Raw genomic sequence first — 57671 nt, 5'->3', positions numbered from 1 at the left:
GCGGTACGACCAACGCGATGTCACGGCGCACCGGCGGGAATTTCGAGATCTCAGTCACGCTCGGTAGTGCACGCCCCGCCACCGCATCAGCCTCGACCTCGAACAGTACGGGTGCATGTGGAAGGTCGTATTTTCGCATCCAACGCGGATGTAGCTCGCCGATCCAACCGACAATGCGACCATCGATCTCGATCCGCGCACTGCGCCCCGGGTGCAATGCCGGATGCGAAGCCCGTGTGAAGCGAGGCACCGTCGGTGCAAACAGCGCCTGCACGTCGCCCTTCACATCGAAGAAATCAACATGCCGCGCCGATACCCCCCATTGTTCATCGACGACCGGACCATAGGCCAGCGCACCGATCATCTTTGGTTGGACAAAACCTTCTACCGTCAATTCACCTTCCTTTACCGTCGGATCCGCGCGAAAGACCCGCCCAGCCTCGAACACGCGCACGCGCTCCGCACGCCGATTTAGGTTATGCTGCAGCACGCCGATCAAGCTGCCGAACAGTGTCGAACGCATCGCCGACAGCTGGCTCGCGATCGGGTTGAGCAGCGCGACAGGCCGCTCGTTACCGGCGAAATCTCGTTCCCACTCGGCATCGACAAAGCTGAAATTGACCGTTTCCGCGTAGTCGCGTGCCGCTAGCGCACGACGCAACGCATGAATTGAGCGCCGCGTCTCGTTCGTCACCCGCATCTCACTCGTCGCGATCGGCGCACGCACCGGGATCTTTTCGAATCCGTGGATGCGAGCGACCTCCTCGATCAAGTCCTCCTCGATCTCGATGTCGAAACGGTAGGTTGGCGGCGTCACAATGAACGTATCGCCGTCCGCCGCACGCTCGAACGACAGATTCAAACGCGTGAAGATACTGGCAATCTCGTTCGCATCGATCGGCACGCCAATGATCCGGTTTGCCCGCGACACGCGCATCGAAACGGGCTTGCGCTGCGGTAGGTTGACGATATGGTCGTCCACCGGACCGGCGTCGCCACCGCAAATCGTCGTGATCAAGTGCGTCAGGTACTCGATGTGCTCAACGGTGGTCGCGTAGTCCACGCCTCGCTCGAAGCGATGCGCAGCATCGGTCGAGAAGTTATATTGGCGGGCGCGTCCACGGATGCTGTCCGGCCACCAAAATGCCGCCTCCAAATAGATATGCCGCGTATCGAGCGTCACCGCGGTACGGTCACCGCCCATGATACCGGCCAGGCTTTCGACACGTCCCTGATCATCCGCGATCACGCCAACCGTTTCGTCCAGTTCGATCGTATTGCCGTTGAGCAGCTTCAGCGTCTCACCGCGCTTGCCCCAGCGCACGTGCAAGCCGCCGCTAATCTTGTCCAGATCGAATAGGTGCGATGGACGTCCGAGCTCGAGCATCACATAGTTTGAAATGTCGACGAGCGCCGAAATGCTGCGCTGGCCCGCTCGCTCAAGCCGCTGAACCATCCATGCAGGCGTGCTGGCCCGCGCATCGACATTGCGGATCACGCGGCCGGAGAACCGTCCGCAAAGCTGCGGCGCCTCGATACACACCGGCAACCGCGCGTCGCAGGTGACCGGCACAGGGTGGTAGGATAGCGCATTGAGCGGCGCACCGGTAATTGCAGCCGTCTCGCGTGCGATACCGAACACCGATAAGCAATCGGCCTTGTTCGGCGTCAGCTTGATCTCGAAAATCATGTCGTCGAGCTGCAGCACGTCGCGGATGTCGCGTCCGATCTGCGTATCGTCCGGCAACACCAACAGTCCGCTGTGGTCGTCCGACAACTTCAGTTCACGAGCCGAACACAGCATGCCCTGGCTTTCAACGCCGCGCAGTTTCGACAGCTTAATCTTGAACGGCGCACCGCCCGCTTCCGCGGGCGGCAGCGTCGCGCCGACCAGCGCGGTCGGCACCTTGATGCCAGGTACCACATTCGGCGCACCGCACACGATCGTCAACGTCTGTCCCGTGCCCACGTCAACCTGACACACGTTCAGCTTATCGGCATTCGGATGCTTGACAACCTCGAGCACCTTGCCGACAACGATCTTCGATGTCGGCGGCGCCACCGGCGCCAACGCCTCGACCTCGAGCCCCGCCATCGTCAGCGCATGCGACAGCGCCTCAGTCGACAATGGCGGATCAACAAAGCTTCTTAACCAGGATTCAGCAAATTGCATGGGGTGTCGATAAGGAAAGTCGGGTCACGCAAACTGGCGCAGGAAACGCAGATCGTTCTCAAAGAACGCGCGCAAGTCGTCCACGCCGTAGCGCAGCATCGTCAGTCGCTCAAGGCCACTGCCAAAGGCAAAGCCAATATAGCGCTGCGGGTCGAGCCCCATGTTGCGTACCACGTTCGGATGCACCTGCCCCGAGCCGGAAATTTCGAGCCAGCGCCCGGCGTTTCTGCCGTGCTCAAATTTCATGTCGATCTCGGCGGACGGTTCGGTAAACGGAAAGTACGATGGACGAAAACGCACGAGGATATCGTTGCGCTCGAAAAACTTCTTCAGAAAGTCTGTGTAGACGCCCTTCAAGTCTGCAAAGCTAATATTCTCGTCGATCCACAGCCCCTCGACCTGGTTAAACATCGGCGAATGCGTCGCGTCGCTGTCGACACGATAGGTGCGCCCAGGGACGATGACCTTGATCGGCGGCTTGTTCATCCGCGCATACCGCACTTGCATCGGACTCGTATGCGTGCGCAGCAACAATGGCCTGCCTTGCGCGTCGTTCGCGTCGAGATAAAACGTGTCCTGCATCGAGCGCGCCGGATGGTTCTCGGGGCTGTTTAGCGCGGTAAAGTTGTACCAGTCGGTTTCGATCTCCGGACCGTCGGCCACATCAAAGCCAATCGAATGAAAAATCTGCTCGACGCGCTCCCACGTCTGCATCACCGGATGCAGACTGCCCCCACCCATGCCGCGCCCGGGCAGCGTCACGTCGATCGCCTCGGCCGCCAGCCGCTGATTCATCAACGCATCGGCGAGTGCCTGTCGACGCGCATTCAATGCCGCCTCGACCTGCTGTTTTGCGACGTTGATGCGAGCACCCTCGCTCTTGCGCACCTCCGGGTCCAGCTTGCCCAAGCCCTTCAGCAATTCGGTTAACGCACCGGCCTTGCCGAGGAAACGCGCCTTTTCGTTTTCGAGCGTCACGGTGTCCGCAGCATCCGCAAAGGCGCGCTGCGCGTCGGCGACGATCTGCTCAAGATCGGAAGATCCCATCATTTCAACGTCTGTCAGTGGATCAAAAAGCTTGCGCCCAACAAAAAAACGGGGGCTCCAGCAAGAGCCCCCGTTCAAGTCTGCGGGTCGGCGTACGGCCCCATGGGCGCGGTACGACCGACCCGGCACCGACTGTCCTTGCGCTCAGCGGGCAACGGCGGCTTTCACCTGCGCCACGATGGCGGCAAAAGCGGCCTTGTCGAACACGGCCATGTCGGCAAGTACCTTGCGATCGAGTTCGATCGACGCCTTTTTCAAGCCGTTCATAAACACGCTGTAGGTGATATCGTGTTGCCGCGCCGCTGCATTGATACGCGCAATCCACAGGCGTCGGAACACCCGCTTCTTGTTGCGGCGATCGCGGTATGCGTACTGACCGGCACGCATAACCGCCTGCTTCGCGATCCGGAACACATTATTGCGACGGCCACGATAGCCCTTCGCAAGGTTAATGATCTTCTTGTGACGGGCCCGTGCAGTAACCCCACGTTTGACTCGAGGCATGTTTCTCTCCTATGAGTTCGATTCAGGGTTACGCGAACGGCATCATCGCGCGAACGGAATTGACGTCCGACGCATGGACATCCGTGCTGCCACGCAGGTGACGCTTGTTCTTCGTCGTTTTCTTCGTCAGGATGTGACGCTTGAAGGCCTGACCGCGCTTGACGGTACCGCCCGGACGCACGACAAAGCGCTTAGACGCGCTTTTCTTGGTCTTCATCTTAGGCATTGCTACCACTCCAGTTTTTATGGCCACGGGTGTGCGGCTGAGCACTCCGCCCTTGCGAGACCCGGGGGCCACTTGTCATCGGCGCGCGTTGCAATCGCGTCACGCGCCGTCTTTTCGGAAGACGCCGTACCGGCCGCCTTCGAAATCTACATCGCGCGTTGCATCGCACGCGGCAGCGTGCCGCGCGCGCAACGCACGCCCATCACTTCTTCTTTTTTGGCGCCAGCACCATCACCATCTGGCGGCCTTCCATCTTCGGCATTTGCTCGACCTGACCGTATTCGTCTAGATCTTGGCGCAGACGATCCAGCATCCGCATGCCGATTTCCTGGTGCGCCATCTCGCGCCCACGGAAACGCAACGTGATCTTCGTCCTGTCGCCTTCCTCAAGGAATCGCGTCAGGTTGCGCAGCTTGACGTTGTAATCCCCGTCGTCGGTGCCCGGGCGGAATTTGACTTCCTTCACCTGGATCACCTTCTGCTTGAGCTTCGCCTCGTGCTGCTTCTTGGCTTCCTGATACTTGAACTTGCCATAGTCCATCAGGCGGCACACCGGCGGCTGGGCATGCGGAGCAATCTCGACAAGGTCGACATCGTGCTGCTCCGACAAACGGAACGCCTCGGCCAGCTTCACGATGCCGATGGGTTCTCCATCGACCCCAACTAGACGCACCTCCGGCACGCTAATTTCACCGTTGATGCGATGCGACGACTTATCAGTAGCGATGTTACGTTTCCTCTAAAAATCAAAAAACTAGCCGCGCTGCTGATGGCTCACCCAAACACCCGCACTTCATTGTGCAGGCGGTCGAGGAAGGCTTCGACCGGCATCACGCCCAGATCGACGCCGCCACGGGCACGCACGGCTACCGTTTGCGCATCACGCTCCTTGTCGCCGACGACTGCCAAATACGGGACTTTTTCGAGCGCGTGTTCTCGTATTTTATAGCTAATCTTTTCGTTACGCAAATCGGCGCTCGTCCTAAACCCTTGTTTTTTCAATGTTTGGGCAACAAGGTTTGCGTAATTGGCAGAACTTTCTGCAATATTCATCACCACAACCTGCGACGGCGCCAGCCACAGCGGCATGGCACCAGCATGGTGCTCGATTAGGATGCCCAGGAAGCGCTCCATCGAACCGACAATCGCCCGGTGCAACATCACCGGCCGGCGGCGGTTATTGTCTTCGGCCACATATTCCGCGCCAAGGCGCTCCGGCAACACGAAGTCCAATTGCAGCGTGCCGCACTGCCACGATCGCCCGAGCGCATCCTTGATGTGGTATTCGACCTTCGGACCATAGAACGCCCCCTCGCCATCGAGCTCCTGCCACGACAGACCACACGCGGCCAGCGCTTCACGCAGACCCTGTTCTGCACGGTCCCACGTATCGTCCGTGCCCGCGCGCTGCTGCGGCCGCAGCGACAGCTTGATGTCGATGTGCTCGAAGCCAAAGTCCTTGTACACGCTCATCGCCAGCGAATTGAACGCGATCGACTCGGCAATCACCTGATCTTCCGTGCAGAAGATGTGCGCGTCGTCCTGCACGAAACCGCGCACCCGCATTAGGCCATGCAGCGCGCCCGAGGCCTCGTTGCGGTGGCAAGAACCGAACTCGGCCAAACGCAGCGGCAGGTCGCGATACGAACGAAGGCCGTGATTGAACAATTGCACATGTCCCGGACAGTTCATCGGCTTGATCGCGTAGTCGCGTTTCTCCGATTCCGTCGTGAACATGTTGTCTCGATAGTTCTGCCAGTGGCCGGAGCGCTCCCACAGCGAGCGATCCATAATCATCGGCGTCTTCACTTCGAGGTAGCCGGCCTCGCCGAGCCGGCGTCTCAGATATTGCTCGACCTGCTGCCACAGCGTCCAGCCCTTCGGGTGCCAAAACACGAGCCCGGGCGCTTCCTCTTGCAAGTGGAACAAGTCTAGTTGCTTGCCCAGCTTGCGATGGTCGCGCTTCTCAGCCTCTTCGAGCATGTGAAGGTACGCGTCCTGGTCTTCTTTGCGCGCCCACGCCGTGCCATAGATCCGCTGCAGTTGCTCGTTGTTCGAATCGCCACGCCAATACGCGCCGGCCAGCTTCATCAGTTTGAACACCTTGAGCTTGCCCGTGGACGGCACATGGGGTCCGCGGCACAGGTCCGTAAAGCCGCCATGCGAATATAGCTTGATCTGCTCGCCTTGCGGAATCGACTCGATGATCTCGGCCTTGTAGCGCTCGCCGATGCGTTTGAAGTACTCGACTGCCTCATCGCGCGACACCACGCGCCGCGACACCGGCTCGTCCTTCTTGGCAAGCGCGTGCATGTGCTGCTCGATGTTTTGCAGGTCTTCGGGCGTGAACGCGCGATGATAAGCGAAATCGTAGTAGAACCCGTTGTCCACGACCGGCCCGATCGTCACCTGGGCCTGCGGAAACAGCTCCTTGACCGCATACGCGAGCAAGTGCGCCGTCGAGTGACGGATGATCTCAAGCCCCTCGGGGTCCTTATCCGTGACGATCGAGACATTGGCGTCGCGCTGGATCACGGCCGACGTGTCCACGAGCTCACCATCGACCTTGCCACCAAGCGCCGCCTTCGCCAGACCCGGACCGATCGACGCGGCCACTTCGGCCACCGTCACCGGATGATCGTATTGCCGGATAGAGCCATCGGGCAGTCGTACCGAAATCATTGCGTTCTCTCCTGGCGCCGTGCCATGTACGGTTAAGTCGGAGGCCGAAAACAAGGCCAAAAAAAATGCGGCCCTATCGAGGCCGCATTTCAAATTCCACACAACACAAAGGTCGAAACAGATCCTCGACTAGCGCCGCCCCGAAAAAGTCCCGGTCAACGTTCGCGATGTCATCACCATTTCGCCCGATGGCCGCCAATGAGCGGCCTTTTGTCTTGCATTGGATCCCACTAAGAATCCATATTCGTTGGTAGGCTCGATTGGACTCGAACCAACGACCCCCACCATGTCAAGGTGGTGCTCTAACCAGCTGAGCTACGAGCCTGAAGAAACCGTGATTATAGGGAGGTTTTCATCTGTTGCCAAGTAGTTTATGTAGGGGATTATGCAATGCGAGCCTTTTATGCGATGCGATGGCTTGGACCAACGCGATCCCCACGCCGACGCGAGGGGCGCCGACGTAGCGAGCCATCCCCTTTGCCGGTGTTCATTGGCGCCGCTTTGCCCGGACCACGCCTTGCACGTCACCGAGCAGCGTGGCGGCACGCTGCACCTGCGCGCTGTTGGACACCTCCACAGTGAATTGCATATACGCAACGTTGCGGTGCGTCTGGGTCTTCACACCAACCAGATTAATCTTCTCGCGTGCGAATACCTCGGTGATGTCGCGCAACAACCCCTGGCGATCGACGGCTTCGACCGCCAAGTCGATTGGGTAGACGCTTTGGCCGCGACCGCTGAGCACGTCGTTGGACCAAGCCGTATGCAACACACGCTCCGGCACGCGCGCGGCCATGCGCAAAAAACTGGCGCAATCACTGCGATGGATTGATACCCCTTTGCCGCGCGTCACAAAGCCGGCGATCTCGTCGGGAGGCGCCGGCCGGCAACATTTCGCCAGTTGCGTGAGCAACGCGTCGACGCCCACGACCAGCACGCCGGTCGATGCCCCGGACGCAACACTGGCGCCGCTGCTGCGCCACTTAAAGTTCGCGGGCTCTAGCCCAGACGGCTCCGCGGCGGGCGCATCGCGAAGCGCCTGCTCAACCGAGCGTAGGCTAAGTTCGTCTTTGCCAACCTGTAGGAACAGCTCGTCCGTCGTCTTGAAGCCGAGCTTCGCAGCAAGCTCCTCGAGATTGACCGACGTGCGCCCCTCGCGTTGCAGCGTCTTTTCGACAGCGGCCCGGCCCGATGCGACGGTCTCCTGCAACTCGATTGCGTTGAACCACGCCCGCACCTTTTGCTTGGCGCGTGCGCTATGCAGATAGCCCAGTTGGGGATTGAGCCAGTCACGCGACGGCCCCCCCTGCTTAACCGCGACGATCTCGACCGTCTGCCCGTTCCGCAGCGGCGTGTTCAACGGCACCATCGCCCCGTCCACGCGAGCACCCCGGCATCGATGCCCGAGTTCGCTGTGCACGTAATAGGCAAAATCGACCGGCGTCGCCCCCTGCGGCAGCGCCACCACACGCGCCTGAGGCGTCAGCACGTAGATATGGTCGTCTAGCGGCGTCTGTCGCAGTTGCTCCCACGGTTGCGACGGCGAGTCGCTGCCCGACACTTCATCCTTCCACGCAAGCAGCTGCCGCAGCCACGCGATCTTCTCGTCGTACTTGTCGCTGGCGGCAAACTGGCCGTCGTATCCGCGGGTTCCCGCCTCTTTGTAGCGCCAATGCGCGGCAATGCCATATTCGGCAAAATGATGCATGTCGTGCGTGCGGATCTGCACTTCAAATGCCCGGCCGTCATCGCCGATCACCACCGTATGCAACGACTTGTAGCCATTGGGCTTCGGCCGGGATATATAGTCATCGAACTCGCGAGGCACCGGCTGCCAGATGTTGTGCACGATACCAAGCACTGTATAACAGTCCTTGACGTCCGGCACGATCACGCGGAACGCGCGTACATCGTTGAGCTCGGAGAACTCGAGTTTTTTGCCGCGCATCTTGCGCCAGATGCTGTAAATGTGCTTAGGACGTCCGCTCACGTCCGCCTCGATGTTCGCCGCCGCGAGTTCACGCTTCAGGCGCGCGATCGCATCGCGCACGTACGATTCACGCTCGACCCGCCGCTCGTCGAGCAACTTCGCGATACGCTTGTAGGTCGCCGGCTCCTCGAAACGGAACGCGAGGTCCTCCAGCTCCCATTTCAGTTGCCAGATGCCGAGGCGGTTCGCAAGCGGCGCATAGATCTCCAGCGTCTCGCGCGGCAACCCTGCCGGCGGCGTCAGCTTGTGCGCCGCATAAAAGCGCAGCGTCTGCAGCCGCGACGCGAGCCGGATTAGCACAACGCGGATATCCTGCGCAAACGCCACCAGCATCTTGCGCAGTGCCTCAACCTGCGCGCGACGATGCGCCTGCGCGTCGCGGCCCATGTCGCTATCGGGTCTCGTCGCCTGAATGCCAATCACGCTGAGCCGCAGCAGCTTGCGCACATCCGTGACCAGTTGCAGTACGTCTTCGCCGAAACGCTCGCGCAGCAAACGTTCCGGTTCGCTCAGGTAGGGAATCACCGGGAAGAGTGCCGCCGCCACGGATGACGGAAGATCGACGTTCAGCGTATTGACGATCTGCGCGGTGCCCTGCGCGTGATCCACGAGCATCTCGCCCGACCCAAGGCGCACCCCACTGGCGTGCTCCTGCACAAAAGCAAGCGCGTCGTCAAGCGTCGCTGTCGGCGACTGGGCGCGGGTTTCGGATTCGGGACTCATCTGTCAAGCTAGTACGACGCCGGCGGCTACCGCACAGCGCGATAACACGGGAAACGCTCAGCTTCGCTGCGCGGCAAACACCACGACTTCGACCAGGCATTCCGAATTGGCGAGCTTGGCCTGCACAGTGGCGCGCGGCGGTGTATTGCCACTGGGCACCCATTCATCCCACACGTCATTCATTGCAGCGAAATTCGCCATGTCGGAGAGATAGATCTGCGTCGACAAAATCAGCGACTTGTCGCTGCCGGCCTGCGCGAGCAGCCGGTCGACGTGGCCAAGCACCTCGCGCATCTGTCCGGTAATGTCTTGCTTCGTATCCTCGGCGATCTGACCAGCCAGGTAGACGGTGCCATTGTGCACGGCAATTTCGGATAAACGGGGACCGACATGAAAACGTTGCACTGCCATAGTCAATATCCTGTGAAGTCGATGAAATCAGGCGCGCCATCGCGCGGCTCATTGCAGCGTCGGCGCCGGCCGATGCGCGAGCGCCGGCTCGCCGCCGCAAAAGAATGCTTCGGCGATCGCGATCTGCTCATCGTGCACGAACGTGGGTGCATGGCCAACGCCGGCAATCTCGGCGGCCGACACTTGGCGGCCACGCTGCTGCATTGTCTCGACGGTCTCGCGCGACAACAGGTCGGACTGCTCGCCCCGCACCACCAGCGTAGGCCCTGAAATCGCCTCAAAGGCGCGCCACAGCAACGTTTGGCCGCTACTCGCGAGTTCCGCCTTGCTGGCCTCGAACGGCACCGCGATGCGCGGGTCATAGTGCAGCACCCACGAGCCGGCATGATGCCGCAGTAACGGCCGGTTCAACACACGCCACTCGTCTGGCGTATGCGGACCGAACCCCGGCAAGATCGAGGCCAGATAATCGTACGCCTGCTGCTCGGTGTCGAACTTCGGCGCGTTGCCGACGTACTCGCCAATCCGGTGCAACGCCTCCGGCTCCAGCGTCGGCCCGACGTCGTTGAGCAGCAGCTTGCGCACCGGACTGTTCGGCAGCCCGGCCAGCACCATACCGATCATGCCGCCCATCGACGTGCCGAACCAATCCACGGTCTCGACATTCAGCCGAGCAATCAGCGTCACCATATCCGACACGTACTGCGACAGTGCGTACTGCTGCGCATTGTCGAGCCAGTCGGATAACCCACGACCAGCGACATCGGGGCACACGACGCGAAAACGGTCCGCGAGGCGGCTGGCCAGCACATCGAAATCCCTGCCGGTACGGGTCAGGCCATGCACGCAAACCAGCACGCGCGGATTGGACGGGTCGCCCCATTCAGTGTAGGCGATCCGGTGCAGACCGGTGGGACTGATACAGCGCACGAAGCCCTGACGCGGCGTATGCGGGTCGGGCAAAGCAGACGGAGCCGACATCGACGTATCCTGAAACGTAACAGTTCAATTTTAGCGTGCTTTGTGCACGCAGAGCCTGCCGGCTCCGTGCATAATGGCCGATCGGCCGACGCCCACGCGGCCGCGATCCACCGCGGTACGGCGGCGCAGGCGCGCCGCGGCTGTCGTCCATACTATGTGAGCATGCTCACGTCGAGCGGCGCACCGGTCTTGCTCTGGATTTCCTCGATGCTTACGCCAGGCGCGATCTCGACCAGTTTCAGGCCGGCGTCGGTCACGTCGATCACGCCCAGGTCGGTGACGATGCGGTCCACAACACCGACGCCGGTCAATGGCAGCGTGCATTGTTCGAGGATCTTGTGCTGGTCGCCCTTAGCCACGTGCTCCATTAGCACAACCACCCGCTTGACGCCGGCCACCAGGTCCATCGCGCCGCCCATGCCCTTGATCATCTTGCCGGGGATCATCCAATTGGCGAGGTCGCCGCCCTTGCTGACCTGCATCGCGCCCAGGATCGCCAGGTTGATGTGCCCGCCGCGAATCATCGCAAACGAGTCGGCAGACGAAAAGATCGAAGAGCCGGGCAATGTCGTCACCGTCTGCTTGCCGGCGTTGATCAGATCCGCATCGACTTCGTCCTCGGTCGGCGACGGACCGATGCCAAGCAATCCATTCTCGGATTGGAGCCACACTTCGATGCCGTCCGGTACATGGTTGGCAACCAGCGTCGGCAGCCCGATCCCCAGGTTCACATAGAAGCCGTCTTGCAGTTCCTGCGCAGCGCGCGCCGCCATTTCATCTCGATTCCAGGCCATTTCAGTCTCCTTTGCGCGCTTATTTCTGGCGCACGATGCGTTGTTCGATGCGCTTTTCCGGGTGGGCATTGAGCACCAACCGTTGCACGAAGATGCCGGGCGTATGGATCGCATCCGGATCGAGTTCGCCAGTCTCGACGATCTCCTCGACTTCAGCGAGCGTGATTCGGCCCGCCATCGCACACAGCGGATTGAAGTTGCGCGCGGTACGGTGATAAATCAAATTGCCCGCCTTGTCGGCCTTCCAAGCCTTGACGAGCGCGACATCGGCAGTCAATGAACGCTCGAGCACGTAGTGGTTGTCGCCGAACTGCCGCGTCTCTTTGCCTTCGGCGATCACCGTGCCGTAACCGGTATGGGTGAAGAAGGCCGGAATGCCGGCGCCACCGGCGCGTAACTTCTCGGCCAGCGTGCCTTGCGGCGTGAACTCCAGTTCCAATTCGCCTGCCAAGTATTGGCGCTCGAACTCTTTGTTCTCGCCCACGTACGACGAGATCATCTTCTTGATCTGTCGCGTTTCAAGCAGCAGGCCCAGTCCGAACCCATCCACGCCCGCATTGTTGCTGATACAGGTGATGTCCCTGACGCCCGAATCGCGCAGCGCGGCGATAAGTGCCTCGGGGATCCCGCACAGGCCGAAACCGCCGACCGCGAACGTCTGGCCGTCCTTGACGATGTCCGCCAGCGCCGCCTGGCCGCTCGGATAAAGCTTGTTCATGTCGCTGTCCCTTCCTCTATGGATGTCCCGCTTCGGTGCGAGTGCTACGCCGGGTCCGGTGCTACGGCCGCGGCACGACGCCAATCGGGTGCGCAAAGGTTACGGTTACGCTGAGCGGATGTTACGGCACAAGCCCAGCGGTTGCTCGGCTGCGCACGCCGGGCGGATTGCCGATTGCTCCATGGGCCGGAAGCCGGCTGAGTAGCGCGCGTCCCGTGAACACAGGTAACGCGCGGGGCTCGCCCTGCCCAACGCGACTACTCGAGCGCTGCGAGCAGCGCCTTGGGCAATGGCACCGACTTGCCTGCGTCGTAATCGACCCAAACGATCTTTGCGCCCCCTTGCGCGATAAGCTCGTTGGGCGCGTCGGTGCGCGTCAATTCGAAGCGCGAGTCCAGGCTGCTGCGTCCCGGCTTACCGACCCACATCGTACCGCGTACGTCGCCTGGATAACGCAGCTGGCGCAGAAAATCCATGTGCGCGCTGACGATCACTGGGCCACACCCATTCTCATCCGGCACAGGCAAGCGTAACGTCTCGAACCACGAAACTCGCACCTGTTCCATATAGCGAAAATAGACAACATTGTTCACGTGCTGAAACGCGTCCATGTCCCCCCAGCGGATCGGCAACACCATCTCGAACGCGTGGCGATACTCGTTGGAAGACATCAGATCAACCCCAATCCGTCATCGGCGGCCATCACTGAGCCGTTGATGAATTGCGACTCGTCGGCCGCGAGCAACAACAACAACCCGTCCAAGTCTTCTGGCATGCCGATCCGCTTGCGCGGCAGCATCGCGAGCAGCTTCTGCCCGTGCTCCGTGGACCACTGATGATGGTTGGGCTCGGTATCGATGTAGCCGGGGCAGATCGCATTGACATTGATGCCATGACGACCCCACTCGAGCGCCATCGCCTTGGTCATATGCACGACGGCGGCCTTACTCATTGCGTACAGTCCAATTTGCGGCGACGCACGCAGGCCGGCAACCGAAGCAATGTTGATAATCCGGTAGCATGGCTTCGCGCCCGCTGCGCCATTACCCCGCATGATCATGCGCTTGGCGACCTCTTGCGCCACGAAAAATGCGCCGCGCGTGTTGGTGCCAAACACGTATTCGAAGTCGGTTGGTGTCACATCAGCCAGCTTCTGCGTCGTCGATACGCCGGAATTGTTGACCAGAATATCAATCGTGCCCGCTTCAGTTTCGGCGTGCGCGACCGCGGCCTTGATGCTGCCATAGTCGGTCACGTCCAGCGTGACCACGTGCGCCGCGCCTCCTGACGCCTCGATCTCGGCGCGCAGCTCCTTTAGACGTTCGGTGCGGCGGCTCGCCAGCACCACTTTCGCGCCCGCGCCCGACAGCACCTGCGCGAAACGCTTGCCCAGACCGCTCGACGCACCGGTGATCAGCGCGACCTTGCCTTCAAGATTGATCGAACGACCCATTGAAATTCCTTGTTCAGGTGAATAGTACAGAACGTATCACGCGATGCGCGATACGTTCCCACAAATAGAACGATCGTGCTAATTCACCGTCCTTTGGTTGCGGCCCCCGGTCGCTTCCCGGACAATGGCACCCGACTAAAACGCATTCTAACGGAGAGGACATCCATGACCCCGCAAAGCTGGATCGAGCAGTACGGACCACGCGAATCGATGGAGTACGACGTGGTGGTGGTGGGCGGCGGGCCGGCGGGGCTGTCGGCGGCGATCAGACTTAAGCAGCGGGCGGCGGAGCAAGGGGTGGAGCTGGCGGTGTGCGTGCTGGAAAAGGGCTCGGAGATTGGCGCGCACATTGTGTCGGGAGCGGTGATGGACCCACGCGCGCTGGACGAACTGATTCCGCAGTGGCGTGAGCGCGGTGCGCCGCTGACGGTGCCAGTGGTAGAGGACCGGTTCTTGTTTCTGAGCCGCACGGGGGCGCTGAAGACGCCAAACTGGGCGCTGCCAGAGAACTTCAAGAACCACGGCAACTACGTGGTGAGCCTGGGCAACGTGACGCGCTGGCTGGGCCAGCAGGCCGAGGCGCTGGGGGTGGAGATCTTCCCGGGCTTTGCCGCGGCCGAGGTACTGTACGACGAGCGCGGCGCGGTGCGCGGGGTGGCCACCGGCAACCTGGGGGTTGGCAAGGATGGCCAGCCCACAGAGCACTTCCAGTTGGGCATGGCGCTGCACGCGAAGTACACGCTGTTTTGCGAAGGCGCGCGCGGGCACCTGGGGCGGCAGTTGCAGGAGCGCTTTGGGCTGCGCGAGGGGGTGGATCCGCAGGTATACGGCATCGGCATCAAGGAGCTGTGGGAGGTGGAGCCGGCGCGGCATAAGCCGGGGCTGGTGATCCACACGGCGGGCTGGCCGCTGGATGCGAAGACCTACGGCGGCTCGTTCCTGTACCACCTGGACAACCATCAGGTGGCAGTAGGGTTTGTGGTGGGGCTGGGCTATGAGAACCCATACCTGTCACCGTTCGAAGAGTTCCAGCGCTACAAAACGCATCCGGCGATCCGCGCATTCCTGGAAGGGGGCAAGCGGGTCTCGTACGGCGCGCGCGCGATCACCGCGGGCGGGCTGATGTCGCTGCCCAAGCTCACGTTTGCGGGCGGGGCGCTAGTGGGGGACGAGGCGGGATTTCTGAACGCCTCACGCATCAAGGGCAGCCATGCGGCGATCAAGACCGGGAAGCTGGCCGCCGAGGCGGCGTTCGAGGCGTTGCAAGCAGGCCGTGCGCACGATCAGCTACTCGCGTACCCGCAGGCGTTCAAGCGCTCGTGGCTACACGAGGAACTGTACCGGGCGCGCAACTTCAAACAGTGGATGAGCAAGGGGCTGTACGTAGGCTCGCCGATGGTATTCATCGAGCAGAAGCTGTTGGGCGGGCGCGTGCCGTGGACGCTGCATCACCGGCATGCGGATCACGAGCGGCTCAAGCCGGCGTCGCAGTGCCAACCGATCACGTACCCGAAGCCGGACGGCAAGCTCACGTTTGACCGGCTTTCGTCGGTGTTCATCTCGAACACAAATCATGAGGAAAACCAGCCGGCGCACCTGACGCTCAAGGACGCTAGCGTGCCGGTGCGCATCAACCTGCACGAGTATGCGGGCCCGGAGAGCCGCTACTGTCCGGCGGCGGTATACGAGTTCGTGCGCGAGGAAAGTGGCGGCGAGCGGCTGGTAATCAACGCGCAGAACTGCGTGCACTGCAAGAGCTGCGACATCAAGGATCCGACGCAAAATATCGTATGGGTCACGCCCGAGGGCGGCGACGGCCCCAACTACCCGAACATGTGACGGTGCACAACGCGGCACCGTCGCCCGCCGGGGCACACTCCGAAATCACGCGCCCGGGGCGCGCGCGGCGATCGTCGGCGTCGACGTCTTGACGTCTGCACACTGTGCGCGGTGCCGCAGCGCATGGTCCATCAGCACCAGCGCAAGCATCGCTTCGGCAATCGGTGTCGCTCGGACCCCGACACACGGGTCATGGCGTCCGAACGTCTCGACCATCACGGGCTCGCCGGCCTTGTCGATCGAGCGACGCGGCGTGCGAATGCTCGAGGTCGGCTTGATCGCGATCGACACGACGATGTCCTGGCCGGTCGAAATGCCGCCGAGCACGCCGCCGGCATTGTTGCCCGCGAAGCCGGCAGGCGTCAACTCGTCACCATGCAGCGAGCCACGCTGGCGCACGCTGTCAAATCCAGCGCCAATCTCTACACCCTTCACCGCATTGATCCCCATCATTGCATAGGCGATGTCCGCATCCAGCTTGTCGAACAACGGCTCGCCCCATCCGAGCGGCACGCCGGAGGCAGTCACCGAGATCCGGGCGCCGATCGAGTCGCCGTCCTTGCGCAACCCATCCATATAGGCTTCGAGCTGCGGCACGATTTGCGCATTCGGTGCAAAAAAGGGATTGTCGGCCACGTGCGCCCAATCGACAAACGGGATGTCGATTTCGCCTAACGCGCTCATGTAGCCGCGCACTTGGACACCGAAGCGCTCCCGCAACCATTTCTTCGCCACCGCCCCTGCCGCGACATTCGGCGCAGTCAGCCGCGCGGACGCGCGTCCGCCTCCACGGTAATCGCGCACACCATATTTTTGCCAATATGTATAGTCCGCATGGCCGGGCCGGAAAGTTTCCGCGATGTTGCCGTAATCCTTGCTGCGCTGGTCCGTATTGCGGATCAGCAACGCGATCGGCGTGCCGGTCGTCACGCCGTCGAACACGCCTGATAGGATCTCTACCCGGTCGTCCTCCTGGCGTTGCGTCACGTGGCGCGACGTGCCCGGCTTACGGCGATCGAGCTCCATCTGTATATCAGCCTCGGCCAGCGCCAGTCCTGGCGGACAGCCGTCGATCACGCAGCCGATGGCCGGACCGTGCGACTCCCCGAAAGTCGTCACCGTGAAAAGCGTACCGAAAGTGTTGCCCGACATGCTGGTTGCCCGAAAATTGCTCAAACTATTATTATGCCAGTGCTGTCACGGCGTGCACCGCGGCAACAAAGGTGTCCATCTCGAGGAACTGGGCGCAGAAAAACGGGGCGAAGCAGCGCTCGCGCAACAGCGTGAACTGCAACGATGGCGCGCTGGCCTCGCACGGCCGTGCACAGATGGATGACTTGGTGTGCGACGAAGCCTCTGTCATGCGGATCAAAAAACACGCGTGACAGAGGCTTCGTTGCAGGATTCGGCGGCTGGCCGTACGCTGGCCCCACCACGGCTTTAGCGCGCTTCGCGCGCCCCTTCATCCTCCGGCCAATCGCGGATATAAGCTTTAAGCATCCGGTTCTCGAACCCCTGTTCCTCGACCACCGCCTTAGCCACGTCATAGAACGAGATCACACCCATCAGCATGCGTTTTTCCATTACGGGCAAATAACGCGCGTGGCGCTCGAGCATCATGCGCCGCACCTCGTTGACATCTGTCTCCGGCGTACAAATGAGCGGATGATCATCCATTACCTTGCGAATCGTCACGGCACCGACTGAACCGCCGTGGTCGCGCAACGTCAGGATGATCTCGCGGAACGTCAGCATGCCGACCAGATCACCGAATTCGATGACGACTAGCGAGCCGATGTCGTGCTCAGCCATCGTCTGAATCGCTTCGTGCAACGGCGTATCGGGCGTAACAGTGTAGAGCGTATTGCCCTTAACCTTCAGGATGTCGCTGACTCGCATGGCCTCCTCCTTGCACTGCGCGGCTTTGTGCACCGATCGTAGCGGAAAGACCGGTAAAAGGAAAGCATACTGCAGCGGCGCGCCACACGCTCGCGCCTCGATGCTACGATACCGGCGCACCGCCTCGGCACACACGCTGCTGGACGCCGTGTCGGCCTGCCCCGTCGTGCTGGTCGGCCATAGCATGCGCTCGCTGATTGTACTGCAGGCCGCCTCGCGGGCCGCACAGAGACGTGCATGGGCGCTCAGGGCCACCGCCTATCCGATGACAGTCTCGGCCGCGTTAACCAGGTCTGCCGGCGGCTGCACTTCATCGGCTCGCTCGGCGTGATCGGCTGTGTCGCGATGGCGGTCACGACGCCACGCCGCCGGTGACAGTTGCGCGCTAAGCGGCCGCCACCGGCGAGGCGCGCCTGCTGTTGGCCCGCTCGGCTTGGGCGCCGCGACGACGGCGCACGGCCAACAACGCGGCGAGCGACACATCCAGGCCGCGATGGTCGAGCGCAGCGAGCAGCGTCGGGCCATCGACGTGCGTGGTATCGAGATTGAGCTGATAAGTGAGCTCGTTGCGATCGATGACGAACAATTGATAGAGTTGGCGCAGGCTCGCGTGCCGCGGATTCACTAGAAGCACATAGCGGTCTGAGTCATGCTCGCGCTGTATCCGGGCGACCCACTCGATCGCCTCGAGCTTGTCCAGCAGTCGGGCAGCCGTCTGCAACCCGCAACGCTGCAACCGCGCGAGTTCATGCAGCGTGTAGCCGGCACGGCCCGCATCGCGGGCGTCGTTGAGCCACGCGATCAGCTCCAGCGCATCGAGCAGGTCGCTGCCTGCGTAATCGACGCGATGAAAGTGCCCGAGCCGGATCTCTGGCAACGCGGACGTCAACATCGCGCCGAACAGCGTGATTAGCCAGCTCAGGTAGACCCACAGCAGAAAAATCGGGATCGTCGCAAATGCGCCATACACGGCCGTATAGGTCGGAATACGCCGAATATAGAACCCGAAACCTCGCTTGGCGAGCTCAAACGCAATCGCCGCACACAGCCCGCCGACAAACGCGTCGCGCCACGCCACGCGGCAGTTCGGTAAATAGACGTAAGATAGCGTAAACGCCAGTACCGACAGCGGCAGCACCGCGCCGGTCAACGCCCATTCGACGAACGTCGGCATCACGCGCGACGCGGCGCCCGATGCCGCGCTGGCTGCGCCGGCCACGTTAGCGACCGTGTTGGCAAGCATCGAGTGCGTGAACAGGTAGGACGACACCGATAGGCTCACGCCGATCAGCAGAGGCCCCAACGTGATCACTGCCCAATACACTAGGATGCGCTGCGCAAGCGGCCGCGACTTACGTACGCGCCAGATCGTGTTGAACGCCGATTCGACGATCATCATCGTCATAACCGACGTGACCACGAGGCTAATCATCCCGACCGTCGTCAGCCCTTTCGCCTTTTCCGCAAACTGGTTCAGATATTTGAAGATTTGACTGTTAATCTGCGCCGGCATCAGATGGTCGGCCAGGAAGCCCTGTAGCGACTGTTGGAATGACGCGAAGATCGGAAACGCAGTGAACAGCGCAAAGGCCACCGTCGCCAGCGGCACCAGCGACAGTACGGTCGTAAACGTGAGACTACCCGCCACCTGCGGGATACGGTCCTCGGCGCTGCGGGTCGCGGCAAAGCGCGCGAGCCGCTTCAGCGCATCCAGATCGATATCGAACTTCGTCAAAGGCTAACCCTCCTTACGTCTTCTATAATAACGGTTCACCTCCCAGGTCATGAAAGACATACTCGTTCTCTACTACAGCCGCAACGGCGCCACCCGGGAACTCGCGCGGGCCATCGGCCGCGGCGTGGACAGTGTGCCTGGCGCACAGGCACGCCTACGCACCGTGCCACCCGTCTCCACGGTCTGCGAGGCCACCAGGCCGGATATTCCCGACGATGGCCCGCCGTACGCAGAGTTGCGCGACCTAGCCGAGTGCGCCGGGCTCGCACTGGGCTCGCCAACGCGCTTTGGCAATATGGCCGCGGCGCTGAAGTACTTCCTGGACGGCACAACGCCGCAATGGCTTAGCGGCGCGCTGGCAGGCAAACCCGCCTGCGTCTTCACGTCCACCGGCAGCCTGCACGGCGGTCAGGAAACCACACTGCTGTCCATGATGCTGCCCTTGTTACATCACGGGATGCTGATCGTCGGGCTACCCTATACCGAATCCGCGCTGATGAGCACGACAAGCGGCGGCACGCCGTACGGTGCCTCTCACGTCGCCGGGGTGAGCGGCAGCAACGATCCAGCCCCGCTGTCGTCGGAGGAGAAAACGTTGGCGCACGCACTCGGCGCGCGGCTCGCCCGCGCTGCGCTCGCGCTGGCAGGCGGGCAATGACCCGGCAGCCTGGCAACCTGGCGCTACGGAACGCGCAGCGGTTGCACCGGCTGTTAATGATCGCGATCGCCACGCTGCTCGCACTGGTGGTATTGGCCGTAAGCTGGGAAATCTGGCTCGCGCCGTTGCATCCCGGCGGCTCAGCGCTAGCCCTCAAGGCGCTGCCGCTGCTGCTGGTCTTGCCCGGGCTGCTGCGCGCCAGGCTGTACACGATGCAATGGTCGGCCATGCTGATTCTTGCCTATTTCGCGGAGGGAATCGTGCGCGCAATCAGTGATGCGGGCGCCAGTGCGCCCCTAGGCTGGATCGAGGCCGTGCTCGCCCTTGTCTACTTCGTCAGCGTGCTCGGTTATCTCGCACCATTCAAGCGCACTGCCCGGCACGTCACCGCTGCCGCTGACTCTTCCGCCGAACACTGACGATGCCTCACGACACCGCCGCACTGCCCGCCTTCCTGCAAGCTTGCCAGCAAGCCATTGGCGCAGACCAGGTCTTGGATGACCCGGACGACATGTCGCCCTACATGACAGATTGGCGCCGCCGGTACGTCGGCCGCGCCTGCGCGGTGCTGCGTCCGGCAAGCACGGCAGAAGTCGCCACGCTGGTACGATTGGCCACCCAATTCGGTGTTGCGCTGGTGCCGCAAGGCGGCAACACCGGGCTGGCCGGCGGTGCCACGCCGGACGCCAGCGGACGGCAGGCGGTGCTCAACCTGCGCCGACTGGACCGCGTGCGCGCGGTGGACCCGATCAACGACACGATCACCGCAGAAGCCGGGTGCATCCTCGCCCAGGTGCAAGCTCGCGCGGCGGACGCCGGCCGCTTATTCCCGCTCAGCCTGGCGGCCGAAGGCAGCTGCACGTTGGGCGGCAACCTAGCGACGAACGCCGGCGGCACCGCGGTACTGCGCTACGGCAACGCGCGCGAACTGTGCCTGGGCTTGGAAGTCGTGACCGCGAAGGGCGAGGTCTGGAACGGCTTGCGCGGGCTGCGCAAGGACAACACCGGATACGACCTGCGCGATATTTTTATCGGTGCCGAAGGCACGCTGGGCATCATCACGGCAGCCGTGATGAAACTCTATCCGCAACCGACCGCGCGCATCACCGCGCTGGCCGGCGTTGCCTCGCCACACGCCGCGCTACAGCTTTTGGCGCTGGCCCGCGACACCGCCGGCGCGCTGCTGAGCGGCTTCGAGTTGATGTCCGACTTCTGCCTGCGGCTGGTCACCCACCATTTCCCGTCGCAGCGATACCCGTTCGCCGCCCCGCATGCGCAGATTGTGTTGCTCGAATTATCCGACGGCGAAAGCGAGGCGCACGCAAGCCAGCTCATCGAGAGATTGATGGAGCGGGCGTTCGAGCGCGGTATCGTCGACGATGCGCTCGTGGCGCAAAGCCTGGCGCAGTCGAACGCATTGTGGGCACTGCGTGAGCACATCCCGCTCGCGCAAGCCAACGAAGGGCTCAATATCAAGCACGACATCGCGGTGCCAAGCTCGCACATCGGCGAGTTCATCGACACCACCGACGCGGCGATCGCCGCAGCCGTGCCCGGCGCGCGGATGGTCACCTTCGGGCATCTAGGCGACGGCAACCTGCACTACAACGTGCAGGCGCCCGCGGGTGTGGATCCGCAGGCCTTTCTGGCCGAGCACCAGGCGCGCGTGAACCGGATTGTCTACGATAGCGTCCATGCGCACCACGGCACGATCAGCGCCGAACATGGCGTCGGGCAATTGAAGATCGACGACGTGGCACGCTACAAGTCTTCCGTGGAACTCGAATTGATGCGTGCGTTAAAGGCGACACTCGATCCCGGCAATGTATTCAATCCTGGAAAAGTGCTGCGCTGCGGTCCATGACTAGCGCACCCCGAAGGTCTGCAACGCGGCCTCGTCGGCCGCGAGTGCCTTCGAAATATGCTCGCGCAGGAATTCGACCCAGGTCCGGATCTTCGCGTCCAAATATTGCCGCGACGCATACATCGCGTAAATCGTCATCTTTTGCATCTTGTGGTCGGGCAACACGCGCACCAGCGTGCCATTGCGCAGCGCCGGCAACGCTGAAGGCGTGAGCAGCGCACCAATGCCCATTCCCTCGCGCAGTGCCACCGCGAGCGCGTCCGACACATTGACCTGGAACGTCGGCGCCGGCAACTCGATCGTCTCCATGCCGTCCGGCCCGTCGAAGCGCCAATGATCACCGGGAAAAATCGATGTCACGATGCGCAGGCAGGTATGGCCGGCTAGATCCCGGACGTTGCGGGGCGTGCCACGCTTTTCCAAATAGGCCGGAGAGGCACATAGCACGCTATACGAGTCGCCAAGCCGCTGCGATACCAATCCGGAATCGGGCAGTTCGTTTGCGCTGACCTGCAGCGTGACATCGTAGCCTTCATCGAGTAGATCCGGCACGTGCTGCGACAGCGTCAGATCGACCGACACAGACGGATAACGCTCCTGATAACGCGTGACGGCAGGCACCACATAATACTGACCCAAACTGGTGGTCGCATGGATTCTGAGCCGGCCCGAGGGTCGTGCGTGTGCGTCGGCGGCTTCGGCTTCGGCCTGATCGACGTAGGCAAGAATCTGCTCGCACCGTTGCAAGTATCGCTCCCCCGCCTCCGTGAGCGCGATGCGCCGCGTCGTACGGTTCAGCAATCGGGTGCGCAGATGCGCCTCCAGATCTGATATGGCCCGCGATGCGTACGCCGTCGTCGTATTCATTTGCTGCGCCGCGGCCGTGAAGCTCTTCGCCTCCACAACGCGGACAAACACCCTCATGTTTTGCAGCGTATCCATAACGGACTTCCTGTGCGGATCGAAGAATTGTTGCACATTTCGCAAGAGCGTTTATTGCTTTTTTGGTAAGGAATTATCTCAAATTGGTCGCTTATTCAGAAATTGCTTCAAAAATATAATTTTACTGACTAGTCATTTCGGGGTGTTTCGAGATAGCCGTGCGATCCGTCCGACGTTTCACCACGCTGACTCCCGTAATTTTTGCAAGTTACTTGATTATTGCGGGCTGTGCGAGCACCCATGGCATTGCTCCTCATGCCAAGCCGGTTGACGCCGGTCAGCTCGATGTGTCCCAGGCCGTGCGTGCGGCAAGCGTCGATGCACAGTGGCCGAACGAGCAATGGTGGAAAATGTACCTTGATCCGCAGCTCGATCAGTGGATCGCCGACGCGCTGGCCGGCTCGCCCAGCTTGGCGATGACTCGGGATCGCGTACGGCAGGCGCAGGCGATAGCCGGCGTTGCGCAGGCCGATCTCTCGCCTCAACTCAACGGCAATCTGTCGATGACGCGGCAGCACTGGCCCGACAATGTGTATTACGGTCCTGGGCCGCTAGCGCACGCCGATACGTGGAACAACACGATCGGACTGTCGTTGTCGTATAACCTAGACCTGTGGGGACACGATGAGAAGGCCGCCGAACGCGCACTCGACGCGGCGCGCATGCAGGCGGTCGATGCCCGGGCGGCGCAACTTGAACTCGCGGTCAACATCGTGCGCGCCTACATCAAGCTGTCGCTCGCGTTCGCGCAACGGGACATCGCCGCGCAGACGCTGGCGCACGAGCAGTCGATTGTCGACATTGCGCGACGGCGGCTGCAAGGCGGTATCGGTACCCAATTGGAACTTACGCAGGCACAAGCTCCGCTGCCCCAACGCGAACGCCAGATCGCGGCATTCGACGAACAGATCGCGCTCCTACGCAACCAGCTTGCCGCGCTGGCCGGCAAAGGCCCGGGAGCGGGCGCCGCGCTGCAACGTCCGACGCTCTCGCTCCAGACGCCGGTGAGCCTGCCATCAAACTTGCCTGCCGAGTTGCTCGGTCATCGGCCGGACGTGGTCGCCGCGCGCTGGCGCGTGGCCGCCAACGCCGCGGGTGTCGACGTTGCCAGGACCGCCTTCTATCCGAACGTCAATCTGCTGGCCTCGGTCGGCGCAATGTTCGTCGGCGGCGGGCCGCTGGCCTTTTTGCTGTCCCAAGCGCATGCTGCCACGGTGGGGCCAGCAATATCCCTGCCGATCTTCAACGGCGGGCGGCTGCGCGCCCAGTTGGATGCCGCCAGCGCCGGCTATGACCTGGCCGTCGATCAATACAATCAAACGCTGGTTGACGCATTAAAGGACATCGCGGACCAGATCGTCACGTTGAAATCGCTCGATATCCAGCAGGATGCAGCGCAGCGCGCGGTCGCCGTCGCCCAGCGCAGCTACGATCTGGCCTCCACCGGCTTTCGGCGCGGCTTGACCGACTACCTGTCCGTATTGAGCGCGCAAACCCAATTATTGCAGGCACAACAGGACGCCGAGATCATCCACGCATCGAAGTTGGCGGCGCGCGCGTCGTTGACGGCCGCGCTGGGTGGCGGACGGGTCGATCCGGGCGACGGCCCGTCCGACGAGGATCCACGCGTGCCCAAGGCCGTCACCCGGCAGGCATCGCAATGAGCAGCACCCCATCCGCGCTGGCTCGGTTAACGTCATCGTCCGCATGGCGCGACACGGTGCGCGACTGGTTACGCATCGACGGCCGGGTATGGATTTATCTATTCAAGACCGTTGGCGCCGCGTTGCTTGCGCTGGGCGTGGCCATGAAGCTGGACTTACCGCAACCGCGTACCGCGATGACGACCGTGTTCATTGTCATGCAGCCGCAAAGCGGGATGGTGCTCGCCAAAAGCTTTTACCGGATCGTGGGGACCGTGGTTGGCTCGGTCGTGACGATCGCGCTGGTTTCACTATTTGCGCAACAGCGTGAACTGTTTTTGCTATCCGTATCGCTCTGGGTGGGCATTTGCACCTTTGGCGCGGCACGCAACCGCAACTTCCGCTCGTACGGGTTCGTGCTCGCCGGCTATACCGCCGCGCTGGTGGGCATTCCGGCCGCCCAGCATGCAGACGGCGCGTTCATGGCGGCCGTGACAAGGGTCACGGAGGTTACGCTGGGCATCTTGTGCGCTGGCGCCGTCAGCGCGCTGGTGCTGCCCCAGCACACCGCTGACGCGCTTCGCTCCACGGTCCAGGCGCGATACCTCGCGTTCGTCGAATTTGTATCGGACACGCTGGCGGGCCGGATTGACCGCTCTCGCGCCGAACGCACCAACGCACGTTTTGCCGCCGATGTCGTCGGTTTAGAAGCGATGCGCAGCTTCGCAGTGTTCGAGGATCCGCGCAGCCGAATGCGCAGTGGCCGGCTGTCGAGGCTGAACACCGAGTTCATGAATGCGTCGACACGCTTTCATGCGTTACACCAGTTGATGAACCGGATCCGGGCAGGCGGCCAGGTTCAGATTGTCGAGGCAATCGAACCGTATTTTCGCGAAGTCGCGCCGCTACTGCTGAAGGAAAGCGGCGAACCCGTGCGCAGCGCCGAGGATGCACAGCACGTGGCGACACAGCTGCAGGCGTTCAAGCAGACGTTGCCGCGCCGCATACGGGATACCCGAGCGCAGCTCGAACAGCGTGAAGGCATCGCGCTGCTGGACTTCGACACCGCAGCCGAGTTGCTGTACCGATTCGTCGAAGAGATGCACGCGTACGCGCTCACGTACGCGTCGCTGAGCACGGACCTTCACGAGCGCGAGTACGATGCACAACGCTACATCCCGCGCACCCATACCGTGGCGGCGGGCGTGGCTGGCGTGCGAGCGGCCATCGCAATGTTGGTGTTCGCCGCATTCTGGATTGAGACCGCCTGGCCCAGCGGCGGCATGGCGGTGTTGAACGCAGCCGCCACGAGCGCGCTGGTCGCATCAATGCCGCAGCCCGCCAAGGGCGCCGCGCAGATGGCGATGGGTACGATGGTCGCGGTGCTCGCCGGTTTCATCGCGGTGTTCGGCCTCTTCCCGCACCTGGACGGCTACGTGTTGTTGTGCACCGCCCTTGCCCCCTTGCTGATGTTCGGCGTACTGATGTCCACGCGTCCAGGCTGGGCCGCGTTTGGCATGGGCTATTGCGTATTCTTTTGCTTCCTGGCTGGCCCCGACAACGTCGTGCACTACGACCCTTCTTCGTACATGAACGACGCCATCGCGCTAATTGCCGCGATGCTCGTCGTCGCGCTGATCAGTGCCGTACTATTGCCGCCGGCCAGTCCGTGGCTGCATAAGCAACTGCAGCGGACCCTGCTGCACCAGGTCGTGGACGCATGCAACGCTCGACTGAGCCGAGCCCGCCAATACTTGGAAAGCGGCACGCGTGACTTGCTGCACCAAGCCAACGCAGTCACCGCGGATCGTCCGGACCTGCAAATGCGGATGCTATCGTGGACCTTTACCGTGCTCGAAGTCGGTCATGCCGTAATCGAATTACGCACGGAACTCGACCGACTCCCCGCCGACCCCCGCTATTCGGCCAACATGCCGTGGCGGCAGGCCACGCAGCACATGCTGAACACACTGGCTGCCTTGTTCTCCGCACCCAGCCATCGACGGCTCGCCGACGCACGCGAGGCGACCGCGGCCAGTATTAACGCAGCGCTGGCCATGCTGCGCAGTGTCGTTAGGTCGCGCGATGACCGGCACAGGCTGCAACGTACTTTGAGCTATTTGCATTTCATCCGGACCGCTCTGCTCGATGCTCAATCTCCGCTCAGCGAGCTGACGCCCGGCCCGCATGGCCCTCACCGACGAGAGACTACCCATGCCGCGTGACATCGCATTGTTCGACGCCTACGTACCCATGCTCCTGCTCACTACGCTGGCCGGCACCGCGTTGACGTGGGTGCTTGATCGCGTATTGGCCTACTTTGGCGTGTATCGTCTGTTCTGGCACCCGTCGCTCGCCCGCGCGAGCCTGCTCACCGGTATCGTCTGCCTGTTCGGGCTCGCCGTTTATCGTTGAACTCAAAAAGAGTCGGACATGAAACTTCGCCGTATCTTCAGCTTCTTTGCGACTATCGCGATCTTCGCCATTGCCGTGCTGCTCGGTCGCGCGTTGTGGGTCCACTACATGGATTCGCCCTGGACCCGCGATGGACGTGTCAGAGCGGAGATTATCAATATCGCACCGGACGTATCGGGGCAGATTGTCGAGTTTCCGGTGCGGGACAATCAGTTCGTGCATCGCGGCGACGTCCTGATGCGCATCGATCCGAACCATTACCGCATCGCCGTCCAGCAAGCCGAGGCGCTGGTCGCGGCACGCAAGGCGGATCTACAGATGCGCCGTGACGATGCCGCCCGACGCCGGGATCTGGACGCACTGGTTGTTTCGAAGGAAAACCGCGAAAATGCTGTGATCCAAGCCGCCAGCGCCCAGGCCCAATATGAACAGGCGCTCGCGCAGCTCGCCGCGGCGAAGCTGAACCTGGAGCGCACGACCGTGGTCGCGCCAGTGGATGGCTATATGACAAACTTGAATGCCTATCGCGGCGATTACGCCATCGCCGGGCAGCCTAAGCTGGCGCTCGTTGACAGCCACTCGTTCTGGGTCTACGGCTATTTTGAGGAAACCAAGATCCCGCTGCTTAAAATCGGCGACCCGGCCGAGATGCGACTGATGAGCGGCGCGGTATTGAAAGGCCATGTCGAAGGGATCTCGCGCGGCATCGCCGACCGCGATAACCCGATGAGCCGCGAACTGCTTGCCGACGTCAATCCAACCTTCAACTGGGTCCGTCTTGCGCAGCGTGTTCCAGTACGCATCCATATCGATCAGGTGCCCGACGGCTTGATTCTGTCCGCCGGCACGACCTGCACGGTGGTGGTCATGCCGGCCGCGGCAACCGACGCCGGGCCGCGCACGTAGTCAGGCGGTGGGCAGCGCCGACCCCGCTGCGATGGCCCGCATTGATACCCTCTGGCTGACGACGAAGCCAGTTGATACGCAAGCCAGAGACGTTCCACCCGGACCGAGGGCCAGCAGGAGATTGCGATTGCGCTCAATTTCGAACCACTGTGAGCGCTGGTGAGCAAGCTCGCCTGGCAGATGCTTGCTCACGGTCGCGCGACCACCGACGTGTAATACCCCGGAAGCCGTGAACGACGGGTGGCAGGCTTCGCGAGATTGGTTCCAAGTCGACAATTTCAAATAAAAATGATTATTGGGGCGTGGCCGTGTTTTCCGCAGTGGCCATTGTTTCATGCTCAGCGCGGACAAGCGGATTGGACTGCTCCATAACGCAACACATTGCCTCAAATGACAACAATGCGCATGACACATCCCAAGGAGAGCGCTTGAAAAATCGTCCATTCGGACGCTGGTACGGTTCGTGCGTCAACCCTTTGGCCACAAGATAGTAAGCCCCCCAAAAACTCGGAGACGCAATGAGCTACCTAAACATCGCTGATCGTACCGACAGCTTTTTCATTCCCTGCGTGACCCTCATCGGACCGGGGTGTGCACGCGAAACCGGTGCTCGAGCCAAGTCGCTCGGCGCAAAAAAAGCGCTTATCGTGACGGATACCGGCCTGCACAAGATGGGGATCTCCGAGATCATCTCAGGCTACCTTCGTGAGGCTGGGCTTCAAGCCGTGATCTTTCCAGGTGCCGAACCCAATCCGACCGACATCAATGTCCACGACGGTGTCAAGCTGTTCGAGCAAGAAGGTTGTGACTTCATCGTCTCGCTGGGTGGCGGCTCGTCGCACGACTGCGCAAAAGGCATCGGGCTGGTCACCGCCGGCGGCGGACATATCCGCGACTACGAAGGTATCGACAAATCAACGGTGCCCATGACGCCGTTGATTTCTATTAACACGACGGCCGGCACTGCGGCAGAGATGACGCGATTCTGCATCATCACCAACTCAAGCAACCACGTCAAAATGGCCATCGTCGATTGGCGCTGTACTCCGCTCATTGCGATCGACGATCCGCGCCTGATGGTGGCGATGCCACCGGCATTGACCGCTGCGACCGGCATGGACGCGTTGACCCACGCAGTGGAAGCCTACGTTTCCACCGCAGCCACACCGATTACCGACGCGTGCGCCGAAAAGGCAATCGCTCTGATCGGCGCATGGCTGCCGAAGGCAGTGGCGAACGGCGAATCCATGGAAGCACGTGCCGCAATGTGCTATGCGCAGTACCTCGCCGGCATGGCGTTCAACAATGCGTCGCTCGGCTATGTGCATGCGATGGCACATCAGCTCGGCGGGTTTTACAACCTGCCGCACGGAGTCTGCAATGCGATCCTGCTGCCGCACGTGTGCGAGTTTAACCTTATCGCCGCGCCAGAGCGCTTTGCCACCATTGCTGCGCTGCTCGGCGTAAATACCACCGGGCTCAGTACAGTCGACGCTGCGCGGGCTGCTGTAACAGCGATCCGGAACTTGTCCGCGTCCGTCGGTATCCCGTCGGGCCTGGCTAGCCTGGGCGTGAAGGCACACGATCATGAAGTTATGGCTAGCAATGCGCAGAAGGACGCATGCATGCTGACCAATCCTCGCAAAGCAACCCTCGCCCAAGTCATCGCAATCTTCGAAGCCGCGATGTAAACCGAATCCCGCCTTCAACAGGGAATTGCAAGGAACAAAAAAGCTGCATGCGAACTTTGACGGACCGGGCATTAGGCGCCGTGCTATCTCCATGCTAAAGAAGCATGTTTTTCGACATGTTCTACCATCGGGTGTCTGTGCCCATCGATTTCAAGATAGACGCGGCGCCCGCCCGTATACAGAGGATGGCTTAAGACGGAGTTCACCAAGGGTTTGTAGTAAACCGTAAAACGATGATGCAATAAGCGTTCAATAAAACTAGAGATCGTGAATAACGCCGGGATGTCATTGCGGTTGCTTATCGATAAATGGTTCTCGCCCACTCTTGAGACGTCCATTCGAATTGCACGCTTCAGCCGCATGCATTCCAATCAGCGGCGCTACGTGTGCATAGAAGCCTCAAGGCCGACAGGCGTGCAGACCGTGTTCTTTTTCAGGCACGACGACGGCTCATGGCAAGTGTTTCCGCCCACGGCGAAACAGCCTACGATGCGGGTGACCCAAAGCGGAATTTAATGATCACTCGGGCAATGAACCGTAAGTCGATACGGTCGGACACCAACTAGTCTCGACGGGCCATGGCAGAAGGTTGGGTAATGATGAGCGTTAGGCGGTCGTGGTCCGTTGTAGAACCGCCAGCGCTTGTTGAGCAACTTAGCCTAAACTCAATGGTCGACCTGCGAAAAAGGCGCTCCAACCATGGAGAAGCGTAAACGGCATTTTGAGACCGCATTGACGATCAAAACTTGGCCTCGAAGAACCGCTGATTTGCGAAATCGAGGTCAAAGGCGTTGGGATCGAATTTGTTAACCGGCGCTTCAGTAGCCGCGGGTACGGCGCGCATGCCTGGGCGAGCTGATCCAGATTGACGGCAGCGAGCATTCGTGGTTTGAGGAGCGCGCGCCACAGTGCACGCTGCTGGTGTACGTGGACAATGCGACGAGCCGGCTGGATTCAAATCTAGCCGGTTGGTGCATACTTTGCGACGCTGCCTGCGATCAAATCGGCAGCATGACTGCCCCGGATGTTCCACTTAAAATCTTGGAACACTGTCCGCACACCGCGGCCACTTCTTTTCGTCGAACACCGCTTAGCGCTTGATCGTCAAGTACATCGACGATATCTTACTTGGTATCAGCGTAGAAATTTGACACAAACTTGCGAGCGCAGTTTTTAAGCCACGGCCGGGCAGCGAAAAAGCGATACATAGTCGCCTCTACTAGGAGGGGAAATGAAGCGGAAACGGACATACTCAGAGTCGGAACCGATACACGCCTTGCCGAATAAACGCGCTCGACACTGGACAGAGCGAAGTCGGCAACGCAAGCTTTCGGAGCCCACGTTGGCATCAGATGTGCTACAGGATGCGCAGCAACGCGATTTTCATCAGCGTACCATCGAATTAGTCCGCAAAAGCCTAGCGGGTTTCGCCCAGCCACCGCAGCGTCGATTACCCGAGCTGGAAGAAAAAAGCTTCTATTATGATGATCAGCACGATGCTAACAGGCCTGATATCGTTTATCAGGTAAAATATGGGCCTGCGGCCGCTATTAGTGACGCGGATAAGCAGTGGCTTAAGCAATATTATGGTGAAGATGTTAGCAAGCGCTACACTCAATATAACTCGAAACGACCTTTTTATGCCGAGGCAGCACAACAAACGGGTCGCCCACTAACCCACCAGGAAGCTGCGGTGAATGAAGGCAAAGACCCTGGATCAACAAGCATTAACCACCTCATTGCGAGCGCAACCGGTCAGCATTTGATGAATCAAATGACATTACTGTACAGAGCGGGCGCGCAACAGTTCGAAGAAGCGGAAAAAGCGCAAAATCAGCAAGATGATAATATCGGAGAGGATGAGGCTAAATCTATCTGGAAACAAAAACGGGCGGGACTGGCAAAGCAGGCGGCAGCGATGGGCCGGCTACGCGGGTTCGGCCGTGCGATTTTGGCCGATGAATATACTCGCCATGGTTATGGTACTGAATTACGTGATGTGTGGGTTGCCACCGATTACAATGCTAATATCCTAAAACGCAACCGGATGGCTGCCGACATCCAAAGGGCTTTTGAGGGAAAAACGCCGGCGGATCGACTCCAAGCCTATAAAAATTTTATGGCTAATACGTTCGACTCTACCGGCAATCTCCGGCTCGGTCACGGCAAAGGAAATGGCCGGGTCTCTACGGGTTTCGATATGCCGGTCACAGAGAAGTCAACACCGACACCTCGCGGACGGCGTTTATTTGAAGCGAACTATAATTATGGCATGCCTGAAATGCAAGTATCAGGTAAGGTGGACAATTTTAAACCCGGCATGTTTACCACTGTCCAAAAAACAGGAGAGCCCGAACAAAATTTAACGAGTAGCCAATGGGCGCCCCATCCGCCTAATTTATTTCAGCAGATCGCAAAATATATTGCTGCATCTAACACCCGCCTTGCAAAGCCCAGCGCAGCACGTGCAGATTTGTCGAACGCACAAGCAACCAACCACTTTTGGTTTGCTACTCTGCGCCAGAGGATGCAACCGCAAAAACTGCACGAGTTAATTGCGTGGACGCGATTTCGCTCTCCGCCAAACGATTTTTGATGCCAACAGGCCGCCCCACCTCATCGCCTAGAGCGTGTTATGCACTTTCAGCAAGGCTCAAAATCGAATCGAGATGGAGAAACGCAGACCCTATCCGAGCGACGTGACGGACGAAGGATGGCGCTTCGCTGCTGCGTATTTGACGTTGATGGAGCCAGACGCACCGCAAAGACGGTATGAATTGCGCGAGTTGTTCAACGCGCTGCGTTGGCTAGCTCGTGCAGGCGCTGCGTGGCGCATGCTGCCCGACGAACTTTCCGCCATGAGAAGCGGTGTATCAGCAAACTCAACGCTGGCTGCGAGCGAGCTGCTTCGAAGCGATGGTTCAGGATTTGCGTTCGGTGCTGCGTGTTGCGCAGGGCCGGCAAGGCCAGCCCAGTGCGGTGGTTCTGGACGGGCGTACGTTGCAGTCGAGCTGCGAGCGTGGCCCACGCGCAGGCTACGACGGGTACAAGCGCAAACGGGCAAGCAAGGTGCATATGGCCGTCGATACGCTCGGGCATTGGCTGGCGGTTCATGTCACGCCGGTCAATGAGCAAGCGCGCGCGCAGGTTCCGGTTTAGCACAAGAGGGGCAACTTGTGAGCGGGCAGAGCGTGAAGCTTGCCTTTGCCGACCAAGGTTATATAGGAGAAGAGCCGGCACAAGCCGCGCAAGATGAAGGCATCGAATTGCAGGTTATCAAACGGTCAGAGGCAAAGAAGGGCTTTATCCTGCTGCCGCGCCGATGGGTCGTCGAACGCAGTTTTGGATGGCTCAATCGCTCGCGACGACGAGCGTTTGCCTGAAACGCTCGTCGACTTGCATTTCGTCATCTTTGCCATGCTCATGCTCGTTCATGCCGCGCCTATCTTGCAAAGTGCATAACACGCTCTAAAGAATCGTGGCGATGTCATTGAGCGTGCGCTCGGCCGCTGCCAGCGGCATATCCGCGACGTTGCACGCTCGCTCGATTACGAGCACACTTATTTCGCATTGCCGCAATCGAATTGGCCTGGCGTGGCACCAACGTCGCGAACGAAAGAGCAACAAGCGCGGCTCGCGCGCTATGAATCGATCCCGCGCTATCATCGAAGCGGCATAGCAATCCGAGCGATTACGTCCATCATGGCATTGGAGCGGCGCACAGTGCGGTACTGAATTCATGCCGGCGAGTTTTGCTAAAGAGCGCCGACAGGTGCGCTCCCAATACCGTCAACTCGTATACCGAATAATTGGACGATTCAACCAACCGCAAGATCTGTGCGATTCACAGACATCGTTTCACTTTTTAGAGGGCCGTTTTCGTGACGTGTTGGAACTTGTATCTCCTATCTGAGCCACGAGTTCCAACACGCTCCGGTGATGTTTAGCAAGGGTCTTGTCGAGCCGCCATTCGCGGTGTTGAACGCGCTCTTTCAGTTCGTCGTAGGCACCAACTACCTCTTCCGAGAGGGGTGTCAGTTCGCCCAGTTCTGCTATGCAATCGACAGGCGTCTTGCCACCGAGTGATCCGTGCGGGCGGCGCCAGTTATAGTCGAACTGCCACTGTTCAATTTGCTCTTCGATCGTGCCTTCGGTCAGGCCATGACGGGGCCAGAATTCGTTCAAGTCAGTGAGTTGCGAACGCTCGACCTTGCCATTGAGGTGTGGCGAACGTGGTGGGATCGGTCGGAATTTGATGCACTCGCTCATCAGGCACCGCTGCACTGATTCGGCGAAGAACTCGCTGCCCCGATCCGTCTGGATACGTTGAATCGGAAACGGCATTTCCTCGATGACGCGATCAAGAAAAAGCAACGTATTACGTGCATTTCTGCGCGAATAGACGGCTAGTACACGGAAGCGAGAACAATCGTCGACGGCGGTGTACTGATAGACGCCCCGTGCGATCTTCATCGTGTCCATCTGGACGCAATCGCCCGGAACTGGACGGCTATAACGTTTGGGCTGCGCTGCTCGCCTGGGTCGAATCAATGGCGTCACACGCGCCTGGCACAAGATCTTGTGAATGGTCGCGAGGGATAGTTCTCTTTGCTCATGCAATCGCAGCTCATTTTGGATCCGCCGCGCGCCTTTGTGCTCGGCACGCAGTCGGAGGATCGTTGCTCGATCGCTCTCAGAAACCTTCTGGTTTGGACTTCGGTGTGGACGGCGGCTTTGGGATTGGAGACCGGCTTCGCCGGCTTGCTGATAGCGGCGTAGCCATTTGCGAAGTGTCGGTCGAGAGATGCCACACCGCGCACACACGAGGCCGGCAACGCCGGCCTCGTGATACATGTGCACCCAACGTAATCGCGCGGCAATCTCTCGGTCCATCGCCTCATTTTAGTTGAAACGATGTCTGTGAATCGCACACAAGATCTGCCCTCATCGATTGTATTGAATCAAAGAAAGCTTCGCTACGGCTGTTTACGCTCGCTTAATACCCTCCGGCGTGTCTTGCGCGTTTGACGCAACGCCTCGGTGATGACGCCAACATCTCCACGCGCCATCATCACAAAACTCAGCACCAAGGCATTGACCGCCACATGCGTCGGTTCCACCGGTGTGGAATACCATCCTGCACATACACGTACCGCCAAAATACCATACACCGCGACCAACCAAAATCGTATCGCTCGTTCATACCAATTCAACGGACTGCGCCGGGGTACTGGCGCACTAAAGGCAAACAACAGAATCAGAAAAATCGCACTTGCCAATACCCCATTCATCCACAGCAGCAGCAAGTCCCATACGCTGTAGGCATTGAAGTACGCTATCGCCGCTTTTATCATTTGTTTAACTCGCTATTCTTAGTGTCATTAACAGGCGTACTCCCAATGATCCGGTAGGTTAACTGAGTCAACAGTTCCGGTACTATTTTCTCTGACCAACCCAACAGTGTATTGGCCAGTGTCACGATCGCCGCCGTAGACAGAAACGCGGCAAGCCATTCCGGTAGCCCCACGTACTGCTGCACTGACGAGGTCACCGAAAATCCGCCAATCACTGATACGCCGAAATATGCTACCTTGCGCGGCCACGACGGTTCACGGCTATGCAGCAAAAATATCAATGCACCGCACACTACCCCACTTATCAGGGTTAGGTCATCCTGTGTCCAGGCCCTTGAACTGAACACGGAAGGCACACGCAATAATAGTTCAAAGCACCACATCATGCTATACCTCTGCTATATGTTCGCGCATCCGGCATCCAGTTGATCGGACCGTGCATGCTATGCTTACAACTGTATCGTATGGACATTGTTTGGGCTGGCCATCTGGGCAACCAACGCATTTCGCTTACGTGGTTGCCCGATCACCGTACGCTTGAATTACACTACAGACTTGCATTGATACCTCCTTTGGTGACCAATCGTTCAAGACATTTTGTCATGGTACCGCCGACTGAAGCCCGGCCACGGGACACTCTGCGGTTTCAGGCCGCACCGCGCACACGTAAGCTTGTAAGGCCTTGAGCTTATCTATTTCTCGCTGGTCGTCGTCAGCGACCCGGAAAACGCGTTCTGCAACCGCTGGGTCGAGGTCTGCGTAGGTGGGGGAACCATCGCCCATTCCGGTGGTGGAGGCAAAGTCGGACACGTCACGGCTACGGGTTGAACAGTTGACGACGGCGACACGCAGCCGCTCAGTACCAGCAGCAAGAGCATTGCGCAAACGTTGATTTTCATTCTCATGGGCTTGGCGCTCCTGACTCAGTTGTGCATCCAGCGTTTCAATCCGGCGGGCCTGGACCTCACGCATAGCGGTCGCTTTCTGTTGCGCGGCCAAAGCTGCGTCTGAAATCGCTTTTATTTGTTCGGCATGCTGTTCATGGTCCCGGGCTCGCGCAGCTTGTTCTTCAGCCAGCCGCCTACCAGCGATGACCGAGCTTATGCTCCAACCCAAGGCAATCCCTACAATGAATAGAACACCATAGGGTGCGATCCATCTCAGCAAATGCTGCATTGCACTCTCCTTGACCGTGGCAGCTGTGTTCCCCGCCTAAGGCACGTCGACTGCTATCCCACAAAGGTTTCTGCTCCTGCCTGTGTACTAAACCTATCCCATGCACTCATGCAGCCGGAACGCTAGATGGGCTGAAAAAGGCAAAAACACTATATACCGCATTTATCTCATTGCCCAAACGAATCCTGACTTAAACCGCCATCATTGAAAGAATTAGCAATGTAGGCACAGCGACTATGCTTTAAAAACAAGCCGCCGTGAAACAATACACTTGACATCGCTCAATTAAGTGCGACTATGGCATTGTTACGGATATGTAGCGATTCGCACAAAAATAAAAAAATCATAGAACATTGCTACGCATTGCATCTAATTTTGAAATAAATAGCTTGGGGTGGGAAGTACCTTTCATAGTCGGTTCATTACCCAGCCAAACACGAATGCTTCGTCTTTCTCTCGTCTCTCTGCCAGCTCAATGTAACGCGCCCCTTGTAGGCTATTGAGTGCCTTGAGAAGCGCCACTTGCCCTGGCTCTTTGCGTTTGTCCAGAAAAGCTTTGAGCGCCGCGGTGGTTTTGAGGCCTATCAAACCATCTACCATCATATCGGGGTAATCGGCCTGCCGACGATTGAACACATTGAGCACACGCTGCAGAAACTGTGCTGCCACCTGCGCGCCCATATTGACACCGGTATCAAATAATTCAAGCGCAATCGGCGCTGATAGTGTGGCAACGTCCTCCAGATGCAGCTGCTCCCAATAGCGACGCCGATAAATGGCTTTGGCGGTTGCTAAGGGCAACAAGGTCATCCGACCCGAATACCCTTCTGCTCGCGCCACCGCCTCAGTAATGCCATAGGATGTTTCGCCGCCGCTATCATCAGGATGATTAGAGTAGCCTCCTTCTCGGGCCACCGTCTTTTCAAATGCATCATCAAACGCCGTCATGGCTTTGCTCCTCTTCATAAGATCGCCATACGCATCCTTCTTGAAAAATTCACTTGAGTCAACAGGCGAATGGGTTCAAACGATAAGCTGTTCAAAAAATAAAACTATCGAATGCAACAGATACCAGTCCCGTTTGCCACGGTGACCACGGCGAGATCGCAACTGATGGGTCTCCACTTTGATGTCGCGCGAGCTCAGGCTGAAACGACCGTACCATCAATCTGCGTAGCGAATGGTCGTCGCCGGAAAATGGTGAGCGTGATAAAGCGATTTTTTCTTCTTTAGCCCCCGAGCTGACCCGAGCTCGTTTACAATACAATGTGACAAAGCCAGTGCTCGAGCGCCGACATGCAGTTCTGTCAAAACAAGCCATGGCGATAGTCACAAAGAAAAATCTACAAACGTCATTGGTCGCGAGTGGGCACCCAAAGGTGAAGGGTTCAATGGCATCATCGGCTGACCGTTTCCCTCCATCTGATGCGCGCAAGGACAACGAGAATGCCTGCCGAAGATCGGGTCAAGATGTCAGTGTCTGTTATCGCGACGGAAGACGCCGTGGAGGCAGTAAATTGCGTACCTTCTGCGAGATAATCGTTCGAATCATACGAAACCTGGCAGTAGTGACTTAGAGAGGTGCTCGCAGCAGACTAAGCATCTTCACGGCTTGCACGCCATTGAAGAATTTTTTACTGTTATTTTATAAAGATTTTTTATGGTCAAAACGCCATAAATTGTGCAAAAAAGTACGATTACCCATAATAAGGTTGGCCTACCGGCGTTTCCCATCTTCAACTTCACCGATTCCAACGCAGACGGATCGACGACGGTTCACTTTGGCCTGGGCGGACGGGCGCTGGTCAACCAGCTAGCATGCCAGTAATTTTGCTTGGGCCGGTACATTTGCTCATAATCAGGTCCAAACCGCCATTTTTTCGAGTTAAAGATCTCATAGTGCGGAACTTCTCTGTCCTTTTTCCAAAACCGCACATGCTGCTTGACCTGATCGGTTTTTTGATGCCGATACAGCCATCTCAGTTCACTGGATGTAATACTGGTCCCATGCCCTGTCTTGCCCGCTACCGCACTGAGATTTTCATCAATGTCGTCCACAATAAAGTGAATGTTTTTTTGCCTGACCAACAACTGGTACTCAAGTCCCGCCTTACTGGTTTTCTTCCATAAAGCCTTACTCGCCTCTAATGTTAATTGTTGGCTTGGTGTCACTTCGCTAGCAACATTGTAGCGGGGATGACGGGACAAAAACGTTTTGAATGCAATACCTCGCTGGGCATCGGCTAACGTCTTTTTGATGCGCTTGTCTGACTGGTAAACGTAGGGCTTATCCAGCGGATCCCATACCGCATTTGTCAAGTCATTTTGAATCAAAATTCTTTTAGGCGGCAGCGCATCCCGCTTTTGCGTGACGCCGCTGCCTTGGTCTAAGTTACTAAACCCGGCTTGCTTTAACGTGTCCAGTGCGCGCTTTCTCGGCGCATCTAGACCATAGACAATATCCCCCTCTTGAAAGGCCGCTGCCAATTGTTGATACGGAATTTGTTCACCGCCTTGGTTCGCTTGCGAAGCAGACGAAAGTCTAGCCAACACGGCTTGAATCGGTGCTAGTTTAAATGTCTGCGTTGACTCGTCCCCCCTCTCGGATAACCGCCTACTCGAGCGGCGCGAGGATTGATGCACTGCGTCCTGCTGAACGACATTTGTTTTCATTTTCCGCTCCTCATGGATCCGCTATGCTTGACACACAAGTCGATGGAGAGTTGCTCGCCCACCGGCTCCAGCCAGATTCACATTGAGCGAGCTAGCCCGTTCGTCGATTTCAACACACGGTGAAATGGTACGCGCATAGGCTAAACTATACCGCTGCATAGGATATGATACTTTAATGTTCGCGTGCCAGGTATGCGCATTGTTGCGCGCAAGGTAAATTTGGACCACCTTTCAGTACAGTCGGCCTTTTTCGCTCGTGACGTTGCTACCACGTGCAGCGTATTCAATTCGATCGCCGGCAATGCGAGAAAAGCGTGTTCGTGATCAAGCGAGCGTGCAACTTCGCGGATAGGCCGCTGGCAGCGACTTAGCGCGCGTTCAATGGCATCGCCAAGATGCTTCAATAGATGCTATCGGTCGGCCACTTGTATGGCTTGCGGCGCGCTACGGGTGATGCCTTTGGCGTAAACCCCAGCGCGATCGCGCGACACGATGCGAATTGTGCGGTTTCCTGTTAGCCAGTTCGCCACCGATGTCGCATCACGATCGGGCAACCAATCTAATGGGCGCCGTTGCTCAATGTCGACCAGTAGGGTGCCATAGCGATGAGCGCGTTTGAATGCCCAGTCATCGACGCCAACTATGGTAGGGTTGGATGTCGTCGCGACGTACTTTTGACCGTTGCGCTTGAGCAAACGAAGCATCGTTTCGCCGCTGATCGAGATGCCCAGCCGCTGCGCCAGGCGCGCATCTGCGGCGCCACTGAGCGCCAAGCCCACATGCCACAGCGCCGTCTGTGCTCAGGCTGTGCGGCGCTGCTGACGCGCAGTGAATGGCGCAAGGCATTGGGCGAATGTTCTCCGGCGACCCAGCCAGATTGCTATACGTTTCTCGACACTGGCAGTGGCGCGCATCGCGCCGTGGGGCCCGCACTGGGGCCGTGCGGGCTGCAGCACGCGCGACTGATTGGGCCAAGCTCGTCCATACGGGGTGGCACTGCCGCGCAGGGGGAACGGCCCCCCACTCGGGGCAGGCGGTGCTCGAGTGCGGGTTGAGCCAGCGAGGTAGGCGGAGCCGGGGGGCGTTCGCCACAGCACAACGCCCGCTTCGGGGGGGAAGCGGGCGTTGGGGGGGCAAGGGGGGAGCCTGACGATTACCTACTTTCACACGGGCAATCCGCACTATCATCGGCGTGGAGTCGTTTCACGGTCCTGTTCGGGATGGGCAGGGGTGGGACCGACTCGCTATGGTCATCAGGCAAAAGGGGGAGCTGTCGCGCGGCGGGGCGCGCCAGCGAATCTGGAACAAGAAGCAGCCGGTAGGATTATGTCGTCGAGGACGGCACAACGGTAAAACGGACCAGTTATAGGATCAAGCCTTACGGGCCATTAGTATCGGTTAGCTGAGCGCATTACTGCGCGTACACACCCGACCTATCAACGTCCTGGTCTTGAACGACCCTTCAAGGGGATCGCGTCCCCGGGGAAGTCTCATCTTGAGGCGAGTTTCCCGCTTAGATGCTTTCAGCGGTTATCTCTTCCGAACATAGCTACCCGGCGATGCCACTGGCGTGACAACCGGTACACCAGAGGTTCGTCCACTCCGGTCCTCTCGTACTAGGAGCAGGCCCCCTCAAACTTCCAACGCCCACGGCAGATAGGGACCAAACTGTCTCACGACGTTTTAAACCCAGCTCACGTACCTCTTTAAATGGCGAACAGCCATACCCTTGGGACCGGCTACAGCCCCAGGATGAGATGAGCCGACATCGAGGTGCCAAACACCGCCGTCGATATGAACTCTTGGGCGGTATCAGCCTGTTATCCCCAGAGTACCTTTTATCCGTTGAGCGATGGCCCTTCCATACAGAACCACCGGATCACTATGACCTGCTTTCGCACCTGCTCGACTTGTCGGTCTCGCAGTTAAGCACGCTTATGCCATTGCACTATCAGCACGATTTCCGACCGTACCTAGCGTACCTTCGTACTCCTCCGTTACGCTTTGGGAGGAGACCGCCCCAGTCAAACTGCCTACCATGCACGGTCCCCGTGCCCGATTCAGGGCACTAGGTTAGAACCTCAAACAAACCAGGGTGGTATTTCAAGGACGGCTCCACGCAAACTAGCGTTCGCGCTTCTAAGCCTCCCACCTATCCTACACAGATCGGTTCAAAGTCCAATGCAAAGCTACAGTAAAGGTTCATGGGGTCTTTCCGTCTAGCCGCGGGTAGATTGCATCATCACAAACACTTCAACTTCGCTGAGTCTCGGGAGGAGACAGTGTGGCCATCGTTACGCCATTCGTGCAGGTCGGAACTTACCCGACAAGGAATTTCGCTACCTTAGGACCGTTATAGTTACGGCCGCCGTTTACCGGGACTTCAATCAAGGGCTTGCACCCCATCATTTAATCTTCCGGCACCGGGCAGGCGTCACACCCTATACGTCCACTTTCGTGTTTGCAGAGTGCTGTGTTTTTATTAAACAGTCGCAGCCACCAGTTTATTGCAACCCCTTCACCCTTCTGGCGCGAGCCAGTCAAGCTAGCAGGGCGTACCTTATCCCGAAGTTACGGTACCAATTTGCCGAGTTCCTTCTCCCGAGTTCTCTCAAGCGCCTTAGAATACTCATCTCGCCCACCTGTGTCGGTTTGCGGTACGGTCTCGTTAGACTGAAGCTTAGAGGCTTTTCTTGGGACCCCTTCCGATTGCTTCGCAGCTTAACGCCGCTCGCCCCACACCCTTGAATTGCGCGCCCGGATTTGCCAAAGCGCCTTCTCCAATGCAGGGACCGGGATTTCCGACACCCGGACAACCTTCCGCGATCCGTCCCCCCATCGCATCTAACGACGGTGCAGGAATATTAACCTGCTTCCCATCAGCTACGCATTTCTGCCTCGCCTTAGGGGCCGACTCACCCTACGCCGATGAACGTTGCGTAGGAAACCTTGGGCTTACGGCGAGGGGGCCTTTCACCCCCTTTATCGCTACTCATGTCAGCATTCGCACTTCCGATACCTCCAGCACACTTCTCAATGCACCTTCGCAGGCTTACGGAACGCTCTCCTACCATGCGCACTTAGCGTGCGCATCCGCAGCTTCGGTAACTGGCTTAGCCCCGTTACATCTTCCGCGCAGGACGACTCGATCAGTGAGCTATTACGCTTTCTTTAAAGGGTGGCTGCTTCTAAGCCAACCTCCTGACTGTTTTCGCCTTCCCACTTCGTTTCCCACTTAGCCAATTTTAGGGACCTTAGCTGGCGGTCTGGGTTGTTTCCCTCTTGACGTCGGACGTTAGCACCCGGCGTCTGTCTCCCGTGATTGCACTCTTCGGTATTCGGAGTTTGCTATGGCGAGGTAATCCGCAATGGACCCCCCAACCATGACAGTGCTCTACCCCCGAAGGTGAGACACGAGGCACTACCTAAATAGTTTTCGGAGAGAACCAGCTATTTCCAAGTTTGTTTAGCCTTTCACCCCTATCCACAGCTCATCCCCTAACTTTTCAACGTTAGTGGGTTCGGTCCTCCAGTACGTGTTACCGCACCTTCAACCTGGCCATGGATAGATCACTTGGTTTCGGGTCTACGCCCAGCAACTGTTCGCCCTATTCGGACTCGCTTTCGCTACGCCTGCCCTATCCGGTTAAGCTCGCTACTGAACGTAAGTCGCTGACCCATTATACAAAAGGTACGCCGTCACCCCTTGCGAGGCTCCGACTGTTTGTATGCATGCGGTTTCAGGATCTATTTCACTCCCCTCCCGGGGTTCTTTTCGCCTTTCCCTCACGGTACTGGTTCACTATCGGTCGATCACGAGTATTTAGCCTTGGAGGATGGTCCCCCCATCTTCAGACAGGATTTCACGTGTCCCGCCCTACTTGTCGTACCCCTAGTTCCACATCTGAGTTTTCGCCTACAGGGCTATCACCTGCTACGGCCGCCCTTTCCAGAGCGTTCGGCTAACTTAGAGGCTAAATGGTACAGGCTGATCCCATTTCGCTCGCCACTACTTTGGGAATCTCGGTTGATTTCTCTTCCTGCGGCTACTTAGATGTTTCAGTTCGCCGCGTTCGCTTCACATGACCTATGGATTCAGTCACGGATGACCCATACGGGCCGGGTTGCCCCATTCGGACATCTGCGGATCAAAGCTCGTTTGCCAGCTCCCCGCAGCTTTTCGCAGGCTACCGCGTCCTTCTTCGCCTGTGATCGCCAAGGCATCCACCACATGCACTTGTTCGCTTGACCCTATAACAAGTCCGTCTTGCAACGCACCGGCTATAGGTTGAGTTTTCGCGTTGTGCCGTATCTTCCAAGCGTCTTTTCAGATCACTCAAAACAATACTTTCAATCACTACCCGTCTATCTTCTGCGCCCATCTCAAGACGCGTCCAATAGACATTACTGCTTCTTTTTCCAGATTGTTAAAGAACGTCACAGCCATACCGCACTGCTTGACCCACGGGTCAATCGCCAACACTCCGTTTGGGAGCGCTCGCGATTGAGCAGTGGTGGAGGCAGACGGGATCGAACCGACGACCCCCTGCTTGCAAAGCAGGTGCTCTCCCAGCTGAGCTATGCCCCCCTTGGGTTCGGGCCGCGCTGCGCGCAGCGCTCGTGGCGCACACCAGACTCGCGTGGTGGGTCTGGTTGGATTCGAACCAACGACCCCCGCCTTATCAAGACGGTGCTCTAACCGACTGAGCTACAGACCCTTCGTCTGTCCCTGTGACTTTCACAGCCGATAAGCGTGAGTACTTGAAGCGCAGACTTCTTGCTCCAGAAAGGAGGTGATCCAGCCGCACCTTCCGATACGGCTACCTTGTTACGACTTCACCCCAGTCATGAATCCTACCGTGGTGACCGTCCTCCTTGCGGTTAGACTAGCCACTTCTGGTAAAACCCACTCCCATGGTGTGACGGGCGGTGTGTACAAGACCCGGGAACGTATTCACCGCGACATGCTGATCCGCGATTACTAGCGATTCCAGCTTCATGCAGTCGAGTTGCAGACTGCAATCCGGACTACGATCGGTTTTTTGGGATTAGCTCCCCCTCGCGGGTTGGCAACCCTCTGTTCCGACCATTGTATGACGTGTGAAGCCCTACCCATAAGGGCCATGAGGACTTGACGTCATCCCCACCTTCCTCCGGTTTGTCACCGGCAGTCTCCCTAGAGTGCTCTTGCGTAGCAACTAAGGACAAGGGTTGCGCTCGTTGCGGGACTTAACCCAACATCTCACGACACGAGCTGACGACAGCCATGCAGCACCTGTGCGCCGGTTCTCTTTCGAGCACCCCCACCTCTCAGCAGGGTTCCGACCATGTCAAGGGTAGGTAAGGTTTTTCGCGTTGCATCGAATTAATCCACATCATCCACCGCTTGTGCGGGTCCCCGTCAATTCCTTTGAGTTTTAATCTTGCGACCGTACTCCCCAGGCGGTCAACTTCACGCGTTAGCTACGTTACTAAGGAAATGAATCCCCAACAACTAGTTGACATCGTTTAGGGCGTGGACTACCAGGGTATCTAATCCTGTTTGCTCCCCACGCTTTCGTGCATGAGCGTCAGTATTGGCCCAGGAGGCTGCCTTCGCCATCGGTATTCCTCCACATCTCTACGCATTTCACTGCTACACGTGGAATTCTACCTCCCTCTGCCATACTCTAGCCTGCCAGTCACCAATGCAGTTCCCAGGTTGAGCCCGGGGATTTCACATCGGTCTTAGCAAACCGCCTGCGCACGCTTTACGCCCAGTAATTCCGATTAACGCTCGCACCCTACGTATTACCGCGGCTGCTGGCACGTAGTTAGCCGGTGCTTATTCTTCCGGTACCGTCATCCAACCTAGTTATTCGCCAGGCCGTTTTCTTTCCGGACAAAAGTGCTTTACAACCCGAAGGCCTTCTTCACACACGCGGCATTGCTGGATCAGGGTTGCCCCCATTGTCCAAAATTCCCCACTGCTGCCTCCCGTAGGAGTCTGGGCCGTGTCTCAGTCCCAGTGTGGCTGGTCGTCCTCTCAGACCAGCTACAGATCGTCGCCTTGGTAGGCCTTTACCCTACCAACTAGCTAATCTGCCATCGGCCGCCCCTTGAGCGCGAGGCCCTTGCAGGTCCCCCGCTTTCCTCCTCAGAGCGTATGCGGTATTAATCCGGCTTTCGCCGGGCTATCCCCCACTCTAGGACACGTTCCGATGTCTTACTCACCCGTTCGCCACTCGCCGCCAGGCCGAAGCCCGCGCTGCCGTCCGACTTGCATGTGTAAGGCATGCCGCCAGCGTTCAATCTGAGCCAGGATCAAACTCTTCAGTTCAAACCTGTTACTTGTTCGGGCCCCAAAGGACCCTGTCGCTCAACTCAAAACGTTGACAGGTTTCGATTCTCTCAAAACCTACCTTCATTTCGTATGAGACTTAATGATTCTTTCGCATCGCCCCACCCGGCTTTTACCACCCGGGCGCAGCACGCCTGCACCATCAAGTACCCACACTTATCGGCTGTTACTTGTTAAAGAGCATCGCAACCGCTTCGCCTCAACCTAGCCGGCCTCGGCCCCCGCATCGCGTCGCTGCATCAGCAGCAGAGAAACGAGATTATGAACACAATCTTGCGAAGCGTCAACAACTTTTTTACCACCCCGGTGCGATGCTGATCGCCTCACACCCCGTTGCCCACCCCGCCCGCTGCGTTTGCTCCTTCAGCGGCCCCGCTACTGCCTGCAGCGAGGGTGCGAATCATAGGCCAATAGCACGCTCACCACAAGAGCTAGCAAATATTTTTTTCAGCGTCCCCCCTTTTTGTCGCCTTGCGCGCCCCTCCCGTAGCACAACGCCCCATACCCCCGCCCCAGCACGCCGCTTGCCTCCCCATTTCATGCGGCGGCGCAAACTGGGGCAGCCATCGCACCCCAGACATTCGCTGCTATTGCACGTTTTGCTGCCGCCACGCGGGCATCGCGCTGGGTAGTCCTGATGGCATGTGCGAGTGTTTGCGCTCTTGTTGTGGGTGCCACGCTCCGTGGCGAAGATGTGGTGGCTGTGTTCAATTGCTGTATCAGGTTACCTTCGGGCCCGGCCTTGGCCATCGAGTCACGATCTTGGATACGCCGGGTTTCGTGCGTGGTGAATTCCTCGCTCAGCAACCGTTTCGGGCCTTTCCAACATTGAGCTGCCCCTTGCTCGAGACGTTTCAGTGTGGCGCCTAGCGCTTCGAGCGCGCGCAGCATGCACAAGCTGACAAGATAACGCCGGATGCGTTCCAGTATCGAGGCCGATACGCTGTTCTGAACGCCACGCTTGACTACGTGCCCCATTTCCCAGCCATGGTTGTGATCGTGCAGTACGCACGCAACATCTTTTCGCCAAACGTGCGCGCTAGTGTTCGATCAACAAGAGCCGGTTAGTAACGCAGGGACGTACGGTATCGATGTTAGGCACATCGTCCGTTATACCTTCGGCGGACGCGCTGCCCAACGCGTAGTTGCACGAATTAGCTTAATGCGCTAGTTCATCCCGCATTGGCCGACGCAGCTGTGCCTACTCCCTTACAGATACTGATCCCATTCCTGTAGTAAAGACCTTCAAATGAATAACAACGTCCCGCGCCTCCCTTTGGATGAGCGTTACGAAATCGATAGTGCTAGCCGGCGCCGGTTGCAGCGTCGTCTGGTTCATAAGTCGGAACTCAGACATGTTTTCGTGGAACGAATAATTCCGATACCGGCTGCCGGAGATGGGCAGGATCGGTTCGTTGCTCCATTGATCATTGAACCAGACCATCCGTTTTTCTTCGAGCATGAAATCGACCATGTGCCGGGCCTGATGCTTGTCGAAGCAACGCGGCAAGCCTGCACTGCAGTGTCTCACATGTTCTACGAGGCTCCTTTTGGGATGGCCTTCGTGCTTGACAATTTAACGTGAGCTATGCGCGTTTTGCCGAACTATCCGCTCCGTTTGCCATGCATTTCACGGTGGTTGAGAAATACTATCGCAAGCGGTCACTGTCGAGCTTACAGGCACACACCGAGTGACACCAGGCCGGGCTACGAGTTGGCACAATGGATGTGCGGCGGAGCTTCATACAACCCGCCGTATTGGCACGCCTGCGGCGCACCAGCACAATAAGCGTCGGCCTCCCTGTGTAATGGCGGCAGGCTGGAGGATGTCCCTATGCCTTTCCTCAACCGTTCAGGGCTGACTTGAATTGGTAAATTTGTCATCGCGCAGCATGGCGGACAGGACCTCGCGCATCAATCACATGCTAGCACGCAGCACTACGCTTATCTGGCCACAGAAACTTTAAGGAATGCCATCACGCGGATCGGACAAAATTTCTCTACCATAAAAAACGCGGGCTGCGTGACATGCGCGCAAGCCCGCGTAGATATTGGTGGGCCTCCCGTGAGTCGAACACGGCACCAACGGATTATGAGTCCGCTGCTCTAACCAAGCATGAGCTAGAGGCCCGAATCAATCATTATGAGGCAAAATGAAGCTCAGTTGCCTTCAAGGAACGACTTCAGCTTATCCGAGCGGCTCGGATGTCGCAATTTGCGCAACGCCTTCGCCTCAATCTGTCGGATCCGCTCGCGCGTCACGTCGAACTGCTTACCGACTTCCTCGAGCGTATGGTCCGTGCTCATCTCGATACCAAAGCGCATCCGCAATACTTTTGCTTCGCGCGGCGTCAACGAGTCTAGCACGTCCTTCACAACGTCTCGCATACTCGCGTGCAATGCCGCATCGGCCGGCGCCACCGTATTGTTATCTTCGATGAAATCGCCCAGGTGAGAATCGTCGTCGTCGCCGATCGGTGTTTCCATCGAAATCGGTTCCTTCGCGATCTTCATGATCTTGCGGATCTTGTCTTCCGGCATCTCCATTTTTTCGGCGAGCGTGGCCGGGTCCGGCTCGAGCCCCGTCTCCTGCAGAATTTGCCGTGAGATCCGGTTCATCTTGTTGATCGTCTCGATCATGTGGACCGGAATCCGAATCGTGCGCGCCTGGTCCGCGATCGACCGCGTAATCGCTTGACGAATCCACCACGTCGCATACGTGGAGAACTTGTAGCCCCGCCGATATTCGAACTTGTCAACCGCCTTCATCAGGCCAATATTGCCCTCCTGGATCAAATCCAGGAACTGCAAGCCACGGTTCGTGTACTTCTTCGCAATCGAAATGACCAGCCGCAAGTTGGCCTCCGTCATTTCGCGTTTGGCCTGCCGCGCCTTGAGCTCGCCAGCCGCCATCTGGCGGTTGGTTTCCTTCAAGTCCTTCAGTGGCAACACGACGCGCGCCTGTAAGTCAATCAGACGCTGCTGCTGTTCGCGAATCGCCGGGATATTGCGCTCGAGCACCGCGCTGTACGGATGCCCCTCGACGACGATTTGCTCGGCCCAGTCTAGGTTGGTCTCGTTACTCGGGAAGCGCGAAATGAATTCTGCGCGCGGCATCCCGCACTTGTCGACGACGATATGCAAGATCTGGCGCTCCACTTGACGCACCTCGTCAACCTGCGCGCGTAACGTATCGCACAGCCGCTCGACCGTGCGGGCGGTAAACCGGATCGACATCAACTCGGCCTGGATCGCCTCTTGCGCCTTCAGGTATGACTTGGACTTGTAGCCCTCCTTCTCGTACGCGCGACGCATTTTGTCGAACCACTCACTGATTAGCGCAAAGCGCTCCAGCGACGCACGCTTTAGCGCCTCGAGCTGCGCGGCGCTGGCCGCGGCCGCTCCTGCCCCTTCGTCCTCTTCTTCCTCTTCCTCGTCACCTTCGTCGGCGTCGTCGGCTTCCGACTCGATCTCGTCCGCATCCGACGCGCTAAAGCCGTCCGCATCCTCCGCGCTCGGATCGATTAGGCCATCGACCAGTTCGTCCACGCGGATTTCATCGTTGGCGACCCGCTCGGCCATCGCAAGGATGTCCGCGATCGTCGTCGGGCACGCCGAAATCGCCTGAACCATGTGCTTTAGGCCGTCTTCGATACGCTTGGCGATCTCAATTTCGCCTTCCCGCGTCAACAGTTCGACAGTGCCCATCTCGCGCATGTACATGCGCACCGGGTCGGTCGTACGGCCAAATTCGGAGTCCACCGTCGACAACGCGACTTCGGCCTCCTCTTCAACCTCGTCGTCGGATGACACCGACGGCGCGTTGTCGTTGAGCAGCAGCGTTTCCGCATCGGGCGCCTGTTCATAGACCGCCACGCCCATGTCGTTGAACGTGCTGATGATGCTCTCGATCGCCTCGGTTTCCGCGAAATTGTCCGGCAGGTGATCGTTGATTTCAGCATACGTCAGGAAGCCGCGTTCCTTGCCCAGCTTGATCAGCGCGCGCAGCTTCGAGCGGCGCTCCTCGAGCTCCTCGGCGGTACCCGGCTGGTGAGACGCGAACGCCTCCTTCAGCAGCGCCTTTTCCTTGGCCCTACGATCGCGCGCCTTGATCTTCTCGCCACCCTTCACCGGCGCGGCCGAGCCGGCCGACTCATCGACTTGGCCCGCTTCCTCATCAACTGGTACTTCGTTCAGCTTTTTCGTCATGGATGTCGCCATTACGGCTCTGGTCTCGACTTGCGGCTCTTCGACGGCCGCCGCTTCAACCGTGGATACTCTCTCAGTGCGGCTATCCGGCTGCTGCCCGGCGGCCGCGACCTGCCGACTTACCCGCTTCGGGAACTTCTCGGCCGCGCACATCACGAGCCTGCTCGACGGACTTCGCCATCGAGCAGGACCGCGTCGTCGCTTCCCGCTGGCCGGATCGCGCGATGTTCGCCGGCGCGCCACATGCGAGAAGGGGCCTGTTTCGCCGCGGACCGGTCGCCTTTACCGTCACCGACCTGCGCTTCCGACCTAATCCAACCCCTTTTTCCGCTTGGTCTTTGCCATGGCAATTCCGCTCTATTCGACGTCGCCCGGAAACAACTCCGCTGAAAACCTTCAATTATAGCACGGTGGTCAAGCCCCTCCGCCAAGCACCGATGCCGCGACCCGACGCTTCAGTTCCGCACGCCGCTGCGACAACTCGGCAAACTCCCTGGCCTGCTCTCCTTCCAGTTTTGGCTGCCGAGACAAAATTTCAAGTCGCTCGCAGCAAGCGTCATAACGCATCTTCGCGACAACCGCCCTGACTTCGTCAGCCGCGATCCGCTCCTGCTCATCGCGCCGCTGCGCGCTGTCGTCGTCCGGCGGCGCATGCAGCAAATCACGCACGTTTTCATCATAGACCAGAATTTCCCGGAAGATTTCCTCATACGTCGGCGCATTCGGAGAATTAAGCAGCAAGTCCTTTAGCAGCCGATACTCTGCCGCGTCCCCCAGTTGCCGCGCATGCGCGATCGTCTCGGCAAACAAGGCCCCCTGCCGGGCAAGCGTGGCCAGCGTGTCGCAATCCTGCACATCGAGCATCGCGACAATGCGCGGATACATGATTACGTTGCGTAGTGCTCGATGCTCGTGGCCGGTGACGCGACGACGATCGGCACGTGCCGGCGTACCGCGCACCGCGGGCGCGGTGCGCGAGCCGACTTCGCAGAACTGCGCCACTTCTTCGACGGGCGTCGAGAGCCGATCCGCCAGCATGTGCAGAATCTGAGCCCTCAGCGCGTTGGGCGGCAGTGCCTGCAGCAGTGGCTTGGCGTCATATAAGGCCTTGGCTCGTCCTTCCGGCTGGTCGATCTCCTTGTCCGCCAGCACCTCGTTGAGCAGGAACTGCGACAGCGGCATTGCCCGCCCGATTTGGTCCGCAAATGCCTGCACGCCGTGCTCACGGATATAGCTGTCCGGATCGTGCTCCGCGGGCAGAAACAGAAAGCGAATCGTACGATTGTCCGCCGCGTGCGGCAAGCACGCGTCCAACGCTCGCCGCGCGGCACGCCGCCCCGCCGCGTCACCGTCGAAGCTGAAGATCACCGTGTCGGTCTGCCGCATCAGTTTTTGGACATGCACCGGCGTACACGCGGTGCCCAGGGTCGCCACCGTGTTCGGAAAGCCCAACTGCGCCAGTGCAACGACGTCCATGTAACCTTCCACGACCAGCACGAAACCCTTCTCGCGGATCGCAAGACGTGCCTCGAATAGGCCGTACAACTCGGTTCCCTTGTTAAATAGCGGCGTTTCCGGCGAATTCAAATACTTCGGCTCGCCGCCATCGAGCACGCGTGCGCCAAAGCCGATCACCTGTCCGCGTACGTTACGGATCGGGAACATGATGCGCTGGCGAAAGCGATCGTAGCGGCGCGCTTCGCCGTTGCTCGACATCTTGTCACTGACAATCACCAGACCTGCGTCGAGCAGCGCATCGTCGCGATAGTTTGCGAATGCTGCCTCGAGGTTTTGCCAGCCATCCGGCGCATAGCCCAATCCGAAGCGCAGCGCGATTTCGCCGGTCAAGCCCCGCCCCTTCAGGTACTGGATCGCGTCCGGCGCGCCCCGAAGCTGCTTGCGATAGTAGTCGGCCGCGATCTGCATGATGTCGACGAGCGCGCGCGCCGTGCCGGGATGGGCAGGCGGCGGATCGGTACCGTCCCTCAATCCGGGCGGGCTCCCACCGCCATATACACCCGGCGCGGGTTCGTGTGGAACGGTGAGTCCAACGGACTGCGCCAACTCATCGACAGCCTCGGGAAACGTCAAGCCGGCATGTTCCATCAGGAAACCGATCGCAGTGCCGTGCGCGCCACAGCCGAAGCAATGGTAGAACTGCTTGGTCGGACTGACGGTGAACGAGGGACTCTTTTCGTTGTGGAACGGGCACAGCCCACTGAAGTTCGCCCCGCCCTTTTTCAACTGCACGTACCGCCCCACCACGTCGACGATATCGACGCGGTTTAGCAGGTCTTGCAGGAACGAGTGCGGAATCACGGTCGCCCTGGCAACGCTACTTCGCCGACAAGGCCGCCTTCACTTGCGCGGAAACCGTCGTCATGTCGGCACGGCCCGCGAGCCTGCTCTTGAGCAATGCCATGACCTTGCCCATGTCCTGGGGACCGGCCGCGCCCGCTTGCGCAATCGCGTCCTGCACCTGCGCGGCGACGTCGGCCTCGGACAGCTGGGCAGGCATGTACTGCTGCAGCACCACGAGTTCCGCCGATTCCTTCGCGGCCAGGTCCTCGCGGCCGGCGGACTGAAACTGCGAAATCGAATCCTTGCGCTGCTTGATCAACTTGTCGACGACCGTCACGATCGCCGTGTCGTCCAGCGCCGTGCGCTCGTCCACCTCACGCTGCTTGATCGCAGCTAGCAGCAGGCGGATGGTTGCGAGCCGCTCGCTGTCGCGGGCGCGCATCGCAGCTTTCATGTCATCATTGATACGGTCTTTCAAGCTCATGCGTATTGCCATCAACGGCCCAGGTTCGCCTATGGAACTGTGACATGCAGTAACCGACGTTTAACACAAAAACCCGCTTGGGACACGATCCACAAGCGGGTCTGCGCAGCAACGCGGGTCCCATCAGCGCCTGCCACAGCAGTAGCCCTGCACGCACACGCGGTGCAGGTTCACGAGATGATCGCGCCAACCCGGCTGCCGCGCCGGCGCGATACTAGATCAGTAGAGCTTCTTCGGCAGCATTTGGCTGCGCAAACGCTTAAAATGGCGCTTGACCGCCGCCGCCTTTTTCCGCTTGCGCTCCGCGGTCGGCTTCTCGTAAAACTCGCGCGCACGCAATTCGGTCAACAACCCGTTCTTTTCGATCGTGCGTTTGAAGCGGCGCATCGCGACTTCAAAAGGCTCATTCTCTTTAACGCGAATCGTCGTCATGTCCAGTCGAAGGTATGAAAAAAGGGACACATCCCACCAACATACACCAAAGGTGTGCCAGTATAGCAGATGTGCGTGCAGACAATTCTGCGCCCTCAGCGTCCGGCTAACGTTGCGCAACAGCGGCAGCAGCAGCCTGGCCCGCCGCGACACCGGATGACCATGCCCACTGGAAATTATACCCACCCAGCCATCCGGTCACGTCCACCGCCTCGCCGATGAAGTATAGGCCCGGCATCCGCTCGCTCATCATCGTGGTCGACGATAGTTCACGGGTGTCGACGCCACCACGCGTGACCTCGGCCTTGCGAAAGCCTTCGGTGCCGCCCGGCGTCAACGTCCATTGCTGGAGCCCGCTGGCCAGTTGACGCAGTGCCTTGTCAGCAATATCGGCCAGCCGCGCCTGGGGCGGGAGGTGGTGCTGGATCGCCCAGCACTGCGCAAGCCGCACCGGCATCCATTCAGCGAGCTGGTTCGCTAATTGCCGGCGCGACGCGGCTTTTGCGTCAAGCAGTGCGCCGGCCACGTCAAACGACGGCAATAGGTCGATCGACACCGCATGCCCTGGGTTCCAATAGCTGGAGATCTGCAAAATACCGGGGCCGGACAGTCCGCGATGCGTAAACAACAGGTCCTCGACGAACTCGGCACGCCGCTGGTCGCCGCCTGTCGATACGCGTGCCGTCATCGATATCCCGGCCAGCATCGCATACGGCGCCCAGCGTGCGGCGGAGAAGGTCAACGGCACCAGCGCTGGACGCGGCTCGACAAGCTTATGACCAAAGCGTTTAGCGAGCCTATACGCGAAGTCGCTCGCCCCAATCTTCGGAATCGACAGCCCGCCCGTTGCCACCACGAGCGCCCGTGCGCGCAGCGCGCCGGCATGCGTGCCCAGCACAAACCCCATCGTATCGACAGCCACGTCCGCAACCTGCAATGGATGGCGCCACGTGACACCGCCGGCGCTGCATTCGCGTTTGAGCACGTCAATAATCGTCTCGCTCGAGTCATCGCAAAAAAGTTGCCCCTTGTGCTTTTCATGCCACCGAACACGATGGGCGCGCAACAGTGCTAGAAAATCCTGCGGTGTATAGCGGGCGAGCGCGGAGCGGCAAAACGACGGGTTCTCGGACAAGTAGTGGGTCCAGTCCGCATACAGGTTCGTGAAATTGCACCGCCCGCCGCCGGAGATCCGGATTTTTTCAGCAACGCGCGGTGCGTGATCGATCAGCACGACACGCCGCCCAAGCTGGCCGGCCACAGCCGCACACATCATGCCGGCAGCGCCGGCGCCAATTACGGCGATATCGAAGTGTTCCATGGCGCGCATTCTACCGACTTGCCAGCTACGTTAGCGGCCGCACTGTTATACTAATTGATTGCGTTGCGGGGGTCATGCGCCGTGCCAGCCATCTGGCAAGCCGGTGGCGCAAACGAAGTCGCATCCGGCTCGATCACCTTTTTGTCCGATTCTCATGCTCGTCCTCGGTATCGAAAGCTCATGTGATGAAACCGGGCTCGCGCTGTACGACAGCCGGCGCGGGCTACTTGCACACGCACTGCATTCGCAAATCGCCATGCACCGCGACTATGGCGGCGTGGTGCCAGAACTCGCGTCACGCGACCATATTCGGCGCGCGCTGCCACTGCTTGAGCAGGTGTTGCAGCAGGCCGGGGTGGCGCGCACCGCAATCGATGCAATCGCATTCACGCAGGGGCCGGGGCTCGCCGGTGCGCTACTCGTCGGAGCCAGCATCGCGAATGCGTTAGGGCTGGCGCTCGGCAAGCCGGTAATCGGCATTCACCATCTCGAGGGACACCTGCTGTCGCCGTTGCTCGCACAAACGCCACCGCCCTTTCCATTCGTTGCGCTGTTGGTCTCCGGTGGCCATACGCAACTGATGCGGGTAGCCGATGTCGGCGACTACCAGACGCTCGGCGAAACACTGGACGATGCGGCCGGTGAAGCGTTCGACAAGACCGCAAAATTGCTCGGACTGAACTACCCGGGAGGCCCGGAAGTTTCGCGGCTGGCCGAGTTCGGCACGCCTGGCGCCGTCGAATTGCCCCGCCCAATGCTGCATTCGGGCGACCTAGACTTCAGCTTCAGTGGATTGAAAACAGCGGTTCTCACGCATCTGAGCCGAATCGGCTCGAACGCTTGCGAACAGGCAAAAGCCGATTTGGCACGCGGCTTTGTTGATGCCGCCGTCGACGTACTGGTCGCGAAAGCCGTTGCCGCCCTCAAGCGCACAGGCATGACGCGGCTCGTCGTGGCCGGCGGGGTCGGCGCGAACCGCCAGTTACGCGAAGCGCTGTGTGCCGCTGCCGCCAAGCGCGGCTTCGACGTGTACTATCCCGACCTCGCACTATGCACCGATAACGGCGCGATGATCGCGCTCGCGGGCGCACTACGCCTGCAACGCAATCCCACGGCGGCCAATACGTCGTATGCGTTCACTGTTAAGCCGCGTTGGGACCTGAGTGCCATCACGATCCTGGACAACAACCAGCGTAGCGCCTCGGCCACTGCCGACGTCACACCACGGCAGCCACCGGCATAGCCTTGGGCGCAGGGGCCGGTACAGCGTTCGCCGTGCATCCGTGAACCTTCGTCCCGCGCCGCATTCGTGGCGCGAGTTCACCACCGACGCGACGCACGCCGTGCCACGGGCGTCCGATGCCCGAGTCGATGTCGATGTCGATGTCGATGTCGATGTCGATGTCGATGTCGGGCAAGCAGGCTAGCCGGAAAGCCGCTTGTCGTGCTCGATCAGCGCGTACGCACTGTGATTGTGGATTGATTCGAAATTCTCGGCTTCGAGCACATAGGCGACGATCCGCGGATCGGCATTGAGCCGCTGCGCAACATCGCGCACCAAGTCCTCGACGAACTTCGGGTTGTCGTACGCCCGCTCGGTGACAAACTTCTCGTCGGGACGCTTCAGCAGCCCCCACAACTCACACGATGCCTCTTCCTCGGCCATCCGCACCAGGTCCTCAACCGGCACGTCATCGGCCAATTCGGCGGCGATCGTCACATGTGAACGCTGATTGTGCGCGCCATACTGAGAGATCTTTTTTGAGCACGGGCACAGGCTGGTCACCGGCACCAGCACCTTGGTGAATAGGCGTGTGGCACCGTCGCGTGCGTCGACACTGAGCGTCACTTCATAGTCAAGCAGGCTTTGCACACCGGATACAGGCGCCGTTTTCCGGATGAAATAGGGAAATGTGACTTCGATTCGACCCGCCGTGGCTTCGAGCTTCTCGAGCATGGTCGCCAGCATAGCGCGGAAATGCGCGATGTCCAGCGGCGTCTGCGCTTGGTCCAGCAGCGCGATGAAGCGCGACATGTGCGTGCCCTTCTGCTCGGCAGGAAGGTGCACGTTAAGATTCCAGGATCCCACTGTCGGTTGCACATCGCCTTGCGCAGTCCTCACCGTCAGCGGATGGCGTACCGCTCTGATGCCGACTCGCTGGATCGGGATCTGCCGGGTATCCGGCGTGCTCTGCACATCAGGCATCAAAAAAGCGGGATTCATCTGGTTCATTGGCATTCCTTGACACCGGCGCACGCCTCAGTTCATGGCGGCACCGGAGCGCCAGCACAGGCGGCCCGGCCGGATGGCCCATGCCGCTCGTGCAGATTCTACATGAGAAACAGCAACGGCCGTTGCGGTCACGGCCTATGCGACGAGCTTGGTCGTTTTCGCGTTGCCATCGTGCTTTTGCCGTTCCACGGTTGACAAGCGCTCGCGGATCGCGCTGGCAATTCCCGCCGCATCCAGACCGCATGCGGCAAGCAGCTTCGCCGGATCGCCATGGTCGACGAAACGGTCGGGAAGGCCCAATTGTAATACCGGTCGGTTTACCCCTACCGCCTGTAGGGACTCGATGCACGCCGAGCCGGCGCCGCCCATCAATGTTCCTTCCTCGACGGTCACGAGTAGCTCATGCGTGTCGGCGAGCTGCCGCACGAGCGCCTCGTCCAGCGGCTTCACAAAACGCATGTTCGCCACCGTCGCGTCGAACTCCTGCGCCGCCGTCAGGCTCGGCGTCAGCATCGAGCCGAACGCCAGGATCGCCACCCGGTGGCCGGCCGGCGCATGCGACTGCCGTCGGATCTCCCCCTTGCCCACCGGCACTGCGCTCAGCCGCTTTTGCGGGGCCACTCCAGGCCCCGTACCCCGCGGATAGCGCACCGCGCTCGGCCCGTCAAGCTGCAAGCCCGTGTGCAGCATCTGCCGGCACTCGTTCTCGTCGGCCGGCGCCATTACGACCATGTTCGGGATGCAGCGCAGGTACGCCATGTCGTAGGCGCCCGCATGCGTGGCCCCGTCCGCGCCCACCAGCCCCGCGCGGTCCAGCGCGAACATCACCGGCAGGTTCTGCAACGCCACGTCATGGATCAACTGGTCGTAGCCGCGCTGCAGAAACGTCGAGTAGATCGCCACCACCGGCTTCAACCCTTCGGCCGCCAACCCGCCGGCGAAGGTCACCGCGTGCTGCTCGGCAATGCCCACGTCAAAATAGCGTTGCGGGAAGCGCTGCTCGAACTCCACCAGCCCCGAGCCCTCGCGCATCGCCGGCGTGATGCCCACCACCCGCGGGTCCAGTTCCGCCGCATCGCACAGCCATTCGCCGAAGACCTTGGTGTAGGTTTTCTTAGCGGCGCCGCCAGGCTTGATGCCCTCATCCGGATTAAACTTGCCCGGACCGTGGTACAGCACCGGATCGGCCTCGGCCAGCTTGTAGCCCTGGCCTTTTTTCGTCACCACGTGCAGGAACTGAGGGCCACGCAAGCCACGGATATTCTGTAGCGTTGGAATCAGCGAATCGAGGTCGTGTCCATCAATTGGACCGATGTAATTGAAGCCAAATTCCTCGAACAGCGTCGCGGGCACCACCATGCCCTTTGCATGCTCCTCAAGCTTGCGCGCAAGCTCCAGCATCGGCGGCGCGTGGCGCAGCACCCGCTCGACGCCTTTTTTCGCGGTCGCATAGAACTTGCCTGACATCAGCCGCGCGAGGTACCGGTTCAGTGCCCCAACCGGCGGCGAAATCGACATGTCGTTGTCGTTCAGGATCACTAATAACGGGATGTCCTCACACACGCCGGCGTTGTTCAGTGCCTCGAATGCCTCGCCGGCGGTCATCGCACCGTCGCCAATTACCGCGATCGCATACCGGTCTTCGCCCTTGAGTTGACTGGCAACGGCCATGCCCAGCGCCGCCGAGATCGACGTGCTCGAATGCGCAGTGCCGAAGGTGTCGTACTCCGATTCGCAACGGCGCGGGAAGCCCGAGATGCCGCCAAGTTGGCGCAGCGTGCTCATCTGGTCCCGCCGTCCGGTCAAGATCTTGTGCGGATAGGTCTGATGGCCGACGTCCCAAACGATCCGGTC

Annotated in this window: 44 protein-coding genes, 4 tRNA genes, 3 rRNA genes and 3 pseudogenes (1 of these 54 running past the window's edge); 15 read left to right on the top strand and 39 right to left on the bottom strand. The window is 59.5% G+C overall.

Annotated elements, in window-relative coordinates; all coding sequences use genetic code 11:
- The 14 genes from pheT to B0B13_RS04740 form a co-directional block, all read right to left on the bottom strand.
- Positions 1-2173: the 5' portion of a phenylalanine--tRNA ligase subunit beta gene (gene pheT, locus B0B13_RS04805; RefSeq protein WP_076794734.1), read on the bottom strand. 296 nt of this gene lie to the left of the window's left edge; only the first 2173 of its 2469 coding nucleotides appear in the window; it begins with the start codon at positions 2171-2173; its stop codon lies beyond the left edge, outside the window.
- Positions 2174-2197: 24 nt separating this feature from the next.
- Positions 2198-3220 (bottom strand): phenylalanine--tRNA ligase subunit alpha, encoded by a 1023-nt coding sequence (gene pheS / locus B0B13_RS04800; protein ID WP_076785115.1) that lies wholly within the window; start codon positions 3218-3220, stop codon positions 2198-2200.
- 144 nt (positions 3221-3364) lie between these two features.
- Positions 3365-3724 carry a 50S ribosomal protein L20 gene (rplT, locus tag B0B13_RS04795; protein ID WP_013434982.1) on the bottom strand — a complete coding sequence of 120 codons (360 nt, stop codon included), beginning with the start codon at positions 3722-3724 and terminating at the stop codon, positions 3365-3367.
- Between the two features lie 28 nt (positions 3725-3752).
- Complete coding sequence (gene rpmI, locus B0B13_RS04790; protein WP_076785116.1) at positions 3753-3950, bottom strand: 50S ribosomal protein L35; 198 nt, start codon at positions 3948-3950, stop codon at positions 3753-3755.
- A gap of 202 nt (positions 3951-4152) precedes the next feature.
- Entirely contained in the window at positions 4153-4677 is a 525-nt protein-coding gene (gene infC / locus B0B13_RS04785) for a translation initiation factor IF-3 (protein WP_076785117.1), read from the bottom strand.
- Positions 4678-4724: 47 nt separating this feature from the next.
- On the bottom strand, positions 4725-6632 hold the full coding sequence (gene thrS, locus B0B13_RS04780) for a threonine--tRNA ligase (protein WP_076794732.1): 1908 nt from the start codon (positions 6630-6632) through the stop codon (positions 4725-4727).
- A 248-nt stretch (positions 6633-6880) separates the two neighbouring features.
- Positions 6881-6957, bottom strand: a tRNA-Val gene (locus B0B13_RS04775).
- Positions 6958-7119: 162 nt separating this feature from the next.
- Complete coding sequence (locus B0B13_RS04770; protein WP_076794730.1) at positions 7120-9345, bottom strand: RelA/SpoT family protein; 2226 nt, start codon at positions 9343-9345, stop codon at positions 7120-7122.
- A gap of 57 nt (positions 9346-9402) precedes the next feature.
- A complete protein-coding gene (locus tag B0B13_RS04765; RefSeq protein ID WP_076785122.1) occupies positions 9403-9756 on the bottom strand; it encodes a RidA family protein in 354 nt (117 codons plus the stop codon).
- A gap of 48 nt (positions 9757-9804) precedes the next feature.
- Positions 9805-10737 (bottom strand): alpha/beta fold hydrolase, encoded by a 933-nt coding sequence (locus B0B13_RS04760; RefSeq protein WP_076785123.1) that lies wholly within the window; start codon positions 10735-10737, stop codon positions 9805-9807.
- Between the two features lie 152 nt (positions 10738-10889).
- On the bottom strand, positions 10890-11531 hold the full coding sequence (locus tag B0B13_RS04755) for a CoA transferase subunit B (protein WP_076794728.1): 642 nt from the start codon (positions 11529-11531) through the stop codon (positions 10890-10892).
- A 19-nt stretch (positions 11532-11550) separates the two neighbouring features.
- Positions 11551-12249, bottom strand: coding sequence for a CoA transferase subunit A (locus B0B13_RS04750; protein WP_076794726.1), 699 nt, complete (start codon positions 12247-12249; stop codon positions 11551-11553).
- Between the two features lie 257 nt (positions 12250-12506).
- A complete protein-coding gene (locus tag B0B13_RS04745) occupies positions 12507-12920 on the bottom strand; it encodes an acyl-CoA thioesterase (RefSeq protein WP_076794723.1) in 414 nt (137 codons plus the stop codon).
- Positions 12920-13702, bottom strand: a complete 783-nt coding sequence (locus B0B13_RS04740) for an SDR family oxidoreductase (protein WP_076785127.1) — start codon at positions 13700-13702, stop codon at positions 12920-12922. Before B0B13_RS04740 ends, B0B13_RS04745 begins: the two co-directional genes overlap by 1 nt.
- Before the next feature lie 165 nt (positions 13703-13867).
- On the opposite strand from B0B13_RS04740, the gene B0B13_RS04735 reads away from it, so the two are divergent.
- Positions 13868-15541 carry an electron transfer flavoprotein-ubiquinone oxidoreductase gene (locus tag B0B13_RS04735; protein WP_076794720.1) on the top strand — a complete coding sequence of 558 codons (1674 nt, stop codon included), beginning with the start codon at positions 13868-13870 and terminating at the stop codon, positions 15539-15541.
- 45 nt (positions 15542-15586) lie between these two features.
- Here B0B13_RS04735 and aroC read toward each other — a convergent pair whose 3' ends face one another.
- The 3 genes from aroC to B0B13_RS04720 form a co-directional block, all read right to left on the bottom strand.
- Entirely contained in the window at positions 15587-16693 is a 1107-nt protein-coding gene (gene aroC / locus B0B13_RS04730; RefSeq protein ID WP_076785129.1) for a chorismate synthase, read from the bottom strand.
- 31 nt (positions 16694-16724) lie between these two features.
- On the bottom strand, positions 16725-16904 hold the full coding sequence (locus tag B0B13_RS04725) for a hypothetical protein (protein ID WP_076794718.1): 180 nt from the start codon (positions 16902-16904) through the stop codon (positions 16725-16727).
- 77 nt (positions 16905-16981) lie between these two features.
- Positions 16982-17440: a CBS domain-containing protein gene (locus tag B0B13_RS04720; RefSeq protein WP_076787260.1), complete on the bottom strand. Its 459-nt coding sequence runs from the start codon at positions 17438-17440 to the stop codon at positions 16982-16984.
- A gap of 285 nt (positions 17441-17725) precedes the next feature.
- Here B0B13_RS04720 and B0B13_RS17735 point away from each other — a divergent pair.
- A pseudogene (locus tag B0B13_RS17735) lies at positions 17726-17800 on the top strand (DUF962 domain-containing protein); the annotation flags it as partial.
- Positions 17801-17825: 25 nt separating this feature from the next.
- On the opposite strand, the gene B0B13_RS04715 reads toward B0B13_RS17735, so the two are convergent.
- Positions 17826-19175, bottom strand: a complete 1350-nt coding sequence (locus B0B13_RS04715) for a YihY family inner membrane protein (protein ID WP_076785131.1) — start codon at positions 19173-19175, stop codon at positions 17826-17828.
- Positions 19176-19224: 49 nt separating this feature from the next.
- Between B0B13_RS04715 and wrbA the strand changes: the two genes are divergently transcribed.
- Genes wrbA through B0B13_RS04700 form a run of 3 tightly spaced genes read left to right on the top strand, consistent with a single transcriptional unit; the run spans position 19225 to position 21697 of the window.
- Complete coding sequence (gene wrbA, locus B0B13_RS04710; protein WP_076785132.1) at positions 19225-19833, top strand: NAD(P)H:quinone oxidoreductase; 609 nt, start codon at positions 19225-19227, stop codon at positions 19831-19833.
- Positions 19830-20252, top strand: coding sequence for a DUF2069 domain-containing protein (locus B0B13_RS04705; protein ID WP_076785133.1), 423 nt, complete (start codon positions 19830-19832; stop codon positions 20250-20252). The genes wrbA and B0B13_RS04705 overlap by 4 nt, the downstream gene beginning before the upstream one ends.
- 2 nt (positions 20253-20254) lie before the next feature.
- Positions 20255-21697, top strand: a complete 1443-nt coding sequence (locus B0B13_RS04700) for an FAD-binding oxidoreductase (RefSeq protein WP_076794715.1) — start codon at positions 20255-20257, stop codon at positions 21695-21697.
- Here B0B13_RS04700 and B0B13_RS04695 read toward each other — a convergent pair whose 3' ends face one another.
- Positions 21698-22639, bottom strand: coding sequence for a LysR family transcriptional regulator (locus B0B13_RS04695; RefSeq protein WP_076794711.1), 942 nt, complete (start codon positions 22637-22639; stop codon positions 21698-21700). It abuts the gene before it with no gap.
- Between the two features lie 158 nt (positions 22640-22797).
- Between B0B13_RS04695 and B0B13_RS04690 the strand changes: the two genes are divergently transcribed.
- From B0B13_RS04690 to B0B13_RS17100, 7 genes and pseudogenes are all read left to right on the top strand, one after another.
- Positions 22798-24303: an efflux transporter outer membrane subunit gene (locus B0B13_RS04690; RefSeq protein WP_076794708.1), complete on the top strand. Its 1506-nt coding sequence runs from the start codon at positions 22798-22800 to the stop codon at positions 24301-24303.
- Positions 24300-26507: an FUSC family protein gene (locus B0B13_RS04685; protein WP_076794705.1), complete on the top strand. Its 2208-nt coding sequence runs from the start codon at positions 24300-24302 to the stop codon at positions 26505-26507. Before B0B13_RS04690 ends, B0B13_RS04685 begins: the two co-directional genes overlap by 4 nt.
- Entirely contained in the window at positions 26497-26697 is a 201-nt protein-coding gene (locus B0B13_RS04680) for a DUF1656 domain-containing protein (RefSeq protein WP_076785138.1), read from the top strand. Before B0B13_RS04685 ends, B0B13_RS04680 begins: the two co-directional genes overlap by 11 nt.
- Before the next feature lie 18 nt (positions 26698-26715).
- Positions 26716-27603 (top strand): efflux RND transporter periplasmic adaptor subunit, encoded by an 888-nt coding sequence (locus B0B13_RS04675; protein ID WP_076794703.1) that lies wholly within the window; start codon positions 26716-26718, stop codon positions 27601-27603.
- A 518-nt stretch (positions 27604-28121) separates the two neighbouring features.
- Positions 28122-29294, top strand: coding sequence for an iron-dependent methanol dehydrogenase (gene mdh / locus B0B13_RS04670; protein WP_076785140.1), 1173 nt, complete (start codon positions 28122-28124; stop codon positions 29292-29294).
- A gap of 1342 nt (positions 29295-30636) precedes the next feature.
- The gene (locus B0B13_RS04655) at positions 30637-31890 is read left to right on the top strand and encodes a hypothetical protein (protein WP_076794697.1); all 1254 of its coding nucleotides are present in this window, start codon (positions 30637-30639) and stop codon (positions 31888-31890) included.
- Positions 31891-31963: 73 nt separating this feature from the next.
- A pseudogene (locus tag B0B13_RS17100) lies at positions 31964-32756 on the top strand (IS5 family transposase).
- A 396-nt stretch (positions 32757-33152) separates the two neighbouring features.
- Here the strand turns inward: B0B13_RS17100 and B0B13_RS04635 are convergent.
- The 12 genes from B0B13_RS04635 to B0B13_RS04580 all read right to left on the bottom strand — a co-directional run bounded on the left by B0B13_RS04635 (position 33153) and on the right by B0B13_RS04580 (position 44816).
- Positions 33153-34187 (bottom strand): IS481 family transposase, encoded by a 1035-nt coding sequence (locus tag B0B13_RS04635; RefSeq protein ID WP_076794689.1) that lies wholly within the window; start codon positions 34185-34187, stop codon positions 33153-33155.
- A gap of 83 nt (positions 34188-34270) precedes the next feature.
- Positions 34271-34648, bottom strand: a complete 378-nt coding sequence (locus B0B13_RS04630) for a hypothetical protein (protein WP_076794687.1) — start codon at positions 34646-34648, stop codon at positions 34271-34273.
- Positions 34645-35034: a putative holin gene (locus B0B13_RS04625; RefSeq protein WP_083703637.1), complete on the bottom strand. Its 390-nt coding sequence runs from the start codon at positions 35032-35034 to the stop codon at positions 34645-34647. The genes B0B13_RS04630 and B0B13_RS04625 overlap by 4 nt, the downstream gene beginning before the upstream one ends.
- Positions 35035-35248: 214 nt before the next feature.
- Positions 35249-35824, bottom strand: coding sequence for a lysis system i-spanin subunit Rz (locus B0B13_RS04620; RefSeq protein WP_076794682.1), 576 nt, complete (start codon positions 35822-35824; stop codon positions 35249-35251).
- A gap of 408 nt (positions 35825-36232) precedes the next feature.
- The gene (locus B0B13_RS04615) at positions 36233-36772 is read right to left on the bottom strand and encodes a glycoside hydrolase family 108 protein (RefSeq protein ID WP_076794679.1); all 540 of its coding nucleotides are present in this window, start codon (positions 36770-36772) and stop codon (positions 36233-36235) included.
- 828 nt (positions 36773-37600) lie between these two features.
- A complete protein-coding gene (locus B0B13_RS04610) occupies positions 37601-38497 on the bottom strand; it encodes a hypothetical protein (RefSeq protein WP_139337320.1) in 897 nt (298 codons plus the stop codon).
- Positions 38498-38907: 410 nt separating this feature from the next.
- Entirely contained in the window at positions 38908-39276 is a 369-nt protein-coding gene (locus tag B0B13_RS04605; protein WP_083703636.1) for a transposase, read from the bottom strand.
- Positions 39277-39641: 365 nt separating this feature from the next.
- Positions 39642-39755: ribosomal RNA gene (rrf, locus tag B0B13_RS04600) — 5S ribosomal RNA — on the bottom strand.
- Positions 39756-39864: 109 nt separating this feature from the next.
- Positions 39865-42748 (bottom strand): 23S ribosomal RNA (locus B0B13_RS04595).
- Positions 42749-43009: 261 nt separating this feature from the next.
- A tRNA-Ala gene (locus B0B13_RS04590) sits at positions 43010-43085 on the bottom strand.
- Positions 43086-43138: 53 nt separating this feature from the next.
- Positions 43139-43215: transfer RNA gene (locus B0B13_RS04585), tRNA-Ile, on the bottom strand.
- Between the two features lie 68 nt (positions 43216-43283).
- Positions 43284-44816, bottom strand: a 16S ribosomal RNA gene (locus B0B13_RS04580).
- The 16S, 23S and 5S rRNA genes sit together here with 2 tRNA genes alongside, the layout of an rRNA operon.
- 1270 nt (positions 44817-46086) lie before the next feature.
- Between B0B13_RS04580 and B0B13_RS04575 the strand changes: the two genes are divergently transcribed.
- Positions 46087-46422, top strand: coding sequence for an AfsA-related hotdog domain-containing protein (locus tag B0B13_RS04575; protein WP_076794671.1), 336 nt, complete (start codon positions 46087-46089; stop codon positions 46420-46422).
- Positions 46423-46889: 467 nt separating this feature from the next.
- On the opposite strand, the gene B0B13_RS04570 is transcribed toward B0B13_RS04575, so the two are convergent.
- The 6 genes from B0B13_RS04570 to B0B13_RS04545 all read right to left on the bottom strand — a co-directional run bounded on the left by B0B13_RS04570 (position 46890) and on the right by B0B13_RS04545 (position 53584).
- Positions 46890-46968, bottom strand: a tRNA-Ile gene (locus B0B13_RS04570).
- Positions 46969-46997: 29 nt separating this feature from the next.
- Positions 46998-49199 carry an RNA polymerase sigma factor RpoD gene (gene rpoD, locus B0B13_RS04565; protein ID WP_076785150.1) on the bottom strand — a complete coding sequence of 734 codons (2202 nt, stop codon included), beginning with the start codon at positions 49197-49199 and terminating at the stop codon, positions 46998-47000.
- Between the two features lie 261 nt (positions 49200-49460).
- The gene (gene dnaG / locus B0B13_RS04560) at positions 49461-51365 is read right to left on the bottom strand and encodes a DNA primase (protein ID WP_076794669.1); all 1905 of its coding nucleotides are present in this window, start codon (positions 51363-51365) and stop codon (positions 49461-49463) included.
- A gap of 16 nt (positions 51366-51381) precedes the next feature.
- Positions 51382-51831 carry a GatB/YqeY domain-containing protein gene (locus B0B13_RS04555; RefSeq protein ID WP_076794666.1) on the bottom strand — a complete coding sequence of 150 codons (450 nt, stop codon included), beginning with the start codon at positions 51829-51831 and terminating at the stop codon, positions 51382-51384.
- Positions 51832-52050: 219 nt separating this feature from the next.
- Positions 52051-52263 carry a 30S ribosomal protein S21 gene (rpsU, locus tag B0B13_RS04550; protein ID WP_013434742.1) on the bottom strand — a complete coding sequence of 71 codons (213 nt, stop codon included), beginning with the start codon at positions 52261-52263 and terminating at the stop codon, positions 52051-52053.
- Between the two features lie 106 nt (positions 52264-52369).
- Positions 52370-53584, bottom strand: a complete 1215-nt coding sequence (locus B0B13_RS04545) for a BaiN/RdsA family NAD(P)/FAD-dependent oxidoreductase (protein ID WP_076794664.1) — start codon at positions 53582-53584, stop codon at positions 52370-52372.
- Between the two features lie 154 nt (positions 53585-53738).
- Between B0B13_RS04545 and tsaD the strand changes: the two are divergent.
- A pseudogene (gene tsaD, locus B0B13_RS04540) lies at positions 53739-54755 on the top strand (tRNA (adenosine(37)-N6)-threonylcarbamoyltransferase complex transferase subunit TsaD); the annotation flags it as partial.
- A 112-nt stretch (positions 54756-54867) separates the two neighbouring features.
- Complete coding sequence (locus tag B0B13_RS18305) at positions 54868-55011, top strand: hypothetical protein (protein ID WP_170872376.1); 144 nt, start codon at positions 54868-54870, stop codon at positions 55009-55011.
- On the opposite strand, the gene folE2 is transcribed toward B0B13_RS18305, so the two are convergent.
- Both folE2 and dxs read right to left on the bottom strand, forming a co-directional pair.
- Positions 55008-55817, bottom strand: coding sequence for a GTP cyclohydrolase FolE2 (gene folE2, locus B0B13_RS04530; protein ID WP_076785154.1), 810 nt, complete (start codon positions 55815-55817; stop codon positions 55008-55010). The genes B0B13_RS18305 and folE2 overlap by 4 nt on opposite strands.
- A 135-nt stretch (positions 55818-55952) precedes the next feature.
- On the bottom strand, positions 55953-57671 hold a 1719-nt coding region (gene dxs, locus B0B13_RS04525), incomplete at its 5' end, for a 1-deoxy-D-xylulose-5-phosphate synthase (protein ID WP_076794656.1).

Origin of the sequence: Burkholderia sp. b14 (genome assembly GCF_900156195.1) — a bacterium.
Lineage (GTDB): Bacteria > Pseudomonadota > Gammaproteobacteria > Burkholderiales > Burkholderiaceae > Mycetohabitans.
Note: the sequence above shows the minus strand (reverse complement) of the source record. Positions and strands in the feature narration are given on the sequence as shown.

What these genes read in the sequence shown, in the direction of transcription:
- pheS (WP_076785115.1), bottom strand. Translation starts at nt 3,220, where the DNA reads ATGGGATCTTCCGATCTTGAGCAGATCGTCGCCGACGCGCAGCGCGCC.
- rplT (WP_013434982.1), bottom strand. Translation starts at nt 3,724, where the DNA reads ATGCCTCGAGTCAAACGTGGGGTTACTGCACGGGCCCGTCACAAGAAG.
- rpmI (WP_076785116.1), bottom strand. Translation starts at nt 3,950, where the DNA reads ATGCCTAAGATGAAGACCAAGAAAAGCGCGTCTAAGCGCTTTGTCGTG.
- thrS (WP_076794732.1), bottom strand. Translation starts at nt 6,632, where the DNA reads ATGATTTCGGTACGACTGCCCGATGGCTCTATCCGGCAATACGATCAT.
- B0B13_RS04770 (WP_076794730.1), bottom strand. Translation starts at nt 9,345, where the DNA reads ATGAGTCCCGAATCCGAAACCCGCGCCCAGTCGCCGACAGCGACGCTT.
- B0B13_RS04765 (WP_076785122.1), bottom strand. Translation starts at nt 9,756, where the DNA reads ATGGCAGTGCAACGTTTTCATGTCGGTCCCCGTTTATCCGAAATTGCC.
- B0B13_RS04760 (WP_076785123.1), bottom strand. Translation starts at nt 10,737, where the DNA reads ATGTCGGCTCCGTCTGCTTTGCCCGACCCGCATACGCCGCGTCAGGGC.
- B0B13_RS04755 (WP_076794728.1), bottom strand. Translation starts at nt 11,531, where the DNA reads ATGGCCTGGAATCGAGATGAAATGGCGGCGCGCGCTGCGCAGGAACTG.
- B0B13_RS04750 (WP_076794726.1), bottom strand. Translation starts at nt 12,249, where the DNA reads ATGAACAAGCTTTATCCGAGCGGCCAGGCGGCGCTGGCGGACATCGTC.
- B0B13_RS04745 (WP_076794723.1), bottom strand. Translation starts at nt 12,920, where the DNA reads ATGTCTTCCAACGAGTATCGCCACGCGTTCGAGATGGTGTTGCCGATC.
- B0B13_RS04740 (WP_076785127.1), bottom strand. Translation starts at nt 13,702, where the DNA reads ATGGGTCGTTCGATCAATCTTGAAGGCAAGGTCGCGCTGATCACCGGT.
- B0B13_RS04735 (WP_076794720.1), top strand. Translation starts at nt 13,868, where the DNA reads ATGACCCCGCAAAGCTGGATCGAGCAGTACGGACCACGCGAATCGATG.
- aroC (WP_076785129.1), bottom strand. Translation starts at nt 16,693, where the DNA reads ATGTCGGGCAACACTTTCGGTACGCTTTTCACGGTGACGACTTTCGGG.
- B0B13_RS04725 (WP_076794718.1), bottom strand. Translation starts at nt 16,904, where the DNA reads ATGACAGAGGCTTCGTCGCACACCAAGTCATCCATCTGTGCACGGCCG.
- B0B13_RS04720 (WP_076787260.1), bottom strand. Translation starts at nt 17,440, where the DNA reads ATGCGAGTCAGCGACATCCTGAAGGTTAAGGGCAATACGCTCTACACT.
- wrbA (WP_076785132.1), top strand. Translation starts at nt 19,225, where the DNA reads ATGAAAGACATACTCGTTCTCTACTACAGCCGCAACGGCGCCACCCGG.
- B0B13_RS04705 (WP_076785133.1), top strand. Translation starts at nt 19,830, where the DNA reads ATGACCCGGCAGCCTGGCAACCTGGCGCTACGGAACGCGCAGCGGTTG.
- B0B13_RS04700 (WP_076794715.1), top strand. Translation starts at nt 20,255, where the DNA reads ATGCCTCACGACACCGCCGCACTGCCCGCCTTCCTGCAAGCTTGCCAG.
- B0B13_RS04695 (WP_076794711.1), bottom strand. Translation starts at nt 22,639, where the DNA reads ATGGATACGCTGCAAAACATGAGGGTGTTTGTCCGCGTTGTGGAGGCG.
- B0B13_RS04685 (WP_076794705.1), top strand. Translation starts at nt 24,300, where the DNA reads ATGAGCAGCACCCCATCCGCGCTGGCTCGGTTAACGTCATCGTCCGCA.
- B0B13_RS04680 (WP_076785138.1), top strand. Translation starts at nt 26,497, where the DNA reads ATGCCGCGTGACATCGCATTGTTCGACGCCTACGTACCCATGCTCCTG.
- B0B13_RS04675 (WP_076794703.1), top strand. Translation starts at nt 26,716, where the DNA reads ATGAAACTTCGCCGTATCTTCAGCTTCTTTGCGACTATCGCGATCTTC.
- mdh (WP_076785140.1), top strand. Translation starts at nt 28,122, where the DNA reads ATGAGCTACCTAAACATCGCTGATCGTACCGACAGCTTTTTCATTCCC.
- B0B13_RS04635 (WP_076794689.1), bottom strand. Translation starts at nt 34,187, where the DNA reads ATGGACCGAGAGATTGCCGCGCGATTACGTTGGGTGCACATGTATCAC.
- B0B13_RS04630 (WP_076794687.1), bottom strand. Translation starts at nt 34,648, where the DNA reads ATGATAAAAGCGGCGATAGCGTACTTCAATGCCTACAGCGTATGGGAC.
- B0B13_RS04625 (WP_083703637.1), bottom strand. Translation starts at nt 35,034, where the DNA reads ATGATGTGGTGCTTTGAACTATTATTGCGTGTGCCTTCCGTGTTCAGT.
- B0B13_RS04620 (WP_076794682.1), bottom strand. Translation starts at nt 35,824, where the DNA reads ATGCAGCATTTGCTGAGATGGATCGCACCCTATGGTGTTCTATTCATT.
- B0B13_RS04615 (WP_076794679.1), bottom strand. Translation starts at nt 36,772, where the DNA reads ATGACGGCGTTTGATGATGCATTTGAAAAGACGGTGGCCCGAGAAGGA.
- B0B13_RS04610 (WP_139337320.1), bottom strand. Translation starts at nt 38,497, where the DNA reads ATGAAAACAAATGTCGTTCAGCAGGACGCAGTGCATCAATCCTCGCGC.
- B0B13_RS04575 (WP_076794671.1), top strand. Translation starts at nt 46,087, where the DNA reads ATGAATAACAACGTCCCGCGCCTCCCTTTGGATGAGCGTTACGAAATC.
- rpoD (WP_076785150.1), bottom strand. Translation starts at nt 49,199, where the DNA reads ATGTGCGCGGCCGAGAAGTTCCCGAAGCGGGTAAGTCGGCAGGTCGCG.
- B0B13_RS04555 (WP_076794666.1), bottom strand. Translation starts at nt 51,831, where the DNA reads ATGAGCTTGAAAGACCGTATCAATGATGACATGAAAGCTGCGATGCGC.
- rpsU (WP_013434742.1), bottom strand. Translation starts at nt 52,263, where the DNA reads ATGACGACGATTCGCGTTAAAGAGAATGAGCCTTTTGAAGTCGCGATG.
- B0B13_RS04545 (WP_076794664.1), bottom strand. Translation starts at nt 53,584, where the DNA reads ATGGAACACTTCGATATCGCCGTAATTGGCGCCGGCGCTGCCGGCATG.
- folE2 (WP_076785154.1), bottom strand. Translation starts at nt 55,817, where the DNA reads ATGAACCAGATGAATCCCGCTTTTTTGATGCCTGATGTGCAGAGCACG.